The following is a 57,671-nucleotide window of genomic DNA, read 5'->3' as shown; positions in this document are numbered from 1 at the left end:
GGACGTAGCGAAGTACCTTTACGAACCGTCAGAAAATTGCGGTTGAAGGCCTCTGTCATTGTCTTTCGGATAGGATTCCAGCGCTCTGGCTCACAATTCCATTGTTCCAACAACTGTAGCACACGAATCATATAAGCCGTGGCTATCAGTTTTCCATCAGTAATGCGATTGGGATCTTGAGCGTGGATTAAGTCAAGTTTTTCAGGTGGCGGACACCAGTCACCATATTTATCTTTGGTGATAATACCATTTTGGCAGTATTCCTCTATCATGTGCAATACCCATTTGCGAATAGTAGGATAAGAATCGTCAATGGGTTGTCGATTACCAAACTGTCGCCACAACATATCACAAGTGAAAGGAAGAGCAGCAGGCCATGTCACGTTGTCACTATAGTAATTCCAGAATGCAGGTGCCACATCAGGAATACATCCATCAGATCGCTGTGCCTCACAGATGTCACGCATCCACTTTGCATAAAGGTGTTCGTTATCAAACAAAAAGCTCTCACCAAGCGACCCCATTGTGCGATCGCCCAACCACGGCTGTCGTTCGTCGCGTTGCGGACAATCCACAGGCATCCCCTTGTAATTGCTGGCAATACCCCAGAAGGCATTATGCATGACTTTGTTTAATATCGTATCGCTACACTCGAAATGTCCAAGTACCGTCATCTCATCGCCTACAGTTTCTGCCTTACAGTCTGCAAGCGTAAGATTTTTCAATCCTTGTATCTCTACATAACGGAATCCATGATATACGAATGTGGGTGTCCACCATCTTCCGTTTTTACCTTCCTTTCCGTTACAAACATAGATATCTGTAGATTGTGCATTGCGAAAATTATCGCGATAGAGCGTACCATCGGCATTTAATCGCTCTGCATAGATGATGCGAATGGTGTCGCCTTGATGACCACGTACTCTGACTTTCAGCCATCCAGCCATATTCTGACCCACATCAACGATCCGTCCGTTGAGTTGACGGATATCGACAGTACCGTTGACTTTCATGCCTTTTCCCTGTGGGCGAAGCACTCCGGTGGGTATATCAGTCCGTTCAGCTTTCATCCATTGCGAGTCATCAAAACCTACAGAAGCCCATCCCGTCAGTTCCTTACGGGCGTCATACTCCTCACCATCATATTCATTGTTAGCGCGTATTGGTCCTTCAGCAGTTACCTTCCACCCCTTATCGTCAGTCTGTAGAAGTTGTGTGGTACCATCTGTATATTCCACCTTGACATTGATACGACACTTAGGGAAGCCGAACACAGGAATCTTATACGGCTTGTGTTGCTGCATAGGGAACAGTCGTCCGTTGCCCAATACAATAGCCAGACAGATGCGTTTGCCCGCTGTAGTTTGCGACGTTACATCGTAGGTGTTATAGTAAATAGTCTTACGATAGTCTGATGGGATAGGGTTCAAAACTCCATCACCCATACGTTGTCCGTTCACATAAAACTCATGCAAACCTATACCGGCAACGTATGCTGTAGCGCGTCGCACCGTTTTGTTTTTCAGTTCAAACTCCTTACGCAGATAGCGAGCAGCCATGCGTGTATGGATTGTGCGTTGCTCTCCAGGCATCATACGCTCCAATCCTATCCAATAACCACGCCATTTGGCTTCGCTAAGCAGACCTATAGCAAAGGGAGTAGCATCCGTCCATGCACTCTCGCCTGCAGTAGTCCATACCTTCGCTTTCCAAGTATAATCGGCAGCTCCAGAGAGTGGGGTTCCTTGATATTCCACCCATAGCTGGCGGTCTGAAATGACTTTGCCAGAATTCCAAACCTCCCCTTGTGCATCTGCCACAACAATCTGATAGGCCGTTTGTCGCACATTATTCTTATCGGAAACTATCTGCCATGAGAAGTGTGGCTGCGATGTTGCTATGACAGCAGGCTGATCCATATTCTCCACGCGAAGCTTTGTCAGTCCGACTTTCGCCTCTGCGCCAAAAGCGAAAAAAGCCATGGCAAGAACGAGAAGTGTTTTCATATTTTTATTGCGTATAGTAGTGGTATGATTCATCATCGCGTCATCTTATTCGTTCAGGTCGCGTGCTTTCGGCTGATAGCCATCGGCAGAGAGTTGTTGTTGGTCTTCTTTAAGATAGTCTTTGGAGGCATCCACAGCAATAAGGACACCGTCTTCTATGCCAGTAGTCTGTGGGTGATATCTGAATGTCATGACTTTGTTTTCATATTCACCCAAATAGCGCAATTGTCCATTTGCAGCACTCATCCACCACACCTTCTTCTTATCTCCGGAAATCTTTGTCAGATTCAGACGCATGGCATTACTATTGTAGTTATATACCAACAAATAGTCATTGCCTCGTGTAGCAATAAGGCGATTGTATTTCTCTCCGTTGTCTTCAATGACACTTTGGTCAGCCACCCGTTCGAAATAAGGGAAGGAAAGAATCAGACGCTTCAGATATTGCATCTGATTGAAGCCAGGATCGTTGAGTGCCTGATACCATGTTTTTACATCACCAGCATCACCATAGGATGTGGGATAACCCGGTTTGAGCATCTGCATGATAGCATTATGTCCATAAGTGTGGCCACAACTACCGGCAAAAACGCTCCAATAGGCATAACGTCTGACATCATAATCTTTCCATCGAGCCTCATTGGCATCATGCAATCCTACAGGAATGTCCTCGTAGGAGGGTTCTGCATCAAGCACAGGCTTTATGGGTTTGTGTGCCCATGTAGAATCTACATACATCCAATTGTTCTCTTCTGTGTTATCAGGAATAGGATAGTCAGCATTGCCCATACGCTGTCCGTAACGTCGGTGCCCACTTTGGAACATGTGAAAATCGAGCCATGCAGCCTTGCTCCACCATCGTGCAGAAGTGTATCGTCCACGTGGATGATAGGTCATCAGGTGGTTCTTATCGATTGCTTTAATCGTTGTGGCGAGAGTCTCCCATACCTCTGGTCGGATATTTCCCTGTATATCTCCACCCATGATCCAGATAATGTTTGGCTTGTTTTTATAACGGTTGGCAAGAAATGTACCATACCGTTTAGCATCTTCCACCGATAGTTTACCGGCCTTAACCAGTCCGCCCCAGATACATACCATACCGATATATATACCCTTATCTGCAGCTTGGTCTATGATATAATCCATGTGATCCCAATAGCCATAAACCCCTTTACGGTCAATGTGTTGGAAGTTCCATCCATCGATATTGGAGGGTTGTCCATAGATATTATAGGCAGGCACACCATCAATAGTCTGCACCTGAATCACATTATATCCCGCTTTAGCACAGCGTTGCAGATAATATTCCGCCTCACTGCGGTCGAGACGTTCGGGTAAAAGCCATCCTGTGTCAGCAAGCCAGAAGAACGGAGTTCCATCGGCAAATTGCAGATAGCGTTGGTTGTCTGCCACTTTCAATACGCCATGGCTCCATGGTTTGGCAGCCTGCATGCCGATAGCAAGCAGCAGCAGTCCGAGAATGGATGTGAGTCTTTTCATATCGTTTATTGTTTTTGTATCGATGATTATTTCAGTATATATTCACCTCCTGCCACAGTGGTCAGTTGGTAGAGTTGTGTCGGTGCGATACCGTCAGCGCCCTTCTGGGTGTCCTTGATGCGCTTCAGATTCTTATGATGGAGTGCCACTTTACTACGGATCAGACATTTACCGCCATGTCGCGAATGGATAACAGCCTTAGTGATACGACCGTTTTGCCAATCCATATCGACCTCAAAACCGCCTCGCGCTACCAGTCCTTTCACGCTGCCGTTTGGCCATACTGAAGGTAGTGCGGGCAGGAGATAAAGGAATCCATCGTGGCTTTGCAACAGCATTTCGGCAATACCAGCCGTACATCCGAAGTTGCCATCAATCTGGAATGGGGGATGTGCGTCAAAGAGATTGGGATAGGTTCCGCCACGCTGTTTGACAGTGCCGAATATCAAGAAGGTGTCGGCAGTCAGTGTGAGTTGGTCTTTGATGAGTTTGTAAGCATGGTCACCATCCAACAATCGTGCCCATGAGCATACTTTCCATCCCATCGACCAACCGGTAGAAACATCGCCTCTATGCGTCAGCGACACCTTTGCAGCATCAAACAGACGAGGTGTGCGGTATGGAGAAATCTGATTGCTGGGATAGAGTCCAAAGAGGTGTGAGAAATGTCGGTGGTTGTCGTTAGGATCATCTACATCGTCGAGCCACTCCTGTAATTGTCCCCATCGTCCCACTTGCATCGGAGGCATCTGCGAGAGTTGTTGCTTGATCAGATCAAGTGTATCGTTGTGCTCGCCCAGTAGTTTTGCAGCAGCCAACACATTGGTATAGAGTTCGCTGACAATTTGATTGTCCATCGTTACACCGGCATCGAGCGGTGATGGGCGCCCTTTGCCACCATGTTCAGGCGATTCGCCAGGACACACCACCAACCAATTATGATGGCGTGGGTCAGGTATCATAGTCTGGGTATAGAATAGCGCTGCCTGCAACATGACAGGATAGGATTTCTTGAGAAAATCCTTATCGGCAGTATATAGATAGTGTTCCCACAAGTGGCGGCAAAGCCATGCCGACCCTACGGGCCATAATCCTGTCTGCGCCCGATCCACAGGTCCTGTGATGCGCCATTGGTCGGTGTTATGGTGGAGCACCCATCCATCTACACCATACATCTCGCGTGCTGTCTGTCGTCCAGTGTTGCTCACTTCCTCTATCAATCGGAACAATGGTGCATTCATCTCGGTGAGATTGGTAGGTTCGGCAGGCCAGTAGTTCATCTCAAGATTGATATTGGTCGTGTATTTCGAGTCCCATGAAGGCAACATCTTCTCGTTCCAGATGCCTTGCAGATTGGCGGGATTGATATTATCAGGCTGTGACGATGAGATAAGCAGATAGCGGCCAAACTGGAAATAGGTAGCCACGAGATAGTTGTCGGTACGTTCACCGAAGTGTTCCACGCGTCGGCTGGTACTCTCTTTGGCAAAGGCATCGGCACCAAGATTCAGCGACACGCGGTCGTAGTAGTGGCGATAACGAGCTGTATGCTGTTCGCGCAGAGCCTCACATCCCGTTGTAATGGCTTGCTGGAGGCGTTGTTTCGACAGCATCGCCTCATCGCCTGTGATGTCTTTATAGTTTTTCACGTTGGTAGCAATAGCCACATATAGCGTAGCCTCATCGGCGCCAACGACACAGAGATTGCCGTCGCTACAATGAATGTGTCCGCCACGTGTGACAGCCGTGAGGCGTCCCATGAATCGCACTTTACCTTTGAGTCCTTCGTGTTTGGCCGATACGCCGTGGAGAATGACTTGTTGTCCTTCGCTGGCAGTCAGCACATTATCATGTGGTGAGGTCATGTGTGCGGTAAACGTCAGTTGTCCCGGTTTGCTGGCAGTCAAGTGTATAGCCACTACTGCGGGGCCACCAATGGGAGTAAACACTTCACGCTGATAGCGCACACCACCCGATGTATAGCTGACCATAGACCGTGCGGTGCTGAGATCGAGCCATCGTTCATAGTCCTGATAGTCTGCATGTCCAGCCATTGATATATAGAGATCGCCGAAGGGCTGATAGGGCATTCCCATGTTTTGTCCCGCAGCATTGGGCATAACCTTCGCATTGGCCAAGTCTTGTGCTTCGCGATATTTACCTTCAAGGATAAGCTGCTGCACCTGTGGCAAATATTTTTTTGCCTCAGGATTGACCACATTGTTGGGCTGTCCAGCCCAGATTGTCTCTTCATTGAGTTGGATATGCTCCACGGCAGGTTGTCCAAACACCATGCCACCCACTACGCCATTACCTACGGGTAATGCCTGTGTCCATGTCATGGCCGGCTTGTCGTACCACAGCCGATAGTCTTGGGCTTTCATGGTGACGCATCCTACAAACAGCAGGAGTAATAGCAGATTACGTTTCATCATAGTTTGAAAGGGTATTGTGTGTATTATTTTAATTTTGTTTTCAGAGCTTCATCAGGCAAGATGGCCACTTTATTCTCGTCGAGCTTAGAGCGGTCGAGATGGAACACATCGATAAAGAAGTCATATACCGCCTTGCGTTTATTGGGTCCGAAGTCGTGTCGCTCATTGGGAAGATGCACATTGCGTACTTGTTCTTTCGCACCATAGAATCCATAGATGCGTTGTAGATAAGGCATTTCTACGGTAGGTACCGATGCTGTCCAGTCGCCACCGTCGCTAACAATAAGCATGGGGCGCGGTGCCATAACGGCAGCCAGTTCGGGTTCGCACGTTCCTCCTGCGCTCAACTGCACAGGCATTCCGCTCTCACAGGGGCATCCGCCATCAAAATGGGAGGCGAGATGCACTACAGGTGCCGATGCTGTCACCCGATTATCCAATAGCGACAGCAGTACGGTGTGGGTTCCGCCGCCACTTCCACCCATCACGCCTACGCGCTGATGGTCGATGTCTTTCCGGTTGGTCAGCATATAGTCGAGCAATACATAGCCACAAGCTGCCTGATAGACATGGGCACGACTGGTGTGATGGGCTGCCTCGCCCACTTCTTCAGCCGACTGTCCCCATCCATAGAGATCGAAATCCACACATACGGCTCCCATGCGTGCCAGTGTTCCGAGGCGTTGTTGCTCGTCTTTTCGATAGCGCATGGGCCAGTGTCCGTCTGGACAGATGATGAGTGCATGCTTTCCCTTTGCGGTCGAAGCATATATGGTGCCGAAGAGATGCTGGCCTGGAGTCAGTTCGATACAGATATTCTGGGTAGTATATCCATCGTGTCGGGTGATTTTGGAAAGTATGGGTTTGCCCAATACGCATGAATCGAGAAAGGCGTCGAGGCCTAACCTTTGTCTCACTTCGCGACGAAGTGTGTCGCGACGCGCCTCCCATTGTTCCTTGTTCTGATAGAGCGTTGAGAGGTAGTTGAGCATCTGCTGTCCCTCTTCCACATGTCGGCGTGGATACTCGTAGGGCTTTATTTTATAGAGTTTGTCACTTTGTTTCCACCAGTTCCAATCGAAGTATTTGCAGATATTGTCGAGTGTTTCCTCTATGGAATATGGGCGCACACGGAAGTCGGCATAGGGCAATTGTCGTCCTACGGTATCTACATTATATTTGAATCGCACGCCGAAACGCTGAGCCACATCGTTCATCAAATCGCCCACTGGGCGTTCGTAGTTTGTTTCGAAAGTCTGTGCCATGACCATGGTGCATAGTATGGTAGCAAAGACTGTTGTCCATATTCTTTTCATTGTTTTCTATTAGATAGTATATATACCTTATTATATAGACGCACAAAGGGTCTGTTTGTCATCGGTGGAAAGTGGATGAAAGACAAAGAAATGATGAAACGTTTCCTTGAATGTATATTTTCTCTATTTATTGCCGTATGAAAAGCATAGAGGGCAACCATCCATCTGAACGGTTGCCCTCCTACGCTATATTTCTTGATCGTATTATTCTTCAGGAGCCTGTCCTATCAACTCCATGAATTCGTCGAGTTTCGGAGTGATAATAATCTGTGTGCGACGGTTGCGCTGCTTGCCCAATTCGGTGGTATTGGGCTGGAGTGGGTTATACTCACCACGGCCACCGGCGGTCAGACGCTTAGGATCTACACCATACTGGTTTTGAAGTGCCTGTACCACGCTTGACGCACGGAGGCAAGAGAGGTCCCAGTTGTTGCGAATGTTTTCACGATTGATGGGTACATTGTCAGTATTTCCTTCGATCAGCACATCATAGTCTTTGTAGTCTTTGATGATTTTTGCAATCTTCGAAAGTGTCTCTGCTGCGCGGTCGTTGATTTCATACGATCCAGACTTGTAGAGCATGTTGTCTGCCAATGAGATATAGACAACACCCTTGAGTACCTGCACGTCCACTTCTTTGAGTTCTTCTTTCGAGAGCGAACGAGTCAGATTGTTGGTCAAAACCACATTGAGCGAGTCGCTTTTCGACTTGATTTCCACCAGATGACGAATATACTTATTGGACTCATTGATCTGATCTACAAGTTTGTCGATGCTTACGTTATTCTGATTGGCATTGCTCAAACTCTTGTCGAGCGACTGCTGTAATGCACTAACAGCCTGCTCCTGGCGCTTGAGTTGTTCTTCCAAACTGGCTACGCGAACATTGGCAGCGGCCAATTTCTCTTTGGTATCCACATAGTTAGTCTGCAACGCTTTATTCTCCTCCTGACATGCAGCCAGGTCTTTTTTCATAGCACAACTGGACAACAGCAATGCTATTGCGAATGTCGTTACAATGTTAATCTTCTTCATTTCATTCTATAGTTTTTAGTGAGTACTTCGTATATTGATGGTGCAAAGATAGTGCAAACCGAGCGAAATACAAAGAGAAACGGAGTTTTTCTTTTATTTCCGAGGTGAAGCCTATCTAAGAGACGCAGTCTCAAAGATAGTGCAAACCGAGCGAAATACAAAGAGAAACGGAGTTTTTCTTTTATTTCCGAGGTGCAGCCTATCTAAGAGACGCAGTCTCAAAGATAGTGCAAACCGAGCGAAATACAAAGAGAAACGGAGTTTTTCTTTTATTTCCGAGGTGAAGCCTATCGTCATGCCCATCATGTTTAGTTGTTTTTTTATGTGACAAACAGAAACGCAGAAAGTCAAAAAACATTTTGTTATTTTAACTAAACCATCGTCAAAGGAGAACCATAAATACAGTCCCACACGACTGAATATCAATCATTTAGCATGCAATAACCTATATTTCCTTCTCAACAAAAATTATATTATCGTTCTCACCAATATTACATAGAAATATTGCCAAACGTTGGACAAGAGTATTGCCATACGTTGGATAAGAGTATTATCAACGTTGGATAAGAGTATTGTCAACGTTGGACAAAAGTATTATCAAACGTTGGACAAAAGTATTATCAAACGTTGGATAAGAGTATTATCAAACGTTGGATAAAAGTATTATCAAACGTTGGATAAAAGTATTATCAGACGTTGGATAAAGAAAGAAAAATATATTGTTCATATAAAAATTGATGGTCGATGGGTGGTCGATGGTGGTCGAATACAAAACCATCGACCACCACATAACAATCATTCCAACAACACATTACACACATTGGTGGTCGAGTGGTCGATTTTTAAGACATCGCGTGTGCGTGCGCGAGAGAGAATTCAGGGAATCGCTCCCCTATTCCGTGCGACTCCTCTCGATACCATCCCGACCACATCCCGTCAATTTACAAACAATATCACGTTTACTGAGAACACTAAAAGGAGATAATTCACACCAAGTTTCGGAAACATACGGATAAATTTGGTTATTCGCCCAAAAATTAGTAATTTCGCAACCAAAATTCTAATTATAAAGGAACAAAGTACATGATTCTCTTTTTTAAGACTCCACAGACGAGTGTGATTGCCACTCAGGCAGATCATCAACTCGCAGAAAACGAAGTAAAGGAACTGTGTTGGCTCTATGGCAATGCTGAGCTATTGAGTGACCAAACACTGACTGGCTACTATGTAGGACCGCGTCGTGAAATGGTGACTCCTTGGTCAACGAATGCCGTTGAGATAACTCAGAACATGGGACTCAGCGGCATTCTGCGTATAGAAGAATACTTCCCAGTAGCGGGTGAGAATGCTGAGCACGACCCCATGCTGCAACGTATGTATCACGGACTGGACCAAGACATCTTCACCGTGAACATCCAGCCCGAACCCATCAAGTATGTTGATAACTTGGAGGAATACAACGAACAGGAAGGTCTGGCCCTTTCACCTGAGGAAATCGAGTATCTCCATAAGATTGAGAAAGAGAACGGCCGTCCGCTGACCGATTCAGAGATTTTCGGTTTTGCACAAATCAACTCTGAGCACTGCCGCCATAAGATTTTCGGTGGCACATTTATCATCGACGGCAAGGAGATGGAGTCGAGTCTTTTTGCCATGATTAAAAAGACCACACAGGAGAATCCCAACAAGATTCTGTCGGCCTACAAAGACAATGTGGCTTTTGCACAAGGTCCAGTAGTGGAGCAGTTTGCACCTGCCGACCAATCTACCAGCGACTATTTTCAGGTTAAAGACATCGAGAGCGTCATCTCGCTGAAGGCTGAAACCCACAACTTCCCCACTACCGTAGAGCCTTTCAACGGTGCTGCCACAGGTACTGGCGGTGAGATTCGCGACCGTATGGGTGGCGGTGTTGGTTCATGGCCTATTGCCGGAACTGCCGTATATATGACCGCCTATCCTCGTATCGAGGGTGAAGGCCGCGATTGGGAAACACTCATGCCCGTTCGCAAATGGTTGTATCAGACTCCTGAGCAGATTCTCATCAAGGCTTCAAACGGTGCCAGCGACTTCGGAAACAAGTTTGGACAACCGCTGATTACCGGTTCTGTGCTGACTTTCGAACATCAGGAGGGTCAGGAGAAATATGCCTACGACAAAGTCATCATGCTGGCTGGCGGTGTAGGCTACGGCACCAAGCGCGACTGTCTGAAGAAAGAACCACAGCCAGGCAACAAGGTTGTTGTGGTTGGTGGCGACAACTATCGCATCGGACTGGGTGGCGGTTCAGTATCGTCAGTAGATACTGGTCGTTATAGCAACGGCATCGAGCTGAACGCTATTCAGCGTGCCAACCCGGAAATGCAGAAGCGTGCCTACAACTTGGTGCGCGCACTCTGTGAAGAAGAAACCAATCCAGTAGTGTCAATCCACGACCACGGAAGTGCAGGCCACTTGAACTGTCTGTCGGAACTCGTTGAGGAATGTGGCGGTGAGATAGACATGGCTAAGTTGCCCATTGGCGACAAGACCCTGTCGAGCAAGGAAATCATTGCCAACGAAAGTCAGGAGCGCATGGGTCTGCTCATCGACGAAAAGCATATCGACCACGTACAGAAGATTGCTGAACGCGAACGTGCCCCAATGTATGTAGTAGGTGAAACCACAGGCGATGCCCACTTCTCATTCAAGCAAGCCGATGGCGTGAAACCTTTCGACCTTGACGTGGCACAAATGTTTGGCCACTCACCCAAAACCATCATGCGCGACAATACCGTAGAGCGCAAATATGAAAACGTAACCTATACTCAAGACAAGATAGACGAATACTTGCAGCGCGTGCTCCAGTTGGAGGCTGTGGCTTGTAAAGACTGGCTGACCAATAAGGTTGACCGCAGCGTGACGGGTAAGATTGCACGTCAGCAGTGTCAAGGCGAAATTCAGTTGCCACTGAGCGACTGTGGTGTTGTAGCCCTCGACTATCGTGGCCGTAAGGGTATTGCCACCGCCATTGGTCATGCACCACAGGCTGGTCTGGCATCTCCAGAGGCTGGCAGCGTATTGTCGGTAGCAGAAGCACTTACCAACATCGTATGGGCACCACTTGCCGACGGCATGGATTCGCTGTCGCTGAGTGCCAACTGGATGTGGCCCTGCCGCTCACAAGAGGGTGAGGATGCACGTCTCTACAGTGCTGTAAAGGCGCTGAGCGACTTCTGCTGCGACCTCCACATCAATGTTCCTACAGGTAAAGACTCGCTGTCGCTGACACAGCAGTATCCCAACGGCGAGAAGATTATCTCTCCAGGAACCGTCATCGTAAGCGCTGGAGGCGAGGTTTCCGACATCCGCAAGGTGGTAAGCCCTGTTCTCGTCAACGACAAGAACGCTTCTCTCTATCATATCGACTTCTCATTCGATGAGCAGCATCTCGGTGGTTCTGCCTTCGCACAGAGCCTCGGCAAGGTAGGCAGCGACGTGCCAACAGTGAAAAACGCCGAATACTTCGCCGATGCTTTCATGGCAGTACAGGGCCTTATAGAGAAAGGATGGGTTATGGCTGGTCACGATATCTCTGCCGGCGGTCTTATCACCACATTGTTGGAAATGTGTTTCGCCAACCAGAAGGGCGGCCTCCACATCAATCTGCACGACCTCTGTGCCGATGGCGACGTGGTAAAGACACTCTTCGCAGAGAACCCCGGTGTGGTTGTGGAAATCAGCGATGCCCACAAACAGGAGTTTATCGACTATATGGAAGAACAAGGCGTGGCATTTGCCAAGATTGGCTATGCCGTTCCTGAGAGCCGCACCATCGTTGTTAAAGCTGGCGACAGCGAGCATACCTTCGACATTGACGCATTGCGCGACACTTGGTACAAGACTTCTTACCTGCTCGATCGTCAGCAGAGCCACAACGGCAAGGCTGCCGAGCGCTATGAAAACTATAAGAAGCAACCGTTGGAGATGAAATTCAACGACTCTTTCACCGGCACACTTGCTCAGTATGGACTATCGGCAGATCGCCGCACTCCATCAGGCATAAAGGCTGCCATCATCCGTGAAAAGGGTACTAACGGTGATCGCGAGATGGCCTACTCACTCTATCTGGCAGGTTTCGACGTGAAAGACGTGACCATGACCGACCTTGTAAGTGGTCGCGAGACACTGGAAGACATCAACATGATCGTATTCTGCGGTGGATTCTCAAACTCCGACGTACTTGGTTCTGCTAAGGGTTGGGCTGGTGCATTCCTCTTCAATGCCAAGGCAAAAGAGGCACTCGACAAGTTCTATGCTCGCAAAGACACTCTTTCACTCGGTATCTGCAACGGCTGTCAGCTGATGGTAGAACTGGGATTGACCGGTGCTAAGGGAGCTAAGATGCTGCACAACGACTCTCATAAATTTGAAAGTGAATTCATCTCATTGGCTATCCCTGAGAACAACAGTGTCATGTTTGGATCGCTGAGCGGCAATAAACTCGGCTTGTGGGTTGCCCACGGAGAAGGCAAGTTTGCTCTGACCGAACCAGAGAGCGCCTACAATGTCATTGCTAAGTATAATTACCACGGCTATCCAGCCAACCCCAACGGATCAGCCTTCGATATTGCAGGAATCTGTTCAGAGGACGGACGTCATCTCTGCATGATGCCACACTTGGAGCGCGCCATCTTCCCTTGGCAGTGCGCTTGGTATCCTGAGGCTCGTCGCATGGATGAGGTAACACCGTGGATTGAGGCATTTGTCAATGCCCGCAAGTGGATTGAAAAACAATGAGTAACATATACTGGAGCACATTCAGTACCTTCTTTAAGATTGGCATGTTCACCCTTGGGGGTGGATATGCCATGATTCCAATTATAGAGGAAGAGGTTGTCAACAAGCACCAATGGGTGTCAAAGGAAGACATGCTCGACTTGATTGCTATCGCCCAAAGCTGTCCGGGCGTCTTTGCCATCAATATTTCGATATTCATCGGATATAAGTTGCGCAAGACACGGGGAGCGCTGGTCACGGCATTAGGTACGGCTCTGCCTTCGTTTCTCATCATTCTTGCCATAGCCATCTTCTTCCATCAGTTTGAAGACAATAAGGTTGTGGCTGCTATGTTTCGTGGCATACGTCCTGCCGTTGTGGCTCTGATTGCCGTTCCAACTTTCAATCTTGCTAAGAGTGCCCATCTCAATCGCTACACCCTATGGATTCCCATCGTGTCGGCACTGGCAATATGGCTATTGGGAGTATCGCCTATCTGGATTATCATTCTTGCGGGTGTGGGCGGCTATCTCTATGGTTTGACACAAAAGAATAAGAAAGCATGATATTCCTATACCTCTTCATCACATTCTTCGAAATTGGCCTCTTCGGATTTGGCGGTGGCTACGGCATGCTGTCACTTATCCAACATGAGACGGTGGAACATTGGCATTGGTTGTCGTCATCGGAATTTACCGATATCGTTGCCATCTCACAGATGACACCGGGACCTATCGGCATCAATTCTGCCACCTATTGCGGCTATACTGCTGTAAGCAATGCAGGCTATAGTAGCAGTATGGCAGTCTTTGGATCAGCGGTTGCCACGTTTGCTTTGGTATTGCCGTCGCTCATACTGATGATTCTCATCAGCAAGATGTTCCTCAAGTATATGAAGACACATGCCGTGCAATCTGTCTTCAATGGCTTGCGTCCCGCTGTCGTTGGTCTTTTGGGTGCAGCTACACTCCTGCTAATGACTCCCGAGAATTTCAGTCTGCCCACTGTCAATCCCTGGCAGTTCTTCATCAGTTGCGGTCTCTTTGCCGCCACCTTCTACGGCACTTATTTCCTAAAGATCAATCCCATCCGCATGACCATCTATGCTGCCTTGGCAGGATTAGTTTTGTTGTATTGATAAGAAATTCGTACCTTTGCAAGATGTAATCCTAAACTTTTTACAATGAAACAAATACTACTCTTGACAATGGCTACAATCGCTATAGTCAGCACACAAGCCAAAAACATCACCACACCAAAAGCCAATGGCTACCCCATCACCCAAGTGCCTTTTACTGCGGTGAAGGTTAATGCACAGACTTTTTGGGGCCAACGCATCAAGGCGGCACGCGAAGTAACCATCCCTTTGGCCTTCGAAAAATGCGAAGCAACCCATCGCTACGACAACTTCAAAATGGCTGCCTATACGTTGCAACACCCTGGTCACAACGGTCTGCAAACTCCCCAATGGGACGTCAGCAAGCTGAAGTGTTTACCCTTCGACGATACCGATGTCTATAAAACCATCGAAGGAGCAAGCTATATACTCCAAACCTATCCCGACAACCGCCTCAAACAATATATCGACAGCATCCTCGATATTGTAGCTGCCGCACAAGAACCCGACGGTTACCTCTACACCTCACGCACCGTCAATCCTGCGCATCCACACCAATGGTCCGGAGCGAAACGATGGGTCGAGGAAGAAGCGCTCAGTCATGAACTCTACAACTTAGGTCACATGGTCGATGCCGCCTGCGCACACTATCAAGCCACAGGTAGCAATAAGTTTCTCAATATAGCTCGCCGCTATGCTGACTGCGTCATCCGCGAAGTCGGACCACGTCCCGGGCAGGTCTGTGTCACTCCAGGTCATCAGATTGCCGAGATGGCATTGACTCGGCTCTACCTGCTCACCGGCGACAAACGCTATCTCGACGAGGCTAAATTCCTGCTCGACTATCGTGGAAAGACTTCCACCCACACCATCTATTCCCAAAGCCACAAACCTGTCATCGAGCAGACCGAAGCATGGGGACATGCTGTCCGTGCCGGATATATGTATGCAGGAATGGCTGACGTGGCAGCCCTTACGGGCGACACCGCCTATATCAATGCCCTCAACGCCATCTGCAATAATATCGTCAGCCGCAAATACTATATCACCGGAGGTGTTGGCGCACGCCATGAAGGCGAAGCCTTCGGTGCCGACTATGAGTTGCCCAACCTTACTGCCTATAATGAGACATGTGCCGCCATTGCCATGGTTTATCTCTTCCATCGCATGTTCCTCATGCAAGGCGATGCAAAATATATCGACTGCATGGAGCGCACTCTCTATAACGGTGTCATCAGCGGCATGTCGGTTGACGGCGGTCGCTTCTTCTATCCCAATCCCCTGTCGAGCGATGGCAACACCGAGCGCCAACCATGGTTTGGATGTGCCTGCTGTCCGAGCAATATATGCCGTTTCATCCCGTCATTCCCAGGTTATGTCTATGCTGTCAAAGACCGCACACTCTATGTCAATCTCTTCACCGGCAATACGGCGCATGTAGAAATAGGAGGTAAAACCGTCGTATTGGAACAACAGACCGACTATCCATGGAATGGCGACATCAACCTTCGCATTCAGAAGAATCAAGCCAAAGCATTTGCCATGGCTATCCGTATTCCTGGTTGGGCTGTCAACACACCAGTACCCAGCGACCTCTACCGTTATACCGATTGTCAGACACGCAACTATCAGATTACCGTCAACGGAAAGCCTGTCGATGGGGTGAAGACCGACAAAGGATATCTCATCATTAACCGCGTTTGGAAGAAAGGCGATGTTGTTTCGCTCCATCTCGATATGCCGGTACGTACCGTAGTTGCCAATCCACAGGTGACCGACGACCGTGGCCGAGTGGCTGTAGAACGCGGTCCTCTGGTCTATTGTGCCGAAGCTGCCGACAACACCTCCCACAGCATCTTCCGTTTCCTCATGCCCACCAATCCACAGTTCAACGTGGTTGACCGCACCATCAACGGTCAACATCAGGTTTCGTTTGGTGTGAAAGCCATCGAAGTAGATGGTCAGACCGTTGATACCGATGCCGACGGCAGGGTGAAAGTCTCCGACACGCGCCTCACACTCATACCCTATTACGCATGGAACCACCGTGGGGCAGATGACATGGAAGTATGGTTGCCACAGAGTATCGAGGCATTGGGCAACTATCGCTAATATTCAAGTTTCGCAACTGAGGGAATTGATTGAAGTAAATGGAAGTTATCACTCCCTACGGTCGTTCGGGAAGTTAAGAGACAATAGTCTTTGCCGTAAAACGTAGGACATTTGTCCCTTAACTTCTCTCTAACTTCCCTAACTTCCCTTAACTTCCCCACATGCGCAACTGAGGGAATTGATTGAAGTAAAGAAGTTAAAGAAGTTATCACTCCCTACGGTCGTTCGGGAAGTTAAGAGACAATAGCATTTTGCCGTAAGACATTTGTCCCTTAAATTCTCTCTAACTTCCCTAACTTCCCTTAACTTCCCCACATGTATAACAAACACGGGGTAGCATGACTGCGCAAACGCTTCGCGAGTGGTTTACCACTTTCAACGCCCAGTATTTCGGCAATACTCTGCCGGAACCCCACTTTGTGGTCAATCATGCCAAGCGCACCTTGGGACAGTTCAGCTGCCACAAGGTGCGGTGTGGTCTGTTGCCTGGCCGGTGGAAAACCACAGGCTATACCATCAAGGTGAGCGAGTTCTACCATACGAGCGACCACGACAGACAATCTGTTTTGCTCCACGAGATGATCCACTTCTATATTGCCTACACCCAGACTCGCGATACTTCTGCCCACGGGAAGGTATTCCGCCAATGGATGCAACGGCTCAATGCCGACGGATGGAACATCACCATCACCTCTCGCCATGCCATGCTTGCCACTGTTCCCACTACCGACAAGCAACAATATCTCTTGCTTGCCATCCGGCTGTCGAACGGCAAATGTTACCTCTCGGTGGTCAATCCTGCCTATCGCCACCACCTTGAGCAGATGATCCACAACCATTGTCAAGCCGACGAGTTCCATTGGTTGCGTACCAACGACAGCCGCTATGCCGGGTGGTCTGCTGTCAGGACGCTACGGGGCAAGCACATCACCCAGGATGAATGGGAACGACTCATGAGCGAAACTGTGATTCTCTGACCTTTGGCATTACAAAATGCCACTTGATGCGTCTATATTATAAAGTACTGAACTTTCGCATGTGGGGAAGTTAAGGGAAGTTAGGGAAGTTAGAGAGAAGTTAAGGGACAAATGTCCTACGTCTTACGGCAAAAGGCTATTGTCTCTTAACTTCCCGAACGACCGTAGGGAGTGATAACTCCTTTAACTTCTATCAATTCTCTCAGTTGCGAAACTTAAATAAAGTATAAACAAATCATGAAACGGACACTACTCGCTCTAATCTCCTTGTGCTGCCTCTCTACCATGGCAGTAGAGGCACAACACGACCTCTATGTATCCACCTCTTTCCACGAACCAGCCACCGACGGACTGCGCTTCATCTACAGTCGCGATGGATGGCATTGGGATTCTATCCCTGGCATCTGGCTTAAACCTGAGGTAGGTAAACAACGTGTCATGCGCGATCCATCAATCATCCGCACTCCTGATGGCATGTTCCATCTCGTATGGACATCAAGTTGGAAGGGTGACAGAGGCTTCGGCTATGCTTGTTCGAAAGACTTAAAGCACTGGAGCAAGCAACGTTTCATCGAGGTCATGACCGACACCACCACCGTCAACGTATGGGCTCCCGAACTCTTCTGGGACGACGACCGCCAACAGGCTGTTATCGTATGGGCATCGTGTGTGCCGGGCAAATTTCCACGAGGAATAGAGGATGAGAACAACAACCATCGTCTTTACTATACCACCACCAAGGATTTCCGCACCTTCACCCCTGCTCGCTTGATGATAGACCCTGGCTTCAGTTGTATTGATGCCACCCTCGTCAAACGGGGCAAGCGCGATTATGTGATGGTGCTCAAAGACAATACACGTCCTGAACGCGATATCAAGGTGGCCTATGCCAAGTCACCTTACGGTCCATGGTCGAAGGCATCCGAACCTTTCACCGGCAAACTGATGGAAGGTCCTACTACCGCTAAGGTCGATGGTGGATGGCTGATCTACTATGATCGCTATCGGTTGAAGGATTTCGGTGCACATTTCACCACCGATTTCAAAACCTTTGAAGATGTTTCCAACAAGGTCAGCGTGCCTGTTCTCCATAAGCACGGCACCATTTTCCGTGCTTCCGAAGCCATTGTGCGCAACTTGCTCAACGCTTCAGATGCCATCCACTACACCGGCAGCACCCTGAGCACCCCCTACCGCCACGATGGCGGTTTGTCGCCCGTGGTTGGTGTACACAACATCCAAGTGATGCAAGCCAACCGCGAATATCCTGCTAAAGTCAACAACGATGGTTGGACCTACAACCACCAACCCATGCTGGCATATTGGAACAATCGGTTCCATCTCAACTTCCTTTGCGATCCGAGCGACGAACACATACCACCTTCACGCACCATGTATCAGACGTCTGCCGATGGTTATACATGGAGCGAACCTGAGATTCTCTTTCCTGAAATACAGGTTCCCGAAGGATTCCAGAAACCAGGACGCTCTGAACGTGCCCACAATCTGGTAGCCATCATGCATCAACGTGTAGGTTGGTATGTCAGCAAAGACCGTCGCCTCTATGCCTTAGGCAACTACGGTGTGGCTTTCGACCGCAAAGACGATCCTAACGATGGCAACGGCATCGGCCGTGTCATTCGCGAAGTCAAAGCCGATGGTTCGTTGGGCCCCATCTGTTTCATCTATCTCAACCATGGTTGCAAACCATTGGCAAACAAGAAAGGTGCCCTGCCGTTTCCTTATTACACCCAAGCCGACAAAAACTTACGTAAGGTGTGCCGAGAGATTCTCGACAATCCACGATACCGCATGCAATGGGTGGAAGAGGCTGACCGCAACGATCCGCTCATCCCACTCAACAAAGGTTACAAGGCATACTGCGACTACACTTTGCCCGACGGACGCTTAGCGGCTTTATGGAAACATGCGCTGACCAGTATCAGCGACGATGGCGGTCTGACGTGGTCACAGCCTGTGGCACGTGCTCGCGGTTTTGTCAACAGCAATGCTAAGATATGGGGACAACGCCTTTCCGACGGGTCCTATGCCACCATCTACAACCCATCGGAATACCGTTGGCCGTTGGGCATTTCCCTCTCCAACGACGGACTGGAATATACTACGCTCAATCTCGTGGTAGGCGAAGTGCCGCCCATGCGCTACGGTGGCAACTATAAGAGCTATGGTCCACAGTATGTCAGAGGAATTCTCGAAGGCAACGGAGTGCCCAAAGATGGTGACCTCTGGCTGACCTACTCTATGAATAAGGAGGATATCTGGGTGAGCCACATCCCCGTGCCTGTACAGACCAAAGCATCAGCGCACGCCCACGATGGGGAATTCAACGTGGGACAACTCGCCCAACTCCGCCAGTGGAACATCTATTCGCCTAAACGTGCCGAGGTTTCGTTGGTCAACGGATGGCTCACCATGGCAGACTGCAATCCCTTCGACTATGCCTGCATAGAACGTAAGATTCCTGCATCGAAGAGTCTGCGTGTGGCTTTCGACATCGAGGCACTGCAAAACGACCATGGTCTCCTACAGATAGAATTTCTCGACGAACAGGGTACCGCCTGCTCGCGTATCGAACTGACACCACAAGGAGAGATGCGCTGTAAAGGTGGTGCACGCTACGGCAATTTGGGAAAATACGAAGCTGGTAAGACCTATCATATCGAAGCCGTACTCTCTACCGACAACCGGATGATACAGGTTTATGTCAACGGCAAGAAGGCAGGACAGCGCATGTTCTTTTCACCCGTAGCACATATCGAGCGTATTCTCTTCCGCACCGGTGCACGCCGCACCTTCCCTGATATCGACACCGATGCCGACTGGTATGGCACACTCGATCATGCAGGCGACGATGAACCGCTTGCCACCTATCGCATCAGCCATTTCCAGACTTCATCCGACGATGCTGATGCCCATGCCGTGGCATTACGCTATGCCGACTACAAGCACTATGTGGATGATTTCAACAGCATGGAGGATGAAAATATCATTCAGGCAATACCCAACAGCAAGGCATGGCAGTGGATGACCGATAACGTACCGCTGTTCGACTGCCCGCAGAAACAATTCGAAGAGATGTGGTATTACCGTTGGTGGACACTCCGCAAGCACATCCGACTGACTCCCGTGGGCTATGCCATGACCGAGTTTCTTGTGCCTCGATCCTATGCCGATCAGTACAATCTGATTGCCTCTGGCGTAGGTCATCATATCATGGAGAGTCGTTGGTTGCGCCAAACCGACTACCTCGACCAGATCATGAACACCTGGTACAAAGGCAACAATGGCGAACCGATGAAGAAGATTGCCAACTATTCCTCGTGGATGCCACATGCCCTATGGCAACGCTATGCCGTAGATGGACGCAAAGACTGGATATGCAACATGTTGCCGTCACTCGAATGGGAATACAACCATTGGGAATCTACCCACACCCGAAAGGTCAAAGGACAGCAACTCTACTGGCAGGCTGACGTGCAGGATGCCATGGAAGAGACCATCAGCGGCGGACGTAGGAAGAAATATCTGCGTCCCAGCATCAATGCCTATATGTTTGGCAATGCCCAAGCTATCGGCAATATTGCAGCACTCAGCGGTGACCCAGCCAAAGCCGAGCGCTATTATGCCAAAGCCGATTCACTACAAGAGGCTGCACACACCCTGCTGTGGAACACCGACCAACAGTTTTTTGAAACCCACCGCGTCGATTCTTCGGCATGTGTTCGGGAGGCTATCGGCTTCCTGCCTTGGTACACACACATGGCGAAAGATGACAATCGCTATGGTGTGGCATGGCTGCAGGCTGCTGACACCAAGGGATTCTCTGCTCCCTACGGACTGACTACTGCCGAGCGCCGCCATCCTTTGTTCCGTACTCACGGTGTGGGCAAATGTGAATGGGACGGTGCCGTGTGGCCCTTTGCCACCAGTCAGACGCTTACTGCCATGGCAAACTATATCAACGACTATACCGACCCTGTAGTGGGCGACTCGCTCTACTTCCGTGAAATGGAGAAATATGTAGAAAGTCAACACATGCGCGGACGCCCTTACATCGGCGAATATCTCGACGAGACTACGGGTTACTGGCTTAAAGGCGATCAAGAGCGCAGCCGCTATTACAACCATTCCACCTTCTGCGACTTGGTCATCACGGGAATCTGCGGTCTGCGTCCACGCACCGACGGAACATTAGAGGTGCGCCCCTTGTTGCCTGAAGGAAAATGGAACTACTTCTGTCTCGACAACGTAGCCTATCACGGTCGCTGGATCACCATCGTTTGGGACCACGACGGATCTCGCTACCACTTAGGCAAAGGACTGCGCGTCTATATCGACGGACAGTTGGCAGGACAACGTGACACCATCGGCAAACTCACCATCAACAACGCATTATGACTAAGCGCGGCATACTCTTCCTACTGTTCGCCATCACCCTCCGAGTGGCTGCCCAGTCGCCAACTTGCTTCGGCGAGGCACAATGGATTGGTGCCATCACCCGACAGCAGGCAAACATTCCAGAAGGCAGACACTACACGGGAGGCATATTGAAACAAACTCGCGCACTATGGAACGCTGCCGACACGTTGTCGCGCCGTAGCATCTATATCGCACGCAACTTCCAGCTCAAGAAACGGGTTGCCCATGCCACCGTGCAGATTGCCGGACTGGGATGCTACAAGTTGTCCATAAACCGCCGCACAGTAGGCGATGCTGAGTTTTCACCAGCATGGAGCGACTACGACAAGACGGTGTTCTACAATACCTATGAAGTGGATACCTGTCTGCAACGTGGCATGAATACCGTTCACGTGCTATTGGGCAACGGATTCTACAACGAGCAGGGCGGACGCTATCACAAACTAAAGGTTTCGTTTGGACCACCCACACTACTGCTGGCACTACACATCACCTATCACGATGGCAGTAAAGAGACGATTGTCAGCGATGCCGCATGGCAGTGGAGTCTATCGCCCATCACCTTCAACAGTCTGTATGGTGGCGAAGACTACGATGCACGCATCTCCTCCACCGCATGGCATCCTGTTGTGGTGCAACAGGCACCCAAAGGAATCCTGCGTCCTCAGTTGGCATATCCTGTCAAAGTGATGGAACACTATGAAGTGGCGCAAACTTTGCGTCGCGACTCTATATTGGTGTTCGATATGGGACAGAACCTTGCGGGATTTCCTGAGATTACCGTCAAGGGAAAGCGTGGTCAACACATCAAGATTACACCGGCAGAAACACTCACCGACGACCTGCGCTGCAATCAGAAGCAAACCGGTCGCCCACATTATTATACTTACACGCTTAGTGGAAAGGGCACAGAGACATGGCATCCCGTCTTCTCCTATTATGGATTCCGATACCTCCAAGTGGAGGGCGACATCGAGACTTTACGCCATATCCGATCTTGCTTTGTCTATAATGCAGCACCACGCACCAGCAGTTTTGAGTGTAGCAACCCACGCATCAATGCCACCCACCGCATCATCGACCGTGCCATACGCAGCAACTGGCAGGCGGTATGGACCGATTGCCCGCACCGTGAGAAACTGGGATGGCTCGAACAAGACTGGCTCAACGGCGAGGCATTGCTCTACAACTACGACTGCAGAACGATGATACAACAGACCATGCAGAACATGGCAGATGCCCAACACCCCAATGGGGCTATGCCTGAGACAGCTCCAGAATATACCGTGTTTACCGGCGACTGGGCAAAACCCTTCCTCGAATCGCCAGAATGGGGCGGGGCACTTATCGCGCTGCCGTTTCTCTATCAGCAATACTATGGTGACGATAGTCTCATCCGACAGTACTACAAGCCGATGAAGCGCTATGTCGATTATCTGGCATCGCAAGACTCGTGTTACATACTGCGCATGGGACTTGGCGATTGGTATGACTATGGTCCCTGGCGTGCTGGTTTTGCGCGCAACACTCCCATGCCTTTGGTATCTACCGCACATTATTACTGGTGGAACCATCTGATGGAAGAAGCACGTGCCGATAGCATCCGAGAGGCTTTCAACCGCGAATTCTACAATCCGCAAACCCATCGTTATGCCTCTGGCAGCCAGTGTGCCCAAGCCATCGCACTCTGTATGAATCTCGTTCCCGATGGCGACCGTCAGGCGGTGTTAGACCAACTCGTGGCTGATATCCATCAGCATGGTGACCGATTGACCACGGGCGATATAGGCAACCGCTATCTCTTCAAAGCACTCATCGACGGTGGACAACGGGAGTTGCTCTACCGCATGCTCAACCACGACGAGGTACCAGGCTATGGCTATCAGATCAAGCAAGGCATGACAACACTCACCGAACAGTGGAATCCGAAGCATGGTGCATCGATGAACCACTTCATGATGGCTCATATTGAAAATTTCCTCATACCCGACCTGCTGGGCATACAGCGACGGGGCAACGACCTGCTGATAGCGCCTCACCCCGTGGGCGACATCCACTGGTGTAAAGGTTCTACGGCATCGGCACACGGCACCGTAAGCGTAGATTGGCGAATTGAGGGACACACTTTCTATATCGACATCATGATTCCGCAGGGTGACCATGCCACGCTGCAACTGCCCTACGGAGGTAGCGAACAGTTGGAAGGCGGCAGTCACCATCGTTCACAACAGATTCTACAACACTAACTATACCCTATGCATATTATCGACTTCATCGTATTTCTGCTATTCACCATCGGCATCGTAGTCTTCGGCTGTACCTTTTTCCGTCGAGGAAGTTCTGCCGATGAATTTACTTCTGCAGGCAAATCGCTGCCCGGATGGGTAGTGGGCATGTCTATCTTTGCTACCTATGTATCGAGCATCAGCTATATCGGCTATCCCGGTAAAGCCTATGCCAGCAACTGGAACGCTTTCGTTTTCTCGTTATCCATACCGATAGCCAGTTGGATTGCAGCTCGCTATTTCGTACCTTTCTACCGCAAGAGCGGTTCGGTATCTGCCTACAGTTTCCTTGAAGAGAAGTTTGGTCCATGGGCTCGCCTCTATGCTTCGGCATGCTATCTGTTCACACAAATAGCCCGTATGGGCAGCATCCTCTATCTGTTGGCAGTACCCATGTATATTCTGATGGGGTGGAATCTCCATGTGGTCATCATCGCCACCACCGTTGCCATCGTCATCTATTCGATGCTGGGCGGTTTGCGTGCGGTGATATGGGCAGATGCCATACAGGGCTTCATTCTCATCGGTGGTGCACTATTGTGTTTGCTGATACTGATATTCTCGTTGCCTGAGGGTCCTATGCAGATTATCGACATAGCCACCCATTCTCCCGAAGGCAACAAACTGTCGTTGGGATCGTTCGGTGCGAGTCTCACCGAGAGCACCTTCTGGGAATGTCTCATCTATGGCATCTTCACCAATCTGCAGAATTATGGCATCGATCAAAACTACGTGCAGCGTTATCATGCTGCCAAGAGCGACAGCGATGCACGCTTCTCTGCCCTATTCGGTGGCTATCTCTTCATACCGGTCTCTGCACTATTTTTCATGATCGGCACATCGCTCTATGCTTTCTACGAGTCGGGCACAGGTTATCTGCCCGACGATATTGCTGCCAAACCCGACTATGTATTCCCTTATTTCATAGTGGATAGTTTGCCCTTGGGACTGCGCGGGCTGCTCATTGCCAGTATCTTTGCTGCGGGCATGAGCACCGTATCGACCAGTGTCACGTCGGCAGCCACCATCATTCTGACCGACTATTTCCGTCCCTTATTGCCCCATTGGCGCCGTCGCAAGGGCAACACCAGCACTGCGTCGGGTCCCGAACTCGTTGTATTGCGCATCGCTTCAGTTGTCGTGGGCGTCTTGGGTGCCCTGGTAGCGCTTGCCATGTTGCAGGTAGAGAGTATCATCGATGCTTGGTGGACGCTGAGTAGCATTTTCTCTGGTGGCATGTTAGGATTGTTTTTCTTGGCTTGCACGCAACACATCGGTCGTCGTGCCGCCTTCATCGGTTGTCTTTCTGGCATCCTCGTCATCGGTTGGATATCGTTGGCTGGACCACTCAATCTGCCTGGACCACATCTCCATCCCTATCTCTCTATCGTGCTCGGCACGTGTGTCATCTTCATTGTTGGCTTCGTCATCACCCTGTTGTGCAGCAAATCGTGAAGTACCACACTTCGCTCATATCATGATTTATCGGCAAATCGTTTCTGCCATCATGTTGAGTTCCAGACATTGTTCGCGTGTCATCTTTCAGCGTTTGAGTATCATGTTTGATAGTGCGAGACAATGGTAATGATAATCTGGCATATAGGCAAAAAAAGGGTGACCCCATATAGGAGTCACACCTTTATTCATTTATAGACTTAAAGAGAATTTCTCTTATTCGCCTGCATCGTACAAATCCAGACCGGGGAATACATCCATCCATTCACCTGGAGCATTAGCATCGGTGCGAGTCAAGCGGATGTATGATGGGTTCTTAGGATTGTCGGTGCTCAATTCGAATGTTCCACGGAGGATACCATTGGTGATGTTATTATAACCTTTTTTATAATAGTACTTACCATTTTGGTCGTAACCCTTCATAGCCAATGAGAGGTGAGTGCCATCAATCGGAGTTACTGTTGGAAGAAGCGTTCCTATATAGTTACCACTGCGGAAGAATACACCCCATCCAAGATTAGCGGCATTAGGATTCACACCGAATGCGATGAATATAACGTCCTCACCTTCTGCAGCACTGGCTTCCTCAGCTTTTGCAAAGGAAACAGCAGCTTTTTGGCTCATCTTGCCCTTCTTGAACGACCAGAATGTGTTAGGATCAGTGAGCTGCTCTACAAGAGTAGGCAATACATAGTTCACGGTCCATCCCTTGCCGTCAGTCTTCCAAGTTTCGTCAGCAGCAGGAGTCAGCATGTTGATAGAATCAGTACCAATCACAAGAGGCTTCTTGAATTTCAAGCCCTGATCGGTAACGATATATGGGATAAGCACATCTTTATCGGTTTCAGCATCGTGATAGGTGAAGGTACGATCGCTTTTGACGATGGTCAGCGGAGCCTCGCCGCCAAACTCGATGGCATAGGTCTTGTAGCTCAACAGCTTTTCCATGTCTTCTACAGCCTTGAAGTAGTTGTCCCAGTTAAGGTCTTCTGCCACACGGGTCATCACAATCTTCTGACCGTGCTTCTTACCCTGAAGTTCAAAGCGGTCTGCCTCTGCCTTGATGACACGGAACTCAAAGTCGCCTTCAAATCCCTTACCCTTGTCACCTACCTGCAATATGTTGGCAGGATCAGAGAAGATGTGGAAGATTTCATTATACTCGTCGAATGAGAGCAGTACACCCTGACTCTGCTCAAGTTTGAAGTGAGAGGTAGCACGAGTGCCCTCTTCAAAGAACTCGTTGGCAGCTGTTACGGTGTTGTCAGCATTGAACTTGACGAACATATTGTAACCACCATACTTGCTGGCGCCATAATACTCCATCAGCCAACCATTAGGTGCATCAACCAGCAGTTTCATGTCGGCATTGATAGCCTCCTGGATTCTGTCGGCAGACGACTTATCGAATACGTCATCCACTTCGTTGGAACATGCCACGAACGACAGACCAGCGAGAAGGACGAACAGAATGTTATAGATCTTTTTCATAGTCGGATTGCTTAATTAAGAGTTGTTAAATCCATATTCATAACCTCTGCCGAACGGCGGAGCACGATAGCGCGGAGCTTCTCAAGGTCGATACCCCAAGAGTCTTGCAGATAGCTGCGCACGATTTCAAGTTTGGCATTGATGATATCAGCACCTTGCGTTGAAGTGATCTTGGCACCTGTAATACTTGCAAAACCTGCACCTGCCAACTGAGCTTTAGTAGGCAGGCCCCAGAATGCAACTTGGATAGTCTCACCCTTGGCATTGAGACCTGTTACAGTATATTCAATACCTTTGTCAAGACGTGCTTTCCAAGATTCATCGCTTGAAGTGACGTAGTTGGCATAAACCTCAGCAAAGTCCTCATTGTATTCACCACTGGCATAACCGGTAACGAATCCTTCTTTAACAGCATCTTCGTCATCCACGTTGATCCAGTCGGTAGAGTGATACTTACCGGCAGAGATGGTCTGGAAGTCGGTGCTGTAGTACTTCTTCTGTGTCAAGATGTGACAGAACTCATGGTGCATGGTGTGGAAGTACCAGTAGTTGAGGTCCAGAGGCAGTTTGGCATGCGCACGGAACGGCTCGTCCTGATTCACATAGATGTTGTTGAGGTCAAGCTCATTGAGACGGAAGAGAGTTACCTGAACACCACCTTCAGCAGTACCGAGCACGATTTCACCCTTACCGTTGTATTCTGGTGAACCGATAAACTGGAACACACGGAAAGCATTAGCCTTCAAGAAGTCTGCACCGCAAGCCTCTACATAAGCGTCGAGCCATACGTGTTTGATCATCTTGGCCATAGCCTTCGAGTTGGTGATGGTGGCAGGCACTACGTTGTAGTAGTTGTCTGTCAGCTTGTCGTTATACAGATAGTAGAGTTTGATATTGTATGGCTCCACGAAGTTGGTGTTGAGCCACTTGTCGAACTCGGTCTCGTTCTTCGTTTCGGTCTTGAAGATCGATTCGCTATTGGGATCGTCGTTGTCACACGACACGAATGCAACACTCATGAGCAGTGCAACGAGCGACATTGTAATATGTTTCATCATATCTTTATTCCTTTCGTTCGTTATAATTAATTCTGGGTTGCTGTCTCTCTGGGGTTAGGCTCAAGTCCAGCTTCTATGACGTCGTAAGGCAACTGGATAGCACCGCGAAGGTCACCTGCCTTGAAGACGAGATTGTCTTCGCCGTCAAGATGGTGGGTGAACTCAATACCCCAACGCTTGATGTCAAGCCAACGCTGACCCTGATACATGGTGGTGATACGACGCATCTGGAGCACTGTATAGATCATATTGGTCTGTGTGCCTTCCTCAACGGTGAAGCCCTGTGGGTTGAGCGGCTTCTTGATGCTCTCTTCGCTCACTGCACGTGAGGGAACCTCGGTCATGCGGATGGCATTGAGCGCTGTATTAACATTATCAACTGTGAGCGTCAAGAACTTGGGTGAAGTCACATCGCTGTGAGCGGTGAGCCATGTATTCATGTCGGCAAGAGCCTTGTCATAGTCTTTCTTCATGATGTAAGCCTCTGCACGTGTCAAGATAGTCTCGTCACCGGTGAAGACGGGGTCAACCACGTGGGCATAACCAGTCTGGTTGATCTTATCTTTGATTTCGAAGTCCTCGATCAAGCTGGGTATATACACTGCTTGGTTACTACCATACATGAGACGAGCTTCCTGAAGGGCATTCTTGGTTGCATCACTGGCTGATTCAGACCAAGGAGTTTTAGCCCACATAGTCTGTGATGTGATCACATCCCTGTTGTGGTTGAAACGCTTGTAACTTGACGAACCACGGTTGACACGTCCGTTGATAGAAACGGCATCGACAAACATGAGGTTGCAGTTCTCACCAGAACGGATCCATTTGTTGTGGATGTCATCAACACCAGCCAAAGGAGCATAGCTGTCCATGTCACGCATCAGCCCACTTGGGTTTCCGCCCAATGCCTTGGTAGCGTATTCGATAGCTTTGTCCCAGTTTTGGTAGAACAGGTTGAAGCGGGCAGCAAAGGCGTAAGCAGCCTTCTGGTTGAAGTGATACTTAGGTACGGTGAGATAACCATCGTTGAGCAGAGGAAGAGCCTCTTCGATATCAGCATTGATATTCTCATAGGTCTGACGTAGCGTTCCGCGCTCGTTGACAGATTCACCAGCTACTTTAGGATAAGGAATACCGAGGTATTCGTCAGCCTTAGAATCGTTCCATGCCATACAGAACATATTGGCATTCTGGAACATGGCAAAGGCACGGCAGAGCAGTGCCTCGGCACGCAGTGCCTGAGCATCAGCAGATTCATCGCCTGCCAACGCCTCAAGTGCCATGTTGGCTACAGCCGCAGCCTCGTAGTTAGCATTCCAAACCTGCTTCGGGTCGTCGTTATTCTCAGTCTCAATGGGCTGCCATTTGTAGGCATTCATCTGGTTGGGCTGTGCGTTATAAAGTACACCATTGTCGCTCACGTTGTCGCCACTTATAAAGAAGACAAAGTTGGGCGAATGGTTGGGATAGGCCGATACGAGGAACTTCTTTGCCTTGTCGAGGCTGTTAACCTCGGCGCGATCATCGGGGAGCTTGTCGAGATAGCTGTCACACGAAGCAAGTGCGAGCATTCCTGCGGCCAGTGATAATATGCTAAGTTTTTTCATCTTATTGTTCCTTTCTATTAAGTTTGATTAAAGTCCAACTCTTACGGTGCAGGTGAACTGACGGGCCATAGGAACAGCCACACCACCGGTGTTGAAGAATTCAGGATCCTGTCCGTTGAGTTTCTTGTCTGAGTAGATCAGGAAGAGGTTGGTACCCTGCAGCTTGATGCTGGCACTCTTCAGTTTGAGAGCGTTGAGCCAAGTCTGTGGGAAGTCGTATGACACTGAAATCTCCTTCATGCGGATGAAGTCACCCTTAGCAACGCGGTCGGTAGAACGGTTGTAAGCGTTGAAAGCATAAGAGAGCTGAGTGTCTGCCTGCAGCTGACGGAGGTCAGGAATAGCAGGGATAGTGGTTTTGTTCTCGTCACCAGAAACGGTCCAACGGTTCTTGAACTCCTTCGGCATAGCGTCGAGGTCAGAATAGCTGGCATAGAAAGCAGGGTCAAGGCGTACCACATTGCCGAAAGCATAGGTAGCGAAGATGTTCAGGTGCCAGTTCTTATAAGTGAACGAGTTGCCGAGTGAACCGGTAATGGTAGGATCGGTAGGTCCTTCGTAAACGAGGTAGTCGATATCACGGCTCTGGAAGTAGATGTCGCTGGTTACCACCTCACCACTTTCATTAACTACCTGAGGAATACCATTGGCATTAAGTCCCTTGAAGTCGAATGAGAAGAGTGAACGGTAAGCATATCCCTTCTTAGCGAAACCGGTACCGGTTACCATGTCGATCAAACGTGAACGGTTGTCGAGTTCGGTAATCTTAGTCTTCACGTGAGAGAAGATGAAGTCGGTGTTCCACTTGAAGTCCTTGCTGACAATGTTCTTAGAAGAGATAGAAAGTTCCTCACCATGTGAACGCATAGAAGCGACGTTGGCAAACTCGTTGATAGTACCCTTGGTACCGTTGGTGGTACGCATACCGATCAAGTCGTAGTTGTTACGACGATACCAGTCGAACTGTACGTTGAGTCGGTTGTTCAAGAAGCCGAGGTCAACACCAATGTTGAGCTCATGTTTCTTTTCATAGGTCAGATCGGGGTTTGCGAAGTCGTAAATGTTAAGTCCAGACTCCTTATCGCTTGCGAATGGACGCCAGGGGTTGAACGACTGAATGATAGCCTGTGAGTTGGTCACAGCAGGTTTGTCACCAGTCAGTGAGTAAGAAGCCTTCAGGGTAGCGTGTGTCAACGCAGTCTTGAAAGTCTTCTGGAACCAAGGCTCTTCGTGAGCATTCCATGCACCAGAGACGTTCCATGTAGGCAACCAACGTGCTGAACGAGATTTACCCAGACGGTTAGAACCTTCGTAACGGGTAGTTCCGTTGATAACGTAGCGGCCCTTCCAAGAATAGGTAGCGGTGGCGAAGAATGAAACTTCACGACCATAGCTGTTGCTCAAGCTGTAGTACATAGCGTTCTGCTCTGCTGACTGCTTGAAGAAGAGGTAGTCGTATGATCCGAGGTAACCCATGTCATACTGCATACCTACACCGTTGAAGTAGCTGCGGCTACGCTGTGTATCGTTGATTTCCATACCACCATAGAGGTTCACGATATGGTCTTCGTTGAATACATCGTTATACTGTGCAGTAGCACGGAAGTCCCAGCTGGTCATCTTATACTTGGTCTCACGATAGAAGCCACCTACAGGAAGCACTGATACAGGCTTGGAGTTGGGTTTATCGGGATCGGTGTAGAGCCAAGGGTTGTTGTCACGGATGGTGGCATCGTCCATTGCACGGAATGACTGTGCCATATTAGAGTTCTCGTGAATCTCGTTGGCCTGAGTAGTGGTAGAGTACTTGTAGGCACCGAGTACAGTAAGCTCAACCTTCTTGATGGGCTTATACTTGAGTTCTGCCTGATATTTCAAATCCACTACGTCGAGGTTCATGAAGTTGTTTGCCAACTCATTGTGGATATTGAAAGGAGCATAGTTACGAGTATAGAACTCGTTAGGATCAAGCGCACGGCTTGAGTTGATCGCATAAGAGTAAGGGTTGATGTCGAAGTCACGGCTTACATTACCGGTCACCGCATCGACGCTCTGACTGGTAGTACCAGGAGCACGCTGGTTACGGTAGCTGGCATTGGCAATCATGTTGAGGGTGACCTTCTTGTTCACATTATACATGGCATTGATAGATGCAGTATAACGGCGAACCTTTGACTGCTCGGTCCATCCTGGGTCGTCCATGATAGAGAACGAGGTATAGTACTGAGCCTTGTCGGTACCTGTTGACATGCTGATAGAGTGGTTCTGCTGGATAGCATTAGAGAACAACTCGTCAAACCAGTTGGTGTTGCGCATCTCAGCCTCACGGAGGTAAGCATTCTTAGCCTCTTCAGTCTGAGACAACATGAACGAACCTGTTGCAGGATTGTAAGTGTTCATCAACTGATACATCTTACCATAGACACCGCTTGATGAAGCACGGTAGGTACGACCAAAGCTGATCAGACCATTGGCCTCCAACTCCTTGTAGATACCCATCTGCTCCTGCGAGTTCATAATGTTGAAGTTTGAATAAGAAGGCTTCAAACGCATGGTAAACTCACCGGTGTAGTTGATACGGGTCTGTCCAGACTTACCTTTCTTAGTGGTCACAACGATCACACCAGACATGGCACGTGCACCGTAGATAGAAGTTGCTGAACCGTCTTTCAGAATCTGGAACGATTCGATGTCGTCTGCGTTCAAACCAGCAATAGCAGAAGAAATCAATGTCTCTGCATCACCTGATGACAACTGGTCGGCATCAACCTCGGTCACATCTTCCATGATGACGCCATCAACAACCCAAAGGGGGCGTGATGAGCCATAGATAGACGTAGCACCACGAACACGAATCTTCGGAGCTGTACCGAAAGTACCACTTACGTTCTGCACCGATACACCAGCCGCACGTCCTTCAAGCGAGCGGGAGATATCTGCCACACCGTCCAACTTGGCCTTTTCGGCATCCACCTTAGTAGTAGAACCAGTAAAGAGTCGGCGGTCGGTCTTCTGCATACCGGTCACAACCACTTCCTGCAGTTCTGCACTGGAGCGGAGCGTCACGGTCATACCGTTCTTAGGTGTTACGGTCTGGGGTTCCATACCGATGTAACTGATAGTGATTTTCTTGCCTGATGGCACACTGATGGTAAACTTACCATCAACATCGGTCACTGTACCGGAGCGCTGGCCCTGTACGAGAACTGAAGCACCAATAATGGGCTGATCGTCCTCTTGAGAAATTACGGTACCAGTGACTTTTGTCTGGGCAAAGGCCATTCCAAGGCTGAGGAACAAGCCTGCCAAAAACATCATGAGTCTTTTTTCCATAAACACTCTCGTTAATTATTAAGTTATAATATTGATATAATTGATATTTCGTCTTGACCCGATCAACGGGAATTATGCTTTAATTATTCACTAATTATGCATATAAATTTCCACTCATTTCTTATTAAAGTTTGCACTTATTATACTTTGCTCACTATTTCCGTGCAAATATACAACATTTTTTCACAATAAACAAGGTTATTCTTAAAAAAAGTAGCATTTGCGCCTATTTTTTTTCGTTTTGACGAATTTTCGGCGAATTTATTAACGAAACTATAACTCTTCACGTGCGCACGCGTATAATATATAGGTATAAGTGTTTATTCAGAACACTAATGAATACTAACTATTCACACGATTCCACCCCATCCAACAATGCTACAAAAAAGCAAGATGTTTTACCTGCAAACCTGACTTCCGACAGATTAAAATTTGCCTGAATCCAATAATCTCCAACGTCATTTTCCTACGATACCACCAAAATAAGCCCACATCCACCTACTCTCTGAACATCGCAGACAACGGATCTTATCAGCAGGATCTGAAAATTGGTCAGGTGTTTAAAATGATCATGTAATTGATATTTTCCATACCAAATTTTGAGAGTATGTTCTCCGTGAGGAGAGCATACTTTTTTGTTATAATGTAAATATATTAGATACATCCCACGTCATCATTGTAAAGTTGTTATACTTACATTATACAAAATGGTAATATGGAGGACTCTTGCGTGGCTTTGCATGATTTTTACGGTTTGGCCTATGAGGTTGGGCTGTTGGACTTGCGGCAGGGTGTTTGGGGTGGACAGAGGATTATCTCTGTCGGTTGTCTGGAGAATAACAAAGCATTTGAAGCCCGTGAAGGGGTTTCTACATGGTTGGACCATAGAGATCCACAGGATGGACGAAATGGCTTTGTTCGCCTCGAAAATGCTCAGTGTGGACAGGAAGCAAGGGGTTCTACATCGGCAGAGTAGAAGCAAAAAGGCATATTGTCGGTTTGTGGTTGCAGAAGGGGGTTCTGCCAGCCATGATGGTGGCTTTACGTCGAGTTTTCGATAGATTCTCGTCGGTTCCTCGATCGACGTTCGTTGCTCTTTCGTTCGTTTTTCGCTTGTTCCTCGTTCGGTCCTCGATCGGTCTTCGATAGACTAACGAATAAGCAACGAGAGACGAACGAGAGACGAACGAGGACCTAACGAGAAGTTAACGAGAACCGAACGAGAAGTGATCGGGAAATCGTGGGCCTTCTGTCGTGACCTGATAGCATGGGAATTTGTTGATTTTGTAAACATAAGCAGCATTTTAGTTGTTGGGTTATTTGTTTGATTTTTGGTTTAAAGGTTTCTTTCTTGTTTTTGAAATCATCCTCGGCTTGAAACACAAAGATACAACATGACACCCCCGAAATGCAAGAGTTTTGGCAGCTTTGACTCAATATTTAATATACTTTAACTTTATTATAGATATTTTTACCCACACTCATATAGTGCTTTTATAATTTGTTCCTGACAATATAAGCCAAGGGCATATCACAACAAATAAATCAAAGATCAAATGAATGACATGGAGTGCCACGGATGGGGGTAGAAATTATTACCAGAACAAACCTGTTTTATAGTATTTGCTCCGTAGCGATTACTGAAATCCTTGGCTATTGATTCGGGCAAAGTATTGTAATCTACCGGTGTTTCATTTTCGGAATTACATGAAGAGAATACGAAAGTAATGACTACAGCCAATACGCATAATAAATGTTTTGTACTTGATAATTTTATTCTGTATTTTTTTTTATTTGTTCCATTTCATGGCATCTTTTCTCGCCAAATGGGCAGAGGACAAGTAAACTTAACTCTGTCCATTTGGCTTAACGAAAACGTGTTTCTGATGTGTTAGCGCATCACCTTTCTGGTTTTGCCATTCTGCCGAATAATGGTCAATCCGCGGTGGTTGGCAGATACGCTACGACCCTGCATATCGTAATAGTGCACGCTGGTATCGGTTGCCACCTTAGCCTGATGAATGCCTGTAGTCTGTTCGGCGAGTTCGCAAGTGCCATCAGCAGACTTGGTCAATAGGCGTTCGTAGAACTTGCCGCCCAGACCACGCACTGGTCGATAATCGGCATCCTTTACATCTTTTGCTACAAGACGCACGCGATAGGTGCCGGCTGTCAAGCCACTAAGATCATAGGTCTGACGTGCTGAGCCATTGTATCGGTCATAGGGGGCCAGATTGATATTGACATATTCGAAATATTGCTTTTCGGTGGAACCTTCTGCGGTATTCTCCAAAAGGACTCCTACTGTACCATCAAAATCCAGATGGCCTGTATTGAAGATATTGATGCTCGATACACTAAGCTGTCCTTCGGGTGTGATCAAGAGACCGCTGAGCGACGAGGTACATCCCATGTGCGACTCAAAGGGCATTCCTGTCACAGCCTCTTTCTGTGGGATGAGTCGTGTGATGATTTCCTGTCCGGAATTAAAGGCAAAGCTGTTATCAGGATTTAGTTTGTCGATGGCATAATAACCATCACAAACACCATTCCATCCCCAGTTAACATAAATCATACCGTTGGCATCAACACCAGTCAGCAGAAATGCATGTCCACCTCGGCCTGAGTCATCACTGGCTCCCATGAAAATGGGGCGTCCTTCTGCCAATTCAGTATAGACAATATTCATCCATTCGCTGTCGGAATAGAAGTCGCGAAGCACATAATGGGTGGCATCCTCATTATAACCGAAGACCGTAGCAAAAGCTGCTGCCGCATCGTCTGAATAGGCACCGCTTCCTTTTGAGGCATAATTCATATTAACGGCACGACCACAGTCATAGACCAACTGTCCTACGTTCTGCTGCTGTTTTTCTGTTACGTCAGCAGCACGGGGATCATAAGGAATATTGTCCCAGTCGTAGTCGGATTTGATGTTCTCCACCACAGTCTTTGAGGAATAGGCATTCAAGGTTTCATTATAAATCTCAGTAGTATAACCTCCAGGACCTTCTGCATGAGTGGGATAGGCATAATAGCGAAGCACTTGAGACATGGCTGTTGCCACACATCCGCAAGGCAGGTGTTCTCCCTTTACTGTTGGACAATAGTAGTTATAAGGCATATCCTGTCCCCATTTCGTTTGCAACAGATTATCAACTACCGTGAAGTCTGGTTGCTCATCGGCAGAATAATGTTGCTGTTGCAATGCCTTGTCGGTAGCTTTCAACCACCATTTCAATCCGCAAGGCAGATGTTTGGCATCGAAATTGGTTTTTGAATAACCTAACACCGCTCTGCCTTCGCTTGTTTTTCCCACGACGACAAATCCCTGCATGGCACTACGATAGATAGCATAGGTATTGGTTTCGGTGGCAAGTGTCACCATTCCATTGATACCCATCTGTTGCAACTGTCGATTGGCAATCTCTTTCATCACTTGTTGGCTTCTAACAATGGCAAAACCTTGCAACGATGTTATCATCGCCACCAACAGAAGAACTAAAGTCCGTTTCATTTAATCTTTATGTGTATGTATTGTGTTTATATCGTGTTTTTATTTCACCAATACCACGAGATACTTACTGGTGGACCAGAACAATTGTGGATTGGTGATGCGAAGCACATACTGCTTGTTGGCATCGCGGTCGAGCGTATAGCTGGCTTGCGGATGTGAGGTGAGTAGTTGTGCGCTACGCGAATAGAGGCGTATCTCCTTATCCACACGGATATCTATCTTGGTGAAATAGTCGCGATTGAAGTTTGACTGGAGTACTTTACCATCTACAATGATACGCTGTTCTTTGAGTTCTTTCTTTGTACCATAAACAAACCATGCGGTATTGAGCTGCTTGTCCTGTACAGAGATGGTTTGCGACTTCTGACTGCTTTCCTCTTTCAGCGATGACACATTGGTATTGAGGTTGGTCACCTCCTTATCGAGTTCACCGATGCGCACATCCTTGGCTTCAAGTTCTGCACGAAGCTGACGCATCTGAGCATCCTTCTCCTCCATCTGACGGGTGAGATTGTCGAGGGTGCGGCGCAGTTCATCACTTGCTACCGAACTTTGGCGAAGCTGGTTGCGCATTTTATTGATAAGTTCGCGATTGTGCTGCATGGTCTGCTGGATAATCTGAATATTTTCGCGAATGCGCTCCACAGCATTGGCACCCTCACCCTGTTGGGCAACGGTAACTCTATTCTGTGCCTGATTGATGGCACGGAAGCCCTCTTCGATATCATTGATGGTGGAAACCATGTCGTTGATCTCGTTATCCTTCTGTTGGATGATGCGATTGAGTGAATCGGTCTTTTGGGCTATCTTCACTTCTTCTGCTTTCGGACCTTTCTGTCCGCAAGCCACAAGCATCATGGCGCCAATGGCCAAAACTATCATCTTTTTCATAATTCTTGTATTTTGTCTTATTACCTATTTTATATTATACATAAGTGTTTTACTTTCATGTGGGCTTGCCTGCCAAGACTATGACAAACTCGCCACGTGGGTCGTGCTCTTGAAAATGGGCAATGACTTCTGCCAAAGTGCCACGCACACTCTCTTCGTGTACTTTGCTAATCTCACGACAAGCACTAACCTGACGATCGGGTCCCATCACCTCTGCCAACTGTTGGAGAGTTTTCAATACACGGTAGGGTGACTCATAGAATATCATCGTGCGCTCTTCATCAACCAGCGACTGTAGTTTGGTCTGGCGTCCCTTCTTCTGAGGCAGAAATCCCTCAAAGCAGAAACGATCACAAGGCAGACCGCTACTAACCAATGCCGGCACGAATGCCGTTGCACCAGGCAAGGTTTGCACCTCTATGCCAGCACGCACCGCTTCACGCACTAAGAAGAATCCGGGATCGGAAATACCTGGTGTACCCGCATCGCTGATGAGGGCTATGGTTTGTCCGGCTTTGAGCCGTTCTACTATTGATGCACTTGTGCCGTGCTCATTGAATTTATGATGCGAAAGTAAATGCTGCTGAATCTGGAAATGTTTCAGCAGGTTACCGGAAGTGCGCGTATCTTCCGCCAACACGAGGTCGGCCTCTTTCAAGATACGGACTGCCCGAAAAGTCATGTCCTCCATATTGCCAACAGGCGTGGGAACGATATACAGGATACCCATAACAGGGGACAAAGTTACGAATAAGCATGGAAAACACAAAGAAATTTATTATTTTTCTTGTTGTTACGGGATGAAAGTAACTTTTATTCACTAAAGCTTATCACCTACGACACTCCTTTTACACAGCAGAAATAGAGAGAAATTAAAAACCAATGCCCCGCTTTCGTTAAGTCAAATGAACTTAAGCAAGTTTGCTAAAACTCTGCCATGTCGAGAAAACGAAGGCAGAAGCAAATCCTAATGACCGATTTGTGAGAAAATAAAAGTTTTTTATCGAAAGTAAGAGAAGATATTGGCATAATTCAAATAAAATGCCTACATTTGTAGCATGATTACAGAAAACATGATTGGTGAAGTGCGCCGCCCAGGCAGAATAGAGGTAGTATGCGGTTCGATGTTCTCAGGAAAGACAGAAGAACTCATACGCCGTTTACGCCGTGCCCAATTTGCAAAACAGAAAGTCGAGATTTTCAAACCATCCATCGACACACGCTACAGCGATGAAGAGGTGGTGAGCCATGATCATAACACCATCTCATCAACTCCTATTGAGTCGTCTGCCAGCATTCTGTTGCTATCAAGTGACATCGATGTGGTGGGTATCGACGAGGCACAGTTCTTCGATGACGGTCTGGTGGACGTATGCAACCAGTTGGCCAACCGTGGTGTGCGCGTCATCGTGGCAGGACTCGACATGGACTTTAAAGGCATTCCTTTCGGACCAATGCCAGCACTCTGTGCCATTGCTGATGATGTAACGAAGGTACATGCCATTTGTGTAAAATGCGGTTCACTGGCGTATGTCAGCCACCGCACCGTTGACAGCGACCGTCTTGTACTCTTGGGCGAAACCATGGAGTATGAACCGCTCTGCCGCGAATGTTACAAGAAAGCACTTCAAGCCGAACAACAATAGCCTATTCACCTTTTATACAATAACCCTTAAACCTAAATGTTATGAAACAGAAAACGATGAAACTCGCCCTGATGCTCCTTGTAGCTGTTGTGGCATTCACCTCGTGTTCGAAATCCAGTAAGACAGCACACTTCCTGCCTGACGATGCCATTACTATGCGCATCGATGTGAAGCAGATTCTCGACAAGAGTAAAGCTGCCGACAACGATGCCGTAAAACAGCAACTGGCAAAGAATCTGGAGGCTATGGGTAAGAATGAAGAAGCTAAAGCAGTATTGAAAGCTGTAGCTGAAGATCCTGCTAAGGCCGGTATCGACCTACGCCAACCCTTATGGGTAAGTGCCAATACCGAAGGTAAGAATGCATTGCTGGTGGGCGAACTGCTCGACAAAGAAGATTTCGTGAAGTTGCTTACCGCCTTGGATAAGGCTCCAAAAGAAAAAGACGGCATACAATATATCGGAGAAGGAACCAATGTGATTGCCTTCGACGATGACTGTTTCGTGGTTTCTGACGGCACCATCGACGATGTCATCAAGAAGTTCAATGCCGACACCAAGGGTACAATGGCAGAGAGTGACGACTTCAGCAAACTCGCTGATGCAAAAGGCATCATGCAGGTGCTCATTCCCATGGGTGTTGCACAAAATCAGTTGACCGCAGAACAGAAAGCCTTACTGCCTAACGGTCTTGACATGAAGGCCCTCTCAATACTCCTTGACCTGAGTTCTGAGAAGGGTTCTGTTACGCTTTCCGTAGAAGCCATTGCTAAGAGTGATGCTTGGAAGCAGAATATTGAAGAAGGAAAGAAGCTGATGCGCAATATCGACGGCGACTATGCCAACTACATTGCAGCAGACGGCATGTCTATTTTCTGCAATATTGACGGTAAAGCCTATTTCGACTATCTCGAGAAGATGGGTGTTTTCAAAAACCAAAAGACCATCAAATCCGACCAATTGGAAATGGCTAAGGGTGTACTGGGAACCATCGATGGCGACTTCACCGCAGGTATCAGCAAGTGGGAAGGCTTCATCCCCAACGCATGTCTCTATCTGAAGACCAAGGACAAGAAGATTATTGAAGCGCTCAACCAATTGGGCATCAAGAGCAGCAAAGAGATGAATTTTGGCGAAAAGGACGGTACTACCTATTTGGCTATTGGTGGCGAGCCATTTGCTGAAGCCAAGCCTGCTGTATCGAAAAGCAACCTCAAAGGCCACCGCGTGTATATTCATATCGGTGCACAGCTGGCAGCCAAAGCCATACAAGGATTCTGCACCCGCAGTCAAGCTAAGGCTGCCCAATCGGCTGTGGAGAGTATTAAGAGCATCGAGATCTACGACACAGCCGATACCAAGGTTGACTTCCGTGTCAATATGAACGATGCCGACAAGGATCCTGTAGAGATTCTGGCAGACATCATGCTCGGACAGTTTGGACTCAACTAATAAATAACAGAACTTTCGCATGTGGGGAAGTTAAGGGAAGTTAGAGAGAAGTTAAGGGACAAATGTCCTACGTCTTACGGCAAAAGGCTATTGTCTCTTAACTTCCCGAACGACCGTAGGGAGTGATAACTTCCATTTTATGGCACCTTTTCTCGCCATGACAGAATTAAAGCGAGCTTTATTCTGCTCATTTGGCTTAACGAAAACGTTCCATTTTATGGCACATTTTCTCGCCATGGCAGACCTCGAACGAGCTCGGGTCTGCTCATCTGGCTTAACGAAAACGTTCTTTAACTTCAATCAATTCCCTCAGTTGCGAAACTTGAATAAATAACAGAACTACGTGAAGAGCCATCATCATCTGCTCTACAAACTGCTCAGCCGTGGAATGAATGCATGGCAGTTGGCTGGTTTTGTACTTGCCAACCTGTGTGGCATGACCATCGTATTGGCTGCCATACAGTTTGCCACCGATATCATTCCGATATTCTCCGGTGGAGACAGCTTTATGCGACCTGGGCAGATGGTGGTGGCTAAACACGTGAACACTATCGGTACGTTGACTGGCACAGCGCCAACCTTCTCACCAGAAGAAATAGAGGAGATGCGCCAACAACCTTTTGCCACTCGTGTGGGAACTTTCACCCCATCTTGCTTTGGGGTGGTTGCTACCTTAGGTAGCCAAAGATTAGGTGTACAGTTTTCCACCGATATGTTTTTCGAAGCCGTGCCCGATGAGTTTATCGATGTGGATTTGTCTCACTGGCAATGGCAACCAGGCGATACAGATATTCCCATCATTCTGCCACGCAACTATCTCAACCTCTATAATTTCGGCTTTGCTACCAGCCAAGGACTTCCCGCACTTTCTGAGAGTCTTGTACAAATGGTAAAGATCCGGTTGCTTTTGCGCGGTAGTAACGAAACTGTAGAGATGACAGGTCATGTGGTAGCCTTCTCCAAAAAGCTCAATACCATTCTGGTGCCACAACGCTTCATTGACGAAATGAATCGTCGGCTGTCACCCAACCGCAGCGCCACCCCATCACGTCTTATTATCAGCGTTGACAATCCAACAGACGACCGTCTCATTACTTTCCTTGACGACCGAGGATACGAAACCGAGGCAGACGATGCAGAATCAGCACGCACTGCTCTTTTTCTGCGCATTACCACTGGCATCGTCATTGCCGTTGGTCTCCTCATCAGTGCCTTGGCGTTCTATGTCTTGTTGCTCAGCATCTTCCTGCTCTTACAAAAGAACACGGAAAAGATAGACACCCTACTGCTCATCGGTTATCGACCTTCTACTGTGGCACGTCCTTACCACCTGTTGACACTGACCGTCAATACGCTAGTACTGGTCATCGCCATACTACTGATAGTCATGCTGCGCACATATTACATCCCACTTTTCGGCAGTCTCTATCCAAGTTTCAGTGCTGCGACACTTGCACCGAGCCTACTCACAGGCATAGCACTTTATATATTTGTCGGCATACTAAATTACGCTGCAATACGTCGCAAAGTACTCCATATTTGGCACATGCATAAAAGATAATTCAAAAAAATCAGAAAAATATTTGGTGGTTTCAAATAAACTTCGTACCTTTGCATCCGCTTTCAAGCAATGATCCGCTAGCTCAGTTGGTAGAGCACAACACTTTTAATGTTGGGGTCTTGGGTTCGAGCCCCAAGCGGATCACCTCAAGAAGAGAATCAGCAATGGTTCTCTTCTTTTGTTTTGGTATATGTACTATAGATACCATACAATGGGGCGCACCCGATAAAACGGCTCAGTGGGTATTTCTGCCTCAATTTATCTGATAATTCAGTAATGAGAGGACGTTTAGACGCAAGAAGGACGTTGAAGGACTTTGTTGCGGATTTGAGGCATGCTAAAAAAAACTCCATAGTTCTGCAAATGGTTAGGTGCCGAACTCTTTCCAAGTGCATCCCGAACACATCCCGAACACATCCCGAACACTTAGAGTGAGATATGCAGGTAATTAACGACTTTTCCGCCCGAATATTTTGTATTGTGATAAATAGTCGCTAAATTTGCACACGAAACAACAATACCCATCTACTAAACAACAGATTATAAACATGAGAAAACTATTTGCCATTGTTGCCGCCTGCCTTATGAGCATGGGTGCCAATGCCGCTTGTGGCGACAACTACGACGAACTGTACACCAATCTCCCCTTCGAGATGAATAAGGTGACACGTCCACAATTTCCTGATAATGAAGTCAACCTCCGCGATTTCGGTGCTGTTGGCGACGGTTCTTCACTCTGTACCGATGCCTTCCGCAAAGCCATCGAAGCACTCTCTGCTAAAGGCGGTGGTCGTCTGACTGTACCTCAGGGCGTATGGTTTACCGGTCCTATCGTACTGAAAAGTAACATCAACCTCCATTTGGAGAAAGGAGCCATCATCCTTTTCTCACCAGACGATGCCCTCTATCCTCTTATCCATACTTCATTTGAAGGCCTTGACACCCGTCGTTGCCAGTCGCCTATTTCAGGCAACAACCTCACCAATGTAGCTATTACCGGTCAAGGTGCCATTGATGGAAATGGTGAGTTCTGGCGTCCTTTGAAGAAACAAAAGGTGACCGAAGCCCAGTGGAAAGCCATTACCTCACGTGGTGGTGCTTTCAAGCGTGCCGACTATTGGTTTCCTACCGAAGGTGCACTCAATGCTGACAACAATGCCAATATGAACGTGCCAGCCACTCCATCAAGCGAAGCCGAATGGAATGCTATGAAGCGTTTCCTTCGTCCTGTGATGATTAGCCTGGTGAGCTGCAAGAATGTATGGTTGAAAGGTGTCACCTTCCAGAACTCTCCTGCCTGGAATATCCATCCGTTGATGTGCGAGAATGTACTCATCGAAGATGTATTGGTACGCAACCCATCGTATGCACAAAACGGCGATGGCCTTGATTTGGAATCTTGCAAGAATGCTTTGATTGTCAATTCCACCTTCGACGTAGGCGATGATGGCATCTGCATCAAGAGCGGAAAGGATGCCGATGGTCGCAAGCGTGGCATTCCTTGTGAGAATGTTATCGTCAGCGGATGCACCGTATTCAAGGGTCATGGCGGTTTCGTAGTAGGTAGCGAGATGAGCGGTGGTGTGAAAAACATCATGGTCAGCGACTGCCAGTTCCTCGGCACCGATGTAGGTCTGCGCTTCAAGAGCACCCGTGGTCGTGGCGGTGTGGTTGAAAATATCTATATCCGCAACATGTCTATGTTCGACATTCAGACCGACGTCATCACCTTCGACCTCTATTATGGTGGCAAGTCTGCCGTTGAAGCATTAACCGATGGCGACGAGAAGAAGCAGCAGAGTGTGCCTGTATTCAAGGTTGACGAAACCACACCATGCTTCCGCAATATCGACATCCAGCATGTCATCTGTCGCACTGCTCGCCGTGCAGCCTATTTCAACGGTCTGCCAGAGATGCCAGTTAGCAATATCAACATCCGCGATCTTGAAGTAAACAACGTGAAAGAAGGTATCGTAGTCAACCATACGAAAGGTGTGACACTCAACGACATTCATGTTCAAACCACTGGTCACATCTTCAAGGCCAACAATTCGACCGACATCACCATCAACGGCAAGAGTTATAAGAAACTGCCCAAAGAAGGTCTTTCGCTCGATACCCTGTAAGAGAAACACTCACATACCATCACCGCCTGCCGATAGGATATAGATTCCTGCCGACAGGCGGTTTTCTTTTACTCCACGTTCGGAAATATAAAAGAAAATGGGATTTTCTTTTGTATTTCGCTCACTTAATCGTACCTTTGACGCGATGCGTCTAAGGTAGGCTGCACCTCAGAAATACAAAGAAAATGAGCCATTTTCTTTGTATTTCGCTCGGTTTGCACTACCTTTGCATTAAAATAACATATTATATAATGGCAGACAAGAAATTCAAGAGAACAACAGTGACAGCAGCACTGCCCTACGCCAATGGCGGTGTGCACATCGGTCACCTGGCAGGAGTTTATGTACCTGCAGACATCTATGTAAGATATCTGAGACTGAAAAAAGAAGATGTGATGTTTATCGGTGGTAGCGACGAACATGGTGTGCCCATCACTATCCGTGCCCGCAAAGAAGGCATTACCCCACAGGACGTGGTAGATCGTTACCATAAAATGATTAAAGACTCATTCCAAGAGTTCGGCATTTCATTCGACATCTATAGCCGCACCACCTCGGAAACACACCATAAGTTTGCAGCAGAATGGTTTCGCAAGCTCTACGACGAAGGCAAACTGACCGAGGAAACCTCTACACAACTCTACGACGAAGAAGCCAAACAGTTCTTGGCAGACCGCTACGTTACCGGCGAATGTCCTTATTGCCACAGCGAAGGAGCATACGGTGACCAATGTGAGAAATGTGGACGCGACCTGTCTCCCCTGGAACTTATCAATCCAAAATCGACCATCAGCGGTTCTACACCTGTGATGAAAGAAACCAAAAACTGGTATCTTCCCCTCAACAAATATCAGGACTGGCTGAAACAGTGGATTCTGGAAGAGCACAAAGAGTGGCGTCCCAATGTCTATGGACAATGCAAATCATGGCTCGACATGGATCTCCAGCCTCGCGCCATGACACGCGACCTCAACTGGGGTATTCCCGTTCCCATCGAAGGAGCCGACGGTAAGGTGCTCTATGTATGGTTTGACGCCCCCATCGGCTATGTTTCCAACACCAAAGAACTCTGCGAGAAAGAGCCAGAACGCTGGGGCAACTGGGAAACATGGTGGAAAGACAAAGACACCCGCCTCATCCACTTCATCGGAAAAGACAATATTGTATTCCACTGCATTATCTTCCCCGTTATGATGAAAGCCCACGGCGGCTACATCATGCCCGATAATGTGCCAGCCAATGAGTTCCTGAATCTGGAAAACGACAAGATATCTACCTCACGCAACTGGGCAGTATGGTTGCACGAATACTTGGTTGATATGCCTGGCAAACAGGATGTGCTGCGCTATGTACTGACTGCCAATGCACCAGAGACCAAAGACAACAACTTCACTTGGAAGGATTTCCAAGACCGCAACAACAACGAGTTGGTGGCTATCTATGGCAACTTCGTCAACCGTGCACTACAACTCAGCAAGAAATACTGGGGTGGCGTAGTACCTGCCTGTAGCGAACTGCAGGATGTTGACCGCCAGGCATTGGAAGAATTCAAGGACGTGAAAGGTCGCGTAGAGGCATTGCTCAACCAGTTCAAATTCCGCGAAGCACAGAAAGAGGCTATGAACTTGGCACGCATCGGCAATAAATACATCACCGACTGCGAACCATGGAAGGTTGCCAAGACAGATATGAAACGTGTGGAAACCATCCTCAACATATCTCTCCAACTGGTAGCCAACCTTGCAATCGCCTTCGAACCGTTCCTGCCATTCTCAAGTAAAAAGCTGCGCGATATGCTCAATATCACCTCATTCGACTGGGAACAGCTCGGTTCTACCGATTTGCTTGAGGCAGGCCATCAACTGGGTGAGCCCTCACTGCTGTTTGAAAAGATTGAAGACGATGTCATTCAGAAGCAGCTCGACAAGCTCGAAGCCACCAAGAAAGCCAACGAGGCAGCAGCCTATAAAGCCGCTCCCATCAAGGACAACGTATCGTTTGAAGACTTTGAGAAGCTCGACATCCGCGTCGGCCTCATCAAAGACTGCCAGAAAGTGAAGAAGTCGAAGAAGCTCCTTCAGTTTACTATCGACGACGGAACAGGCACCGACCGCACCATCCTCAGTGGCATTGCCGCATTCTACGAAGACCCTGCCGCCCTTATCGGCAAGCGCATCCTCTTTGTAGCCAATTTCGAACCACGCAAGATGATGGGTATCGAGAGCCAAGGCATGATACTCTCTGCCGTTGATTTCGACGAGAGTCTCAGCGTGGTTACTACCAGCAAAGACGTTAAACCAGGCAGCCAGGTGGGATAATCCCACTTTGGCTTGCCCAATAATCTCTATCAACACTCCCTAATACTCCACAGATGCAGGCTATCATCCTGGCGGCTGGCATGGGCCGCAGACTTGGCGAACTGACCCGCGACAACACCAAATGTATGGTGTCTGTCAATGGTGTGCGCCTCATCGACCGTTTACTCGGTCAACTTGCCACGCTGTCGCTCACTCGCGTCATCATCGTGGTGGGTTATAAAGGCGATGAATTGCGCCAGTATATCGGCCACCGATACGACGGACGCCTCAACATCGAATATGCCGAGAACCCCATCTACGACAAGACCAACAATATCTATTCCTTGTCGATGGTGAAGCAACAGATGACTGAAGACGACACGTTGCTCATCGAGAGCGACCTCATTTTCAGCGACCAGTTGTTCCGAATGATTCTCGACAACCCCTACCCCAACCTTGCCCTCGTTGCCAAATACGAGACATGGATGGACGGTACGATGGTAAGGATGGATAGCGATCACAACATTGTGAACTTCGTGCCGAAAAAAGCCTTCAACTATGCCGATGTTGACCAATACTACAAGACGGTCAATATCTATAAGTTCTCGCGCGAGTTCTCATGCCATAAATACGTGCCTTTCCTTGAAGCCTACTGTTCTGCATTAGGCAACAACGAGTATTACGAGCAAGTGTTGCGCGTCATCACCCTTCTCGACAATGCCGAGCTCAAGGCTTTACCCATCGGCAACGAGAAGTGGTACGAGATAGACGATATTCAAGATTTGGATATTGCCGAGACCATTTTTGCCGAAGGCGACGAGATGCTCCATCGTTTCAACTATCGCTACGGTGGTCACTGGCGCTTCCCTAAGATGCTCGACTATTGCTATCTGGTCAATCCCTACTTCCCCACCACTCGCATGAAAGATGAGTTGCGTGCCAATTTCGACACACTACTGACCGAATACCCATCGGGTATGTTTGTCAACTCACTTCTTGCCGGCAAGTATTTCGGCATCCGCCAACAGTATGTTGTCGTGGGCAACGGTGCAGCCGAACTCATCAAGAGCATGATGGAACATGTGGAAGGACGCATCGGTGTGGTCTATCCCACCTTTGAGGAATATCCCCACCGCCTGCGACCCGAACAGATTGTGGCTTATCAGCCCGATCCACAGACCTTATCATATACTGCCGACGACCTCATCAACTTCTATGATGAGCATCCCATCGACAATCTCTTGCTCATCAATCCCGACAACCCTTCTGGCAATTTCATCCCAATGGATGGTTTGCTGCAACTCATCGAGTGGGCCAAACAAAAACATATCCGACTGGTCATCGACGAGTCGTTTGTGGATTTCAGCGATGATTTCGAACACAACACCCTATTGCGCAACGACCTGTTGGAGCAGTACGACGGTCTTATCGTAGTGAAGAGCATCAGCAAATCGTATGGTGTTCCCGGACTGCGCTTAGGCATCTTGGCATCTGCCGACAGCAGCCTCATCCAGTATATCAAGCGCGATGTCAGCATCTGGAACATCAACTCGTTTGGCGAGTTCTACATGCAGATATTCGGCAAATACGAGAAAGACTATATGGCAGCCTGCCACCGTTTCATTGCCGAGCGCAACCGCTTCGGTAAGTTGCTTCAGCAGATACCCTATCTGCGTGTGTTGCCTACACAAGCCAACTTCTTCTGTTGTCAGGTGACCGACCGCTATTCTTCTGCCGAACTGACCAAGCAACTCCTGTCGCGCTTCAATATCATGATCAAGGACTGTGATTCGAAAAACGGACTCAAGGGTCGCAACTTCATCCGCCTGTCGGTACGCGCTACCGAAGATAACGACCGGCTCATCGAAGCATTCCATATTCTCGCACAATGAAACGCATCTGTATCTGTGGCGGTGGCAATCTCGGACATGTAGTGGCTGGTTTTCTGGCTGCCAACGGCTGTGAGGTCACTCTACTCACCCGTCATCCCGAACGCTGGAGCCATACCCTCCACATCACGACTCCTGAAGGAACAACCCTTGAAGGACATCTTTCCACCATCAGTTCCACAGCCTCCGATGTGGTACCGCAGGCAGATATGCTACTTCTTGCCCAACCAGGTTTTGCCATCAGAAGTGTGTTAAGCGAACTGCGCGACGTTCTCCGCCCCGGCATCCCCGTGGGAAGTATCGTCAGCAGCACAGGTTTCTTTTTCGAAGCCATGTCACTTCTTCCTTCCACCACTCCCCTTTTTGGTTTTCAGCGTGTGCCCTTCATCGCACGTACTGAGGTCTATGGACACAGTGCCCACCTGTTGGGTTACAAGTCGTCGCTGAATCTTGCCGTAGAAAGGGCAAGTAGAGAAGATGCCAACCGCATTGCCAGCGAGATACAACAACTATTCCATTGTCCCACACATCTATTGGCATCCCACTACGAAGCCAGTCTGACCAACAGCAATCCATTGCTCCACACCTCACGTCTTTACGACCTGTGGCACAACTGGCAAGAGGGCATCACCTACGAAAGCATACCAGAATTTTATTCCAACTGGACCGACAATGCCTCATCACTACTGATAGCGATGGATGCCGAGTTCATGCAATTGCTCGACAAGTTGCAGGTGACACCGGGTGCCATCCCCACCATTCTCGATTATTACGAGAGTACCGATGCTCCATCGCTCACTCACAAACTACAGTCGATAGCAGCCTTCAAGGGCATTATGTCACCGATGGAAAAAGTCGGCACTACCTATATCCCCGACTTTCACAGCCGTTATTTCACAGAAGATTTCCCTTATGGTCTTGCCATTATCCATCGGCTGATACATGAGCACAACATCCCTGCGCCCCATATTGACCAAGTCTATGACTGGGGCATGAATCTCATCAGCCGATACAGCGACTGACCCTTTACGCCTTTCAGTCTTTACCAACGCGTAAAGAGAGGCGCCCATAAAATTCAGTTTTTCTAAAAATTTCGACCACTCGACCACCCATCACGATAACCATCTGTGGTATAATAGATTGCCGGTGGTCGATAGTTAACTGATCGACCACCCATCGACCACCGACATAAGGGTGTTACAACCAATAGGCTTCAAACTTGTGGGTGACGCGCTGGTCCTCTGGCGGGAGAGCCATATAGTCGCCATAGGTATGTTCCAGATAGTCGCGATATCCCACCATCGCCTTGTAGGTACGGTCTTCAAACGGCATATCGACCACCGTAGCCATATCTTCTGCGGGGAAACATCCCTTCATTTTCGGTCCCGCCTCGGTCATGTTGCATAGCGTTTCCGTAGGCGTTTTAAGCACGATAAGTTGTCTGATCCATCGTTCTATCATCGCCACAGATATGGGCAACAGCCGATAGACCCAATAGGCAAGTTGCGAATGGAGCGGATTGTCGTTTGAAATCTTGCAACGGCGTATTTTGTAGAGCAGTTTTTTCCATTTGAACACCCGTTGCCGCCGCTTCATATCATCCGTCACATAATCCACGGGAAACACATCGATATATACGCCAATCTCGTAGCCCTTTGTTTCTTTCTCCACCATACGTGTACGCTGATCGACCACTTTGCCAAAGGTATAATAATAATGCGACTCCTTGTTGGGATCGAGCACCCGATAACGTCCTTCCTGATCAGCATAGCTGGCAAGGAAACGCTCATAGTCTTCTCTCGGCATATAGATGTCAATATCGTCGTCCCAAGGTATGTATCCCCCATGTCGCACCGCACCTATGAGCGTTCCGCTCGATAGCGAATAGCGCAGGTGATGTGTGTTGCAGAATCGATCGACGTCGTCGAGTATTCCCATCTGCAAACTTCGCAGTTCTTTGATATCTGTGATTTGTTGCATAGTCATTGCCTTATATTATAGGACAAAAGTACTATAAATATTTTGAACTTAAAACAATTATGCGTATTTTTGCATAATAAAACCGACGCGACATGGCAGAATCACTGAAAGACAAGACCGCCAAGGGTCTCATGTGGGGAGCGCTGAACAGTGGCACAACGCAACTGCTCAACCTCTTTTTCGGTATTTTTCTCGGTCGTCTGCTCTCTCCAGCCGACTACGGTTTGGTGGGTGTATTGAGTATCTTCTCGCTCATTGCCGGCAATTTACAGTCGAGCGGCTTCTCCACTGCCGTTGTCAACATGAAAGCGCCGCAACATCGCGACTACAATGCGGTATTCTGGTTCAACGTGTTGATGAGTGCCTGCCTCTACGGTGTATTATTCTTCTGTGCTCCGCTCATTGCCCTTTTCTTCCATCAACCAGAGTTGACGGTGCTGTCGCGCGTGGTCTTTCTGTCGTTCTTCATTTCTTCGTTTGGCATCTCTATGAATGCCTACATGACCAAGAATATGATGCAGCGCGAGATGGCTATTGTTTCTATAGCCGCCCTTATCATTTCGGGCATCACCGCCATCAGCATGGCACTGGCAGGGATGACCTATTGGAGTATAGCTGCCCAACAGGTTGTCAACAGTCTGGTATTGGTATTAGGTCGATTGTTCTTCATCAAGTGGCGTCCGACGTTTGATTTTGACTTCACGCCCATTCGCCAGACCTTCAGTTTCAGTATGAAAATCCTCGTCACGATGGTCATCACCACCGTTAGCAACAATATGTTGACCGTTATCTTCGGTAATATGTTGGGCATGCGCACTACGGGCAACTTCTTTCAAGCCAGCAAATGGAACACGATGGCCCATTCGCTCATCAGCAATACCGTGATGCAGGTGGCTCAACCTGTATTGGTGGAAATCCGCAACGAGCAGGAACGCGAAATCCGTATCTTCCGCAAAATGCTGCGTTTCACAGCCTTTTTCGCCTTTCCCGCCTTATTGGGTCTCTCGTTGGTGAGTCGCGAATTTATTGTGACCACCATTGGTGAAGGATGGCTTGATGCTGTACCCATCTTACAGATTCTTTGCATTGGCGGCGCCTTCATGCCGTTTTACACGCTCTATCAGAACCTCGTAATCAGTCACGGACGTTCAGATATCAACATGTGGCTCAACATTCTGCAGATAGCTATACAACTGGGCATCATCATAGCCCTCAGCCACATGGGCGTACTGCACATGGTAGCAGCCTACACTGTGTTTAATATCGTATGGTTGGGAGTTTGGCAGATGGCAGCTCATCGGTTGACAGGCCTTCGCTTCATGCAGGTGTTTGCCGACCTCACACCGTTTTTCTTTGCCGCAGCCTTTGTCATGATAGCCACCCATTATGCCACATCGTGGATGACTATCGCCCCGCTTCTGCTGTTGGCGCGCGTTGTTGTGGCAGGCATACTCTATCTTGTCGTCATGAAACTCGCCCATGCACAGATACTCGACGAGTGTCTGCACTATGTCACACATAAACATCATCAGGCATGAAAATATCCGTCATCGTACCTATATATAATAAGGTGGAGTACATCGAACGCTGTTTCCGCCAGTTGCTCGCCCAAGATATGGACGATATAGAGGTTGTGGCTGTTGACGACGGCAGTACCGACGGGTCGGGCGACCTATGCGACCAACTCTCTGGCGATGCCCGCCTTCGGGTGTTCCACACGCCTAATCAAGGTGTGACAGCCGCCCGCCGCTATGGTGTGGAGCAAGCGCAAGGCGAGTATATCGTTTTTGTGGATAGCGATGACGAGCTCCTTCCGGGTGCCCTTCGCACACTCTACGATGCCATTAGCCAGACTTCAGCCGATGAAGTGATAGCCACCTTCTGCACCCACAACGGCATTCAGTCGCCTGTGGTCTATCAGGGTGAGGTCAATCCCACCGATTTGGTGCGTGCCATCATAGCCGGCAAGAATCGGTTTCCCGTGTTGTGGGCAGCCATTTTCCGCCGTACTATCTTGGAAGGATGCCTCGACACACCGCGCGACATCATTGAGGGTGAGGACAAACTGATGCAGGTGATGGTGCTGATGAAGCGCCCCAGGGTGTGGTTCATCACCGATTGCGTCTATCGCTATACGCTGGGCGTGCCCAACACACGGCGCCGCACTCTGGAACGCGAGATGCTCTACGACCGTCTGCTGCGTCAGACGCTTGCCCCGCAATGGTCTGAACTGCACAGCGCCTTTGTGCTTCACCAGTTGAAGGAATACGAGAAATTCATCTGCGACGGACACATGGAGGTCCGCCACAACTACTATATCAAGGCCATCGGCACACTGCCGGCAGGCATTCCGCTCTACGACCGTGTGGTATGGGCATTGCCTCCGCTGCTCAGCCGACCTGTTATCAAACTCTATCGAACCATCATACAAATCAAACAACATCGATTATGAAGTATCCCGCACAGACAGACATTGCCGTTCTCATGCTGTTTTTCAACCGTCCCGACAGTTTGAGAGTGGTATTTGAACAAGTACGTAAGGCACGCCCCACTCGCTTGTTTCTCTTTCAAGACGGTCCTCGCAACAAGAAGGACCTTCCTGCCATCATGGCATGTCGTGAGGTAGTAGCGGAAATAGACTGGGATTGTGATGTACACCGCAACTATCAGGAGCAGAACTTGGGTTGCATGACAGCAGGATTCACATCCCACCGGTGGGCTTTCTCGCTTGCTGACAAGTGTATTGTATTAGAGGACGATGTCGTACCGACCGTTTCTTTCTTCCGTTTCTGCAAGGAGATGCTCGACCGATATGAGCACGATGAGCGTATTACCATGGTTGCCGGTTACAACATGGACGAGGTCACACCCAACGTGCCCAACGACTATTTCTTCACTTCAGCCTTCTCCATTTGGGGCTGGGCATCGTGGAGTCGTGTGGTCAACCAGTGGGATGAGCACTATACGTTTATGGACGACAAGTATGATATGCAACTCTTGCGCAACCTCATCAAGCGTCGCAAGATAAAGAAAGACTTCATCCGCACCTGTCAACTGCATCGCAGTTCGGGTGTTCCTCAGTTTGAAACCATCTTCTGGGCATCGATGTTGTTCAATTCCGGACTATCTGTCATGCCTGTGAAGAATATGATTAGCAACGTAGGGGCCACGGATGAGTCAGCCCACTATTCTGCTTTCAAGACGTTGCCACGCGGTGTGCGTCGTCAGTTCACCATGAAGAGCCACGAGATAGAGTTTCCTTTGCGCCATCCCCACTATGTCATCGAGGATGTGACCTATAAAGAGCGCATGTATCGCTATAATGCCTGGGGCCATCCATGGATCAAGATCGGTCGGTCTATCGAGGAACTGCTGCTCAACCTGCGCTATGGCAATTTCAAGCAGATCAGCAAGGCTGTCACCCGCCGCTTCCATATATTGACAGGCACCGACAAGGAGATTTGACCGCTGAAGGCGGCATGTTTCCCTCGCTATACTATCAGAAAAGCGACAAGCAGAACCCTCTGTTTGTCGCTTTTCCAATAATAGCGGTGTTTTATCACTTCTCCATAAGCAGTTCTACAAGTGGGCGATCCTTGTAAGTATGACGTTTCTGATCCCAGAAGCCAAAGTCGGCATCATAGCACCATGTGGCCCACGCAATATTATACTCTTTGAAGACAGACAGCATATCCTCCGTCCACCGATAGGCAAGATCGCGGTTAACAGGCTCATAAACGCCCCACTCTCCACAGAAGAGCTGTACACCGTATTTCTTTGCCACAGCAATAGCGTCACGAAAATCTTGGCAGATGCGTTCTCTATCCCACACCTTGGTATATGGTTCGAATGTCGGACGCAAGTCGGCAGGAATAGCCTCATAGTCCTGTTGTGAGATCATCTGTCCGGGATAGTTTACCTTTCCCTTATACTTTCCAATGGGAGTCCAGGGTGCGCCATAGTGTGTGAGCACCATTGGCTCATAATAGTGGAAAGAGAGTATGATATTCTTATCACCCTCAGGAATACGCAGATATTTGAAAGTTCCCGTACCCTGCCACTTGTTTGAACCAACAACCAATGTGCGTTGTGGCTCGCGTTTGCGGAGAGCTTTATGTACTTTGGATATCAACTGATTCCATTGTTCATGGTCGTCAGCAACAGGTTCGTTCATAAACTCGTATGCCACGGCATCGTTGCTATAGGCTTTGAGCACGTCAGAGAGTTGATACCACATGTTGATAAAGTCCTGTTGCGCCTTATCAGAAGTGAATAGCACATTAGCATTTGCTTTTCCTTCGTTGACAGCATTGAAATGGTGGGTTCTAATGATATGTAGATCGACAATAGTGCGTAGGTGGTATTTGCCTGCCCAATCGAGTGCTTGGGTGAGAAGATGCCATGCTTCGGGCAGTTTGTTACCCGCTTCATCCCAAAACTGTTCTTCGTCAATAGGCAAGCGTACAAAGTCGAAGCCCAGTTGCGCCAGTCGTGCGAAGTCGTCTTCTTGTATGTGGAGTCTGCGTGCAACGCCACGTTCATTACTTTGCGACAACCAGTGACTGACATTGGTGCCTCGTTTGATAGTGAAATTGTTGGTGCCTTCGGATGTAGCTGCTATTGCCGATAGGGTCATTGCTACGATAGCGATAGTGAAAAGTGCAATTCGTTTCATTTGTTAGTTATAATATGAAGTTAGTACTGGATAGACTACAAAGTTACAAAAAAAGGTTGTAAAGAACAACGGATTTGGGAAGATTAACGCAATTCAGCCTGAAATAAAGGCAAGACGGGGAAGAACGAGGAAGTTCAAATAGGGACTAAAAGCAAATTGGGGAGGATTGGTGAAGGAGTTAGGTTGCCAAATCGTAACCCAATTTATGACCTTGGAGATAAGAAAACTGTCCATGCAAAATGGAGCAGAATGATACACCTCTCACCGCTCGTTTCTTATTCCGCAAACTGCAATATTTTGCATAGCGATGGATGCCTAAAAACATAGTAGTTTTGCAGCCAAAATTAAAAACGGAGTAAAAAACATGAAAAGTACTTTTAACATTCTGTTCTATGTGAACAAGAGTAAGGAGAAGAACGGTGTGGTGCCTGTGATGGGCAGGGTTACGATTAACGGCACTCAGAGCCAGTTCAGTTGTAAGAAGACGATCCCGCTTGACATGTGGGATGTAAAGGGCAATTGCGCTAAAGGTCGCAGCAAGGAGGCATTGCAGATTAACCGCGAACTGGATAACATCAAGGCGCAGATCATCAAGCACTATCAGCACCTGTCAGACCGCGAGGCTTTTGTGACGGCTGAGATGGTGCGCAACTCTTATCAGGGATTTGGCAGCGAGTACGAAACGTTGTTGAGTGCTTTTGACAAGGATATTGCAAACCAGAAGAAACGTGTGGACAAGGACAGAGCGGCAAGCACACTCTGGGCTATGGAACGTTCGCGGAAGGATGTGGCAGAGTTCATCCAGTCGCACTATCGTCGCACGGATATGTCGATGTTGGAATTGACACCAGAGTTCATCAAGGACTTCGCTGCCTACCTAAGCACTGACCGAGGACTTGCCAATGGAACTATCTGGCAGCGTTGTATGTGGTTGAAAGGTGTTGTATTGAGAGCGCATTACAACGGAAAGATTCCCCGTAACCCATTCGCACAGTTCCACATCAGCCCAAACTGCAAGGAGAGGGAGTTCCTGACCGAAGAAGAACTAAAGGCTGTCGTAACACATGAGTTCGAGGATGCCAATCTCGCCTTCGTCCGTGATATCTTCGTCTTTGTCTGCTTCACCGCCCTCTCGTTTATTGACGTGAAGAACCTGACCACGGACAACATCGTAGACATCAACGGTGACAAGTGGATTATCAGCAAGCGTCACAAAACCAACATCCCCTTCCAGGTGAAACTGATGGACGTTCCCTTGCAGATTATCGACCGCTACAAGCACCTACAGGAAGAGAAACTTGTGTTCGGCAAGATGAACTACTGGTCAATGTGCAAGAAACTGAAAACAGTGATGACTGCCTGTGGCATAGAGAAAGCCATCTCCTACCATTGTGGCCGGCACTCATTCGCCACGTTGGCGCTTTCAAAGGGTATGCCCATCGAGAGCGTGAGCCGGGTATTGGGACACACCAATATCGTGACCACCCAGATTTATGCTAAAATCACAAGCCAGAAACTTGACAACGATCTGACGATGCTCGGCAATAAACTCAACGCATCGTTCAAGGACATAAAGAGAGCATAACCACTAACGGCGCATAAATACTCCAAAGCAGAAAGACGAATGATTAGCGAAGTCTGTCATCCGTCTTTCTGCGTTATAATCCCACAGCACACGAACCACTTACGGCTCTTTCTTTTTTCCTATCGTTTAAACGCAGGATGATAGCAACTCTCCAGAACCCTTTCCAAATCACTCTCACGATAAAGCACCTTGCCGCCTAATAATATATAAGGTAGTACACCATCATTACGGTATTCCTGTAGCGTCCGTCTGCTGACCTTCAGAATCTGTGCAACCTCTTTGTCTGTTATGTAGCGTTCACCATCAAGCAATGGCGATAATTGCCTATCACCTTCTTGTATAGGGCAAGCACCTCCTTCATGTTCTCCAACGCATTCTTCACGCCAACGTTATGAGGCATTATCAGTTCGTTCATAGGCGGCTCGTTTTGAGGTTATATTACTTGGCATCCTTATCCCTACCAGCCACAACATACAGAATCCTTTCTACATCCTCAGGCTTATAGTATACCTTACGGTTGATTTGAGAATAGGCCAATGTCCCATTGTCACGAAGCGTTTGTAATGTTCTTGGACTGATGTTCAGCATTTGGCATACATCTTGATTGTCAAGCCAGTCGCCCAACCCTTTGTCTGTGCCTCTACTGGCCATCTCCTTCATCTTTGTGATGAAACTGTTGAAGCTCGTCAGCAGCTCCTCGTAGGTACTGCGCTCAATTGATACTACTTCCATGTCTTGTTTTGTTTTTGAAATTTGCGGGCAAAGGTACATCAAGATTACCAGATAGGCTCTTTCTGAAAATTCCCTGTTGTGAAATAACACTTCAGGAAAACAAAACCCTAATGTCCGCCGAGCTTGCTCATCAGAAAGCAGACAAGCATCTTTGTGTGGCACTCCACAGAAAAGTGCGTATTAGGCTACACCCTTTTGCGGAATTTGTCCGTAAAGGAAAGAGACTACCTTGTTGTAGCAAACAATGGTAAATGTTGAATTGGAACCACTAGTGTCCACTAAAAACGATTAACAATCGTTGTAAGTGGTTGATATGCGACAAAATACGAGCAAAAAATGACTCTATGGGTTAGAAATGACTATCTTTGCAGAAAATTACAATCTGTAAGTTAG

At 48.3% G+C, this 57,671-nt stretch carries 37 protein-coding genes, 1 tRNA gene and 1 pseudogene (1 of these 39 running past the window's edge); 22 read left to right on the top strand and 17 right to left on the bottom strand.

The features are described 5' to 3' along the window. From CIK89_RS01790 to CIK89_RS01770, 5 genes are all read right to left on the bottom strand, one after another. Positions 1-2,006 carry the 5' portion of a family 78 glycoside hydrolase catalytic domain gene (locus CIK89_RS01790; RefSeq protein ID WP_254046590.1) on the bottom strand. 1,873 nt of this gene lie to the left of the window's left edge, so the window shows 2,006 of its 3,879 coding nt (coding positions 1-2,006); its start codon is at positions 2,004-2,006; its stop codon lies beyond the left edge, outside the window. 45 nt (positions 2,007-2,051) lie between these two features. Next, complete coding sequence (locus CIK89_RS01785) at positions 2,052-3,509, bottom strand: glycoside hydrolase family 140 protein (protein WP_094389718.1); 1,458 nt, start codon at positions 3,507-3,509, stop codon at positions 2,052-2,054. A gap of 26 nt (positions 3,510-3,535) precedes the next feature. Next, positions 3,536-5,944 carry a glycoside hydrolase N-terminal domain-containing protein gene (locus tag CIK89_RS01780; RefSeq protein WP_094389717.1) on the bottom strand — a complete coding sequence of 803 codons (2,409 nt, stop codon included), beginning with the start codon at positions 5,942-5,944 and terminating at the stop codon, positions 3,536-3,538. Between the two features lie 23 nt (positions 5,945-5,967). Next, the gene (locus tag CIK89_RS01775) at positions 5,968-7,260 is read right to left on the bottom strand and encodes a hypothetical protein (protein WP_254046589.1); all 1,293 of its coding nucleotides are present in this window, start codon (positions 7,258-7,260) and stop codon (positions 5,968-5,970) included. Positions 7,261-7,464: 204 nt separating this feature from the next. After that, the gene (locus tag CIK89_RS01770) at positions 7,465-8,295 is read right to left on the bottom strand and encodes an OmpA family protein (RefSeq protein WP_094389716.1); all 831 of its coding nucleotides are present in this window, start codon (positions 8,293-8,295) and stop codon (positions 7,465-7,467) included. A gap of 1,083 nt (positions 8,296-9,378) precedes the next feature. Between CIK89_RS01770 and purL the strand changes: the two genes are divergently transcribed. The 9 genes and pseudogenes from purL (at position 9,379) to CIK89_RS01730 (ending at position 25,439) form a co-directional block, all read left to right on the top strand. Continuing rightward, entirely contained in the window at positions 9,379-13,074 is a 3,696-nt protein-coding gene (purL, locus tag CIK89_RS01765) for a phosphoribosylformylglycinamidine synthase (RefSeq protein ID WP_094389715.1), read from the top strand. Next, positions 13,071-13,619, top strand: coding sequence for a chromate transporter (locus tag CIK89_RS01760; protein WP_094389714.1), 549 nt, complete (start codon positions 13,071-13,073; stop codon positions 13,617-13,619). The genes purL and CIK89_RS01760 overlap by 4 nt, the downstream gene beginning before the upstream one ends. Further along, complete coding sequence (locus CIK89_RS01755) at positions 13,616-14,191, top strand: chromate transporter (RefSeq protein ID WP_094389713.1); 576 nt, start codon at positions 13,616-13,618, stop codon at positions 14,189-14,191. Before CIK89_RS01760 ends, CIK89_RS01755 begins: the two co-directional genes overlap by 4 nt. Before the next feature lie 45 nt (positions 14,192-14,236). Beyond that, positions 14,237-16,282 (top strand): glycoside hydrolase family 127 protein, encoded by a 2,046-nt coding sequence (locus CIK89_RS01750; protein ID WP_094389712.1) that lies wholly within the window; start codon positions 14,237-14,239, stop codon positions 16,280-16,282. A gap of 338 nt (positions 16,283-16,620) precedes the next feature. Next, positions 16,621-17,259: a SprT-like domain-containing protein gene (locus CIK89_RS01745; protein ID WP_094389711.1), complete on the top strand. Its 639-nt coding sequence runs from the start codon at positions 16,621-16,623 to the stop codon at positions 17,257-17,259. Between the two features lie 237 nt (positions 17,260-17,496). After that, positions 17,497-17,856: pseudogene (locus tag CIK89_RS14000) on the top strand (arabinosidase); the annotation flags it as partial. A 507-nt stretch (positions 17,857-18,363) separates the two neighbouring features. Continuing rightward, positions 18,364-21,678, top strand: a complete 3,315-nt coding sequence (locus CIK89_RS01740; RefSeq protein ID WP_094389738.1) for a glycosyl hydrolase family 65 protein — start codon at positions 18,364-18,366, stop codon at positions 21,676-21,678. Continuing rightward, on the top strand, positions 21,675-23,945 hold the full coding sequence (locus CIK89_RS01735; protein ID WP_094389710.1) for an alpha-L-rhamnosidase: 2,271 nt from the start codon (positions 21,675-21,677) through the stop codon (positions 23,943-23,945). The genes CIK89_RS01740 and CIK89_RS01735 overlap by 4 nt, the downstream gene beginning before the upstream one ends. A 9-nt stretch (positions 23,946-23,954) precedes the next feature. Continuing rightward, positions 23,955-25,439, top strand: a complete 1,485-nt coding sequence (locus tag CIK89_RS01730; protein WP_094389709.1) for a sodium:solute symporter — start codon at positions 23,955-23,957, stop codon at positions 25,437-25,439. 216 nt (positions 25,440-25,655) lie between these two features. On the opposite strand, the gene CIK89_RS01725 is transcribed toward CIK89_RS01730, so the two are convergent. The 4 genes from CIK89_RS01725 to CIK89_RS01710 are packed head-to-tail and all read right to left on the bottom strand — an operon-like array spanning position 25,656 to position 32,928. Further along, positions 25,656-26,930, bottom strand: a complete 1,275-nt coding sequence (locus tag CIK89_RS01725; RefSeq protein ID WP_094389708.1) for a DUF4302 domain-containing protein — start codon at positions 26,928-26,930, stop codon at positions 25,656-25,658. An 11-nt stretch (positions 26,931-26,941) separates the two neighbouring features. Continuing rightward, the gene (locus tag CIK89_RS01720; protein ID WP_094389737.1) at positions 26,942-27,985 is read right to left on the bottom strand and encodes a putative zinc-binding metallopeptidase; all 1,044 of its coding nucleotides are present in this window, start codon (positions 27,983-27,985) and stop codon (positions 26,942-26,944) included. Between the two features lie 29 nt (positions 27,986-28,014). Further along, positions 28,015-29,595, bottom strand: a complete 1,581-nt coding sequence (locus tag CIK89_RS01715) for a RagB/SusD family nutrient uptake outer membrane protein (RefSeq protein WP_094389707.1) — start codon at positions 29,593-29,595, stop codon at positions 28,015-28,017. 27 nt (positions 29,596-29,622) lie between these two features. Continuing rightward, positions 29,623-32,928 (bottom strand): SusC/RagA family TonB-linked outer membrane protein, encoded by a 3,306-nt coding sequence (locus CIK89_RS01710; protein WP_094389706.1) that lies wholly within the window; start codon positions 32,926-32,928, stop codon positions 29,623-29,625. 715 nt (positions 32,929-33,643) lie between these two features. On the opposite strand from CIK89_RS01710, the gene CIK89_RS01705 reads away from it, so the two are divergent. Then, the gene (locus CIK89_RS01705; protein ID WP_144007328.1) at positions 33,644-33,904 is read left to right on the top strand and encodes a hypothetical protein; all 261 of its coding nucleotides are present in this window, start codon (positions 33,644-33,646) and stop codon (positions 33,902-33,904) included. 915 nt (positions 33,905-34,819) lie between these two features. Here CIK89_RS01705 and CIK89_RS01700 read toward each other — a convergent pair. The 3 genes from CIK89_RS01700 to rsmI are packed head-to-tail and all read right to left on the bottom strand — an operon-like array spanning position 34,820 to position 38,066. Next, positions 34,820-36,445 carry a C10 family peptidase gene (locus CIK89_RS01700; protein ID WP_094389704.1) on the bottom strand — a complete coding sequence of 542 codons (1,626 nt, stop codon included), beginning with the start codon at positions 36,443-36,445 and terminating at the stop codon, positions 34,820-34,822. Positions 36,446-36,484: 39 nt separating this feature from the next. After that, the gene (locus CIK89_RS01695) at positions 36,485-37,336 is read right to left on the bottom strand and encodes a lipoprotein (protein WP_094389703.1); all 852 of its coding nucleotides are present in this window, start codon (positions 37,334-37,336) and stop codon (positions 36,485-36,487) included. 55 nt (positions 37,337-37,391) lie between these two features. Then, positions 37,392-38,066: a 16S rRNA (cytidine(1402)-2'-O)-methyltransferase gene (gene rsmI / locus CIK89_RS01690; RefSeq protein ID WP_094389702.1), complete on the bottom strand. Its 675-nt coding sequence runs from the start codon at positions 38,064-38,066 to the stop codon at positions 37,392-37,394. Positions 38,067-38,397: 331 nt separating this feature from the next. On the opposite strand from rsmI, the gene CIK89_RS01685 reads away from it, so the two are divergent. The 8 genes from CIK89_RS01685 to CIK89_RS01645 all read left to right on the top strand — a co-directional run bounded on the left by CIK89_RS01685 (position 38,398) and on the right by CIK89_RS01645 (position 49,328). Beyond that, positions 38,398-38,982, top strand: coding sequence for a thymidine kinase (locus tag CIK89_RS01685; protein ID WP_094389736.1), 585 nt, complete (start codon positions 38,398-38,400; stop codon positions 38,980-38,982). A gap of 41 nt (positions 38,983-39,023) precedes the next feature. Then, complete coding sequence (locus CIK89_RS01680; protein ID WP_094389701.1) at positions 39,024-40,433, top strand: DUF4836 family protein; 1,410 nt, start codon at positions 39,024-39,026, stop codon at positions 40,431-40,433. A 343-nt stretch (positions 40,434-40,776) separates the two neighbouring features. Continuing rightward, positions 40,777-41,994, top strand: coding sequence for an ABC transporter permease (locus tag CIK89_RS01670; RefSeq protein WP_254046587.1), 1,218 nt, complete (start codon positions 40,777-40,779; stop codon positions 41,992-41,994). 71 nt (positions 41,995-42,065) lie between these two features. Then, positions 42,066-42,138, top strand: a tRNA-Lys gene (locus CIK89_RS01665). A 404-nt stretch (positions 42,139-42,542) separates the two neighbouring features. Further along, the gene (locus CIK89_RS01660) at positions 42,543-44,120 is read left to right on the top strand and encodes a glycoside hydrolase family 28 protein (RefSeq protein ID WP_094389699.1); all 1,578 of its coding nucleotides are present in this window, start codon (positions 42,543-42,545) and stop codon (positions 44,118-44,120) included. Positions 44,121-44,371: 251 nt separating this feature from the next. Then, on the top strand, positions 44,372-46,438 hold the full coding sequence (metG, locus tag CIK89_RS01655) for a methionine--tRNA ligase (RefSeq protein ID WP_094389698.1): 2,067 nt from the start codon (positions 44,372-44,374) through the stop codon (positions 46,436-46,438). Positions 46,439-46,491: 53 nt separating this feature from the next. Then, the gene (locus CIK89_RS01650) at positions 46,492-48,309 is read left to right on the top strand and encodes an aminotransferase class I/II-fold pyridoxal phosphate-dependent enzyme (RefSeq protein ID WP_094389697.1); all 1,818 of its coding nucleotides are present in this window, start codon (positions 46,492-46,494) and stop codon (positions 48,307-48,309) included. After that, complete coding sequence (locus tag CIK89_RS01645; protein WP_094389696.1) at positions 48,306-49,328, top strand: NAD/NADP-dependent octopine/nopaline dehydrogenase family protein; 1,023 nt, start codon at positions 48,306-48,308, stop codon at positions 49,326-49,328. Before CIK89_RS01650 ends, CIK89_RS01645 begins: the two co-directional genes overlap by 4 nt. 175 nt (positions 49,329-49,503) lie before the next feature. On the opposite strand, the gene CIK89_RS01640 is transcribed toward CIK89_RS01645, so the two are convergent. Further along, positions 49,504-50,286 (bottom strand): phosphorylcholine transferase LicD, encoded by a 783-nt coding sequence (locus tag CIK89_RS01640; RefSeq protein ID WP_158214954.1) that lies wholly within the window; start codon positions 50,284-50,286, stop codon positions 49,504-49,506. Between the two features lie 92 nt (positions 50,287-50,378). Between CIK89_RS01640 and CIK89_RS01635 the strand changes: the two genes are divergently transcribed. The 3 genes from CIK89_RS01635 to CIK89_RS01625 are packed head-to-tail and all read left to right on the top strand — an operon-like array spanning position 50,379 to position 53,751. Further along, a complete protein-coding gene (locus tag CIK89_RS01635; protein ID WP_094389694.1) occupies positions 50,379-51,824 on the top strand; it encodes a lipopolysaccharide biosynthesis protein in 1,446 nt (481 codons plus the stop codon). Further along, a complete protein-coding gene (locus tag CIK89_RS01630; protein WP_094389693.1) occupies positions 51,821-52,738 on the top strand; it encodes a glycosyltransferase family 2 protein in 918 nt (305 codons plus the stop codon). Before CIK89_RS01635 ends, CIK89_RS01630 begins: the two co-directional genes overlap by 4 nt. Next, positions 52,735-53,751, top strand: coding sequence for a hemolysin activation protein (locus CIK89_RS01625; RefSeq protein ID WP_094389692.1), 1,017 nt, complete (start codon positions 52,735-52,737; stop codon positions 53,749-53,751). Before CIK89_RS01630 ends, CIK89_RS01625 begins: the two co-directional genes overlap by 4 nt. Before the next feature lie 94 nt (positions 53,752-53,845). On the opposite strand, the gene CIK89_RS01620 is transcribed toward CIK89_RS01625, so the two are convergent. Next, a complete protein-coding gene (locus CIK89_RS01620) occupies positions 53,846-54,961 on the bottom strand; it encodes a glycoside hydrolase family 5 protein (RefSeq protein ID WP_094389691.1) in 1,116 nt (371 codons plus the stop codon). Positions 54,962-55,325: 364 nt separating this feature from the next. Here CIK89_RS01620 and CIK89_RS01615 point away from each other — a divergent pair, with 364 nt between their 5' ends. Beyond that, positions 55,326-56,546, top strand: coding sequence for a site-specific integrase (locus CIK89_RS01615; RefSeq protein WP_094389690.1), 1,221 nt, complete (start codon positions 55,326-55,328; stop codon positions 56,544-56,546). Positions 56,547-56,665: 119 nt separating this feature from the next. Here the strand turns inward: CIK89_RS01615 and CIK89_RS01610 are convergent, their stop codons facing one another. From CIK89_RS01610 to CIK89_RS01605, 3 genes are read right to left on the bottom strand one after another with little or no spacing between them, the layout of a single operon-like run. Continuing rightward, positions 56,666-56,857 (bottom strand): helix-turn-helix domain-containing protein, encoded by a 192-nt coding sequence (locus CIK89_RS01610; protein WP_371593145.1) that lies wholly within the window; start codon positions 56,855-56,857, stop codon positions 56,666-56,668. After that, complete coding sequence (locus CIK89_RS13995) at positions 56,833-56,961, bottom strand: hypothetical protein (RefSeq protein WP_371593143.1); 129 nt, start codon at positions 56,959-56,961, stop codon at positions 56,833-56,835. The genes CIK89_RS01610 and CIK89_RS13995 overlap by 25 nt, the downstream gene beginning before the upstream one ends. 23 nt (positions 56,962-56,984) lie before the next feature. Continuing rightward, positions 56,985-57,278: a helix-turn-helix domain-containing protein gene (locus CIK89_RS01605; RefSeq protein ID WP_094389734.1), complete on the bottom strand. Its 294-nt coding sequence runs from the start codon at positions 57,276-57,278 to the stop codon at positions 56,985-56,987. Positions 57,279-57,671 lie beyond the last annotated feature (393 nt).

Origin of the sequence: Prevotella sp. P4-119, from assembly GCF_002251345.1 — a bacterium.
Lineage (GTDB): Bacteria > Bacteroidota > Bacteroidia > Bacteroidales > Bacteroidaceae > Prevotella.
The sequence above is the reverse complement of the archived record's forward strand: the minus strand, read 5'-3'. Positions and strand labels throughout refer to the sequence as shown.

Excerpts from the sequence above, each read along its gene's own strand:
- CIK89_RS01695 (WP_094389703.1), bottom strand. The coding sequence starts at position 37,336 with ATGAAAAAGATGATAGTTTTGGCCATTGGCGCCATGATGCTTGTGGCT.
- CIK89_RS01745 (WP_094389711.1), top strand. The coding sequence starts at position 16,621 with ATGACTGCGCAAACGCTTCGCGAGTGGTTTACCACTTTCAACGCCCAG.
- metG (WP_094389698.1), top strand. The coding sequence starts at position 44,372 with ATGGCAGACAAGAAATTCAAGAGAACAACAGTGACAGCAGCACTGCCC.
- CIK89_RS01615 (WP_094389690.1), top strand. The coding sequence starts at position 55,326 with ATGAAAAGTACTTTTAACATTCTGTTCTATGTGAACAAGAGTAAGGAG.
- CIK89_RS01725 (WP_094389708.1), bottom strand. The coding sequence starts at position 26,930 with ATGAAAAAGATCTATAACATTCTGTTCGTCCTTCTCGCTGGTCTGTCG.
- CIK89_RS01660 (WP_094389699.1), top strand. The coding sequence starts at position 42,543 with ATGAGAAAACTATTTGCCATTGTTGCCGCCTGCCTTATGAGCATGGGT.
- CIK89_RS01635 (WP_094389694.1), top strand. The coding sequence starts at position 50,379 with ATGGCAGAATCACTGAAAGACAAGACCGCCAAGGGTCTCATGTGGGGA.
- CIK89_RS13995 (WP_371593143.1), bottom strand. The coding sequence starts at position 56,961 with ATGAACGAACTGATAATGCCTCATAACGTTGGCGTGAAGAATGCGTTG.
- CIK89_RS01710 (WP_094389706.1), bottom strand. The coding sequence starts at position 32,928 with ATGGAAAAAAGACTCATGATGTTTTTGGCAGGCTTGTTCCTCAGCCTT.
- CIK89_RS01730 (WP_094389709.1), top strand. The coding sequence starts at position 23,955 with ATGCATATTATCGACTTCATCGTATTTCTGCTATTCACCATCGGCATC.
- CIK89_RS01780 (WP_094389717.1), bottom strand. The coding sequence starts at position 5,944 with ATGATGAAACGTAATCTGCTATTACTCCTGCTGTTTGTAGGATGCGTC.
- CIK89_RS01720 (WP_094389737.1), bottom strand. The coding sequence starts at position 27,985 with ATGAAACATATTACAATGTCGCTCGTTGCACTGCTCATGAGTGTTGCA.
- CIK89_RS01700 (WP_094389704.1), bottom strand. The coding sequence starts at position 36,445 with ATGAAACGGACTTTAGTTCTTCTGTTGGTGGCGATGATAACATCGTTG.
- CIK89_RS01640 (WP_158214954.1), bottom strand. The coding sequence starts at position 50,286 with ATGCAACAAATCACAGATATCAAAGAACTGCGAAGTTTGCAGATGGGA.
- CIK89_RS01705 (WP_144007328.1), top strand. The coding sequence starts at position 33,644 with ATGGAGGACTCTTGCGTGGCTTTGCATGATTTTTACGGTTTGGCCTAT.
- CIK89_RS01735 (WP_094389710.1), top strand. The coding sequence starts at position 21,675 with ATGACTAAGCGCGGCATACTCTTCCTACTGTTCGCCATCACCCTCCGA.
- CIK89_RS01625 (WP_094389692.1), top strand. The coding sequence starts at position 52,735 with ATGAAGTATCCCGCACAGACAGACATTGCCGTTCTCATGCTGTTTTTC.
- CIK89_RS01755 (WP_094389713.1), top strand. The coding sequence starts at position 13,616 with ATGATATTCCTATACCTCTTCATCACATTCTTCGAAATTGGCCTCTTC.
- CIK89_RS01775 (WP_254046589.1), bottom strand. The coding sequence starts at position 7,260 with ATGAAAAGAATATGGACAACAGTCTTTGCTACCATACTATGCACCATG.
- CIK89_RS01620 (WP_094389691.1), bottom strand. The coding sequence starts at position 54,961 with ATGAAACGAATTGCACTTTTCACTATCGCTATCGTAGCAATGACCCTA.
- CIK89_RS01770 (WP_094389716.1), bottom strand. The coding sequence starts at position 8,295 with ATGAAGAAGATTAACATTGTAACGACATTCGCAATAGCATTGCTGTTG.
- rsmI (WP_094389702.1), bottom strand. The coding sequence starts at position 38,066 with ATGGGTATCCTGTATATCGTTCCCACGCCTGTTGGCAATATGGAGGAC.
- CIK89_RS01650 (WP_094389697.1), top strand. The coding sequence starts at position 46,492 with ATGCAGGCTATCATCCTGGCGGCTGGCATGGGCCGCAGACTTGGCGAA.
- CIK89_RS01715 (WP_094389707.1), bottom strand. The coding sequence starts at position 29,595 with ATGAAAAAACTTAGCATATTATCACTGGCCGCAGGAATGCTCGCACTT.
- CIK89_RS01645 (WP_094389696.1), top strand. The coding sequence starts at position 48,306 with ATGAAACGCATCTGTATCTGTGGCGGTGGCAATCTCGGACATGTAGTG.
- CIK89_RS01750 (WP_094389712.1), top strand. The coding sequence starts at position 14,237 with ATGAAACAAATACTACTCTTGACAATGGCTACAATCGCTATAGTCAGC.
- CIK89_RS01630 (WP_094389693.1), top strand. The coding sequence starts at position 51,821 with ATGAAAATATCCGTCATCGTACCTATATATAATAAGGTGGAGTACATC.
- CIK89_RS01680 (WP_094389701.1), top strand. The coding sequence starts at position 39,024 with ATGAAACAGAAAACGATGAAACTCGCCCTGATGCTCCTTGTAGCTGTT.
- CIK89_RS01785 (WP_094389718.1), bottom strand. The coding sequence starts at position 3,509 with ATGAAAAGACTCACATCCATTCTCGGACTGCTGCTGCTTGCTATCGGC.
- CIK89_RS01605 (WP_094389734.1), bottom strand. The coding sequence starts at position 57,278 with ATGGAAGTAGTATCAATTGAGCGCAGTACCTACGAGGAGCTGCTGACG.
- CIK89_RS01760 (WP_094389714.1), top strand. The coding sequence starts at position 13,071 with ATGAGTAACATATACTGGAGCACATTCAGTACCTTCTTTAAGATTGGC.
- purL (WP_094389715.1), top strand. The coding sequence starts at position 9,379 with ATGATTCTCTTTTTTAAGACTCCACAGACGAGTGTGATTGCCACTCAG.